This window comes from Odoribacter laneus YIT 12061 (assembly GCF_000243215.1).
GTDB classification, from domain to species: Bacteria; Bacteroidota; Bacteroidia; order Bacteroidales; family Marinifilaceae; genus Culturomica; species Culturomica lanea.
On record NZ_JH594596.1, the window covers coordinates 2,835,434 to 2,893,104 of the forward strand.

Sequence of the window (57,671 nt, forward strand, 5' to 3'; positions counted from 1 at the left end):
TGTAAAAGGCAGGATATAAACCGGCGAAAATACCTAAAAATACAGACAGTATGCCTATTCCCCCTATTATATCCCAATGATTAGCCGGAGCCAACGACATAGAAAACAAATTTGCAAACCCGGAAAGAGCAAAGAGCTGTAACAACACAATAGACACTAAAAAGGCGATTACGGTATAAGTAACCGCTTCTCCGACCAATTTCAGCCGTAAAACAAAAGCAGTAGCTCCTAAAACCTTTTGTGTATTTATACTTTTCATCCGGGTAGGAGCTAACGACATTGAAAAGTTTACAAAATTGATACCCGCAATTAAGATGATGAGTAGTCCAATAGCCACCATTACCGCAACATTCCGGCGATCTCCTTTATCGGCAGTATCATAAATTACGGTATTATCATAAAATATACCGGTCAATGGAGAGATACGCAGATAAGATTTTCCTTCTTTCTCTACCTGTTCTTTTTTGTGTAAATATTCAAAAATCTGGTCCAAAGGATCAATTTTTAAAGCATTTACCTGCTGTTGTAATATATTTCGATCGGAAGTAGTCGTCTTTACATAAATTTGCACGTCCCAGGCTCCCCAGTTTTCCTGTTCCACAAAACGAGTATAACAACTGTTATTAAAAACGGAATTTTCCGGCATGTCTTTATATACAGCAGCGATGGTCAAATCCCTCCCTTCGCCACTACAAAATATTTGTTTTCCTATCGCCGGTTGTTTCCCGAACCATTTACGGGCTACACTTTCCGGAATCATCAACATATTGGGTTCTGTCAGAGCCTGCTTGGCATCTCCTTCCAAAACGTCAACTCCCACGGTCTCAATAAATGCTGCTGTCGTATTTGCAAATAATTCTTTGAATTTATCCGACGAACCATCCGTTTTTTTCTTGAAAAATACTTCTTTACGGTCATTTGTCATGATAAAATAATTTTCGACCAAAGGGATTTGATCTTTTAAAATAGCCCCTATCGGAGTAGGTCCAGAAGCACAGTACTGCAAAGACATCGGGAAAAGCAATTCTACTCGAAAAATTTTATCTGCATCAGGACGAAAACGATCATATCCATTTTGAAATACCAACTGTATAGCAATCACAGCAAATGCTGTAAAGGCAACCGATAAGCCGATTACATTCAATACTCCCGCCATTTTAAAACGGCTGAAATTGACCAAAAACTCTCTGACGATTTTCATATCCTCTGTTCTTTGTTTTACAAAATTACTTATACGTGCAAATGTTAAAAATCATCTCCTACTCACTCTTTAAAGAATTTACCGGATTCTCCATCGCCGCTTTCAAACTCCGCCATAAAAGAGTAAGCAAAGCGACAGCAACAGTCAGGGCACCTGCTAATATAAAAATCCACCAACTTATTTCTATTCGTCGCAAATAGGATTCCAACCAACGACTCATAAAATAATAAGCCAATGGACAAGCGATTATAAATCCGATTAATATAGGTTTCAAAAAATTAATGTTCAACAACCAGACAATTTCTGATATCTTCGCTCCATTTACCCGCCGGATCCCTATTTCTTTCCTTTTCTGTTCCATCATAAAAGTAGCGAGTCCGAATAAACCTAAACAAGAAATGAGAATAGCCAGCACAGAAAAGAAAGATACCATACGAGAAGTCTGCTTTTCTGATGTTAGCCAATATTCCACATCTTCATTCAAAAAACGTACGACAGGTTGTTCTCCGAAAATTTCTTCCGCCCGTTTTTTTATTCGGTCATAAGCTTCTCCTAATTTTCCCCCGGTTACCCGTATATTTACAATATTCACCCAATCTCTTTCTTCCGGAACAATGGGAAAAATAACTAAAGGTTCTTCTACAGCTTTAAAATCATTAAAAAGGAATTGATCCACCACTCCCAAAATTTTAATTTTAGGTCCTTCGTTATCGTTCTGAAAATATTTTGCTAAAACGTCTTCTCCTATCAAATCCGCCAATTTCCGATTTACGATCACCCCATCCTGTGATTCCGTAAAAAATTGCCCCTCTTTTAACTGTATATTATATACTTCAAAAAAATTTTTATCTGCAAACAACATCGAAATCAAGGGATTTTCTGAGGGATCTTTTCCTTCCCAATTAAACCCGACTCCATTCCAATAAATAGCGGTGGGAAGAGAAGTCGAAACGCTGACAGAACGTACATCTGCATCCTTTAAAAGCTCGTCCCGTAAGACAAAAGCCTTTTGAACCTGTGACTGATTCCGCAAAGACACATATAAAACTTCATCCCATTTATATCCCAGATCCATGGTCTGATACATCCGGATCTGACGGGAAATGATTAAAGTACATACAATTAAGGTAATAGACACGACAAATTGCAAAATGACCAGACTCTGACGCAAGCGTGCACTCCACAAACCGACAGCATTCCGGCCTTTTAACACTTTTACCGGCTGAAAAGAAGACAAATAAAACGAGGGATACAATCCAGCCAATAATGTCGTGACAATCAACATAATTCCTCCAATCCAGAACACTTCCGGACGGATTAAATCGGAAACACTAAAACTACTACCGATAATCGTTCCAAAAATGGGTACAATCGCATAAGCCAGCAAAAACGCCAGAAAATACGAAATCAACACCAATATAAACGCATTGGAAAGATAGGCGAATACCAAACTTTTCCGGGAAGCCCCAACGACCTTCCGTATTCCTGTCTGTACCGCATTCTGAGAAAAAGCTGCCGTGGAAAGATTTACAAAATTAATACAGGCAATTAATAAAATAACCAAAGCAATCAAACCCATCAAACGAACCTCCCGAATATGCCCATAAGCATATAAATAACGATCCTTTAATTTTTCAGTTTTAATATATAATTTACTTTCCGGCTGTGCTTTTAGGGCACGGTCCTTTACTTCTGCTGCAAATTTTTCGTAATCCGTCCCATTTTTTAACAGAACATAACTTTCAAAACTATTGTTGTACCAAGCATCCAATCCTTCCTGTCTGCGTTCTATAGGTAAAAAGATAATTTCTTCTCTCCCTTGCCGGGCCACTGTCCGTTGCTTGGGCAAATTTTCAATAACTCCACACACGGTAAAAGTACCGAACTCGAATTCCAAAGGCTGATTTAGAGGCGATTTATTTCCAAAAATTATTTGTGCAGCTTGACGGGTAAGTACACAACGATCTCTCTCCCCTTCGACAAAAGGCCGTCCTTCTACGACTTGTAAATGAAACAAATCGAACAAATCATAATCCGCATCATAAGCGGAAATGCCGAAACTTTCAGTTTCATATTTTACGGTACGGGCCGCACTACACAAACGTACCGCTTTCTCCACCTCCGGCCGTTCCATCTTCAGCGTAGGAGCTACTGCCGGCGAAACACCCCAAAAAGGACTCCGCCCTTCATGATATCCCTGAAGGGTAGTAATCCGATCAATATCTTTAAACGATCGATCAACCTCCACCTGTCCCACAATCCACATCACAATCAATAAACAGCAAGCAAGTCCCGGGACCAAACTCAACATATCAATGATAGAAGACAATCGATTATGCCTAAAATGCCGGGAAAAATTTAAAAAAATATTCATACTTCTGAAATGTTACACAATAAAATAACAATACTCCGCTTTCTTCAAAAAATCTTCTCCCCTTCTTTTAAATCCGCAATCCCCCTTCTACATTTGCCAAACCTTCTTTTAAATAACCATCCATAATATTTACGATACGAGTCCCATACTTTGCATTCTGCTCCGAATGGGTTACCTGAATAATAGTCATTCCTTCCTCTTGATTCAGCTTTTTCAATAACTCCATAATTTGCCTTCCCTGTTCTGAATGTAAATTACCTGTCGGTTCATCTGCTAATAATAACTTCGGCCTAGCAACAATCGCACGGGCAATACCAACCAATTGCTGTTGCCCACCAGACAACTGTTCCGGGAATAAATCCTGTTTTGCCACAATATTAAAGCGATCCAGTATATCGGCCACAATGGCCTTCCTTTCCTTCCCTTTTACCCCTTTATAGACTAAAGGCATCTCTATATTCTCATATACATTCATGTCTTCCAACAGATGGTAAGCCTGGAATATAAAACCGATATAATTCCGATGACATAAATTCTTATCTTTTTCCGTCATCTTATGTACCGGATTTCCCATAAAATAGTATTCTCCCTCGGAAGGTTCATCCAACATACCAATAATATTTAATAAAGTAGATTTACCTGCTCCACTGGGTCCCATAATACTTACAAATTCCCCCTCCTTTACAGTAAAATTGACATTTTTCAATATAAAGGTACGCTGGAAACGAGATTTATAATACTTATCTACATTTTTTAGTTCAATCATAACTGTGGTATTTAATTTTTTCTAAAAATTTACAAAACCCATGCCATATCCAATAAATAATTCATTATCAATCCTCTAAAATTTATCATTCCTCAGAAAATGTCTAAAAATTAGACAATCTTGTCTAACTATTAGACAAACACCTGCAAATCGGTTCTCCTCTGTTTGTCTACCAAGAATAAAATAAATGTCAATATTCTTTACAATTTCCAAAACTTGTAATTTAAATTTTCAGTTTCCAATTTTTATTAGTTACTTTAGAATGCAGAAAAAAGAAAAATATATCCTAATTCTTTAAAGTGGATAAAAAATAATCATTTATAAACCTGTCAGAAATTCAAGTTTATCTTTTTGAAAGAAACTGAAGTTCTGCACTTTTAAAATTAATCCAATTATGGAAACACAGGCAGCCAGAGAACTAATCGACTTTATTAATGAAAGTCCCACTAATTTTCATGCTATTCTGAATCTCAAGAAACATCTTTTAGAAAACGGGTTCAAACAGTTGTTTTCCGGTGAAAGCTGGAATATAGAAAGAGGAGAAAAGTATTTTGTCACTAAAAATCATTCCTCACTTTTTGCTTTTATTCCCGGCAGCGGCGACATTGCCGAAAACGGATTTAAATTTATCTGTGCCCACAGTGACTCTCCCACCTTCCGGATCAAACCTCACGCAGAAATGCTCGTAGAAGGGAAATACCTCAAACTGAATACGGAAGTATACGGAGGACCTATTTTATACACCTGGTTCGACCGCCCTCTCTCTATGGCAGGCCGGGTGATGCTTAAAAGTGAGAATCCTTTAAAACCCATTACTCAATTTGTCAATTTCAAACGTCCTCTGCTGACAATCCCTCATCTGGCAATCCACTTTAACCGGGCTGTAAACGATCAAGGCAATCCGTTAAGTAAGCAAAAAGATATGTTGCCGGTATTGGGCATGGTAAACGAGCATTTTGAAAAAGACAATTATTTACTGAAGCTGATTGCTGCCGAAATGCAAATCCAACCGGAGGAAATCCTCGATTTCGACCTGACCCTTTACAATTTTGAAAAAGGTTGCCTGACAGGAGTAAATCAAGAATTTATTTCTTGCGGAAAACTGGATGATCTGGCAATGGTGCATGCCGGCATGAAAGCTCTGCTGGATTCTAAAGAATGCCGGAAAACAAAAGTATTGGCTATATTCGACAACGAAGAAGTCGGAAGCGGCACTAAACAAGGCGCCGGTTCTCCTGTATTGAGGACCATCATCGAACGTATTGTATTCAATCTGGGAGGAGGTCCGGAAGATTTATACCGGGCTATCCATAATTCTTTTATGATTTCCGCCGATATGGCTCATGCTTTACATCCAAATTATGCTGAAAAACACGATCCGACCAATCATCCGCTTATGAACGAAGGACCGGTAATCAAAATCAATGCAAATCAGAAATACGTCACAGACGGAGATTCTGCAGCTGTTTTCCAAACAATCTGTCGCCTGGCAGGTGTACCTTATCAAACATTCGTCAACCAATCGGATATGGCAGGAGGTTCCACCCTCGGCAACATCTTACTCTCTCAAATGGAAATGCGGGGAGTAGATATCGGTAACCCGATGTGGGCTATGCATTCTGTACGGGAAACAGGAGGTACGCTGGATCATCATTATATCATCCAAGCCTTTACCACTTTCTATAATATCTGAGGTAAATAAAAAGGGTAAGTGAAACCAATTTAAAGGTTTAAGTGTTTAAGTGTTTAAATAAAAAAGCTTTTTATTGTACGAGAGTTTTTTGAAAGGAAGAGGAACAGAAAAATGTTCTTGATTCCTCTTTTAAACACTTGAACATTTAAACTTTCTTTTTCATCAAATTTGTCTATCGCCATGGCTCGAATAAAAACAGCTTTGTATTCTACTCTACCCGGCCAAAAGGTTCAAAACAGAATGGCTCCCCGTCCTAAAATTATAGAAGGTTTCGAAGGTATACATTCAGGGCCTCCGATTAAAAGCGCCGTTCTGATATTGATTATGCCGGATAATAACGAATTGGCTATTCCTTTTATCCAACGCACAAACCGGGGAAGATACCATGCCGGACAAATAGCCCTACCCGGCGGGAAAATGGAACTTTGCGATAAAGACGCGATAGAAACAGCATTACGGGAGTGCGAAGAAGAGATCGGAGTTTCCTCCAAAGAAATTTCAATTCTGGGAACTTTAAGCGAACTGTATATTCCCCTGAGTAATTACAATATTACTCCCATTGTAGGTACTGTACTTCAAAAACCGGCATTTACCCTCTCTCCAAACGAAGTAGAAAAAGTTATTTCTATCCCTTTGAGCGTATTGTTTAATCCGGATCACAAATCTACCTCCTCTTTTTCCCGGCACGATCATAAAATCATAGCTCCCGGATATCGGATAGGCGAATACTTCATCTGGGGAGCAACGGCTATGATCATCTATGAGATGGAGCAAATTATGAAAGATAATACCCGACATATCGAGATCACAAAAAACCAAAAAGAATTTTATCAGAATCCTCCTGCATTTCCCCAATAAGTAAATAGCTTTTTTCTAAAATATTTATTGCAGCTGCCGGATTCTTACGTCTATCGAAGGCTCATCTTTCAATTGTTGCTGTAGTTCACGAATAGGGGTTTCCCCATAATGGTAAGGATATAAAATCCGCGGTTTAATCCATTTTGCCGCTCTGACAGCCTGAGGAACGGTCATCGTATAAGGCTGATTAACAGGCAAAAAAGCAATATCAATATTTTTCAAATCCTGCATTTCCGGAATATCTTCCGTATCTCCTGCAATGTAAATGCGTGTTCCTCCCAAAGTGAGAATATATCCATTATCCCGTCCCCGAGGATGAAATTTATCCCGTCCCGGAGTCGTATTATAAGCCGGTACAGCTTCTAAAAACAGGTAAGGGGTCAATTGCTCCCGGTCTCCATTTTTCATCACCCTGCCTTTCTGTAATTGCTGATAAGAGGAAGGGTTACTGACCAATATCGTTCCTTCCTTTTCAGCAGCGGCAATAGCTTTCGGATCCAGATGATCGTAATGTTCATGCGTAATTAAAATAATATCCGCTTTCGGGAACTTCGTATAATCGGCATATGCTGAAATCGGATCTACCTGAATAACATGTCCGTCATATAAAAACATCAGACTCGCGTGCTTGATAAACGTTATTTCCAGTTTTTTCCCCTCTTTTGTAGTAAAAGTATCGGTCTCGAAGGAATTCGCCTTAGTGGTCATCGTACTTAGTAAACAACACATCATTATTATTCCATTTTTCATCGGTCATTTTTTTATTGTCTAAAGATACAAAAACGAAAGAATAACCGGATAACAAAAAACGAAATATTTTACGATCCATCTGGTGCAAAAGTTCTTTTACCGGCCCCATTCCTTTCCCAGAAAGTGTATGAACCAAACGAACGTTCTGAATTGATCCCTTCCACATTCAAGAGTTCGGAGGCCTGAACTCTTTTTGACCTATAAGCTTATGCAAAGACCTATCGAAAAGTAAAAGACAAAACGAAAAAATGCTGTTCTTACTTTTCAAACTTTTCCATTATCTTTACAAAAAGTTTAAGACTTAAAAATATGGAAACGCGTAAATTTAAAACAACAGCCAAATGTCAAGGCTGTGTGGCTAAAATCAAACCTTTTTTAAATCAAATTATTTCAGAAGATCAATGGGCTTTTGATCTTTCGGGAACAGATAAAATATTGACCGTACAAAGTGATTGTCCGGAGGAAAAAATTATTCAAGCCTTACAAAAAGCAGGATTTAAAGCTGAAATACTGAAATAAATAACCTAAAAGGAAGCTGTCGTTCACTTTTTTAACCCAAAGGCGAATGCTGCTATGCCGGAGGAGAGGGAATTATATTTTTAAAACATCTCTCCTTAAAATTAATTCTTCATTTTTGTATCCCTAACTTCAAAATAGATGAAAATTATTACTTATAATGTCAACGGGCTCAGAAGTGCTCTTTCCAAAGGTTTTACAGATTGGCTCACCAACGAACAACCGGATATTGTCTGTCTTCAGGAAACAAAAGCCCAGCCGGATCAGATTCCGACTTTGGAATTCGAAATGTTAGGATATCACTCTTATTTTTTCTCTGCCAAGAAAAAAGGCTATAGCGGAGTCGCCATCCTTACAAAAAATATTCCGGATCGGGTCATCAGCGGAATGGGAATGCCTCAATACGATGACGAAGGTCGCTTTTTAAGAGCAGATTACGGAGAACTGTCTGTCGTAAGTGTTTATCATCCTTCTGGAACTTCCGGAGAAGAAAGACAAGCTTTCAAAATGAAATGGCTGGAAGATTTTCAAAACTACGTACTGGAATTAATACAAACCCGGCCTCAATTAGTGCTTTGCGGAGATTATAATATCTGTCATCGTCCCATAGATATTCACGATCCGGTCCGTAATGCCCACAATAGCGGTTTCTTACCGGAAGAACGGGAATGGATGAGTCGCTTTCTGGAAAGCGGTTTTATCGATACTTTCCGCTACTTTCATCAAGAAGAACCTCATCATTACACCTGGTGGAGCTTTCGGGCAAATGCCCGGGCAAACAACAAAGGATGGCGTATCGATTATTGCATGGCAAGTCCGGCAGTACGCCCTTTGTTAAAAGATGCCTCTATTTTACCTCAGATCAAACATTCCGATCATTGTCCGGCCGTACTGGAATTAAATTGCTGAATGACATTTGAAAAGAGGTGTTTGATAAACCTTTTCTACAACGGTATTGTCAAATGTAGAGTACAAAACTATTATTTACAAACAAATCGTTATTTTTGCAGCAAAATAAATACGACATATTATGATAAAATCCATGACCGGTTTCGGAAAAATGACAATAGAAACCGGAAATAAAAAAATCGTCATCGAAGTCAAAAGTTTAAATTCCAAACAACTCGATATTAATCTCCGGATCCCCAATCTTTATAAAGAAAAAGAAATGGAAATCCGCAATCTTATTAAAAATTGGCTGGAAAGAGGTAAAATTGACGTCTGTATTTATTTTGACAATTCCGAAACGGAAAAAGCAGTGAGCATTAATTCGCTTGTCGTGGAACAATATTTCAAACAAATGCTGGAGGTTGCAAATACGTTAGGAGTTCAAATCAACAATAACGAACTGTTACAAACGATCATGCGTTTTCCGGATACACTCAAACAACCTTCAGAAGAATTAGATGAAGCAGAATGGCTGCAACTAAAAGCCGGGACGGAAAAAGCACTGGAAATGACAGATTTATTCCGCAAACGGGAAGGGGAAGTTTTAATAAAAGATATTTTACACCGCATTGATTTGATAAAGGCTTACGCAGCAGAAGTACCTCAATACGAAGGAAAACGTATCGAAGGAGTAAGACAGCGGTTGCAGGAGAAAATGAAAGAATGGCAGGAAATTCAGAATATCGACCAGAACCGGATGGAGCAAGAAATTATCTATTATTTGGAAAAGCTGGACATCACAGAAGAAAAAGTACGTTTAGCCAATCATTGCCAGTATTTCATAGAAACAGTAGAAAAAGAAGAAGCCCCAGGACGTAAATTGGGATTTATCGCTCAGGAAATCGGCAGGGAAATTAATACAATGGGATCGAAAGCCAACGATCACGATATCCAGAAACTGGTAGTACATATGAAAGACGAATTGGAAAAAATCAAAGAACAAAGTTTAAACATTTTATAATACAAACACCGGAATAGCAGGCCTAAAAATTTGACATATTTCAATAAACATCGAAATGACAGGAAAAGTAATCATTTTTTCAGCTCCGAGCGGAGCAGGTAAAAGTACAATTGTCAATTATCTTTTAAGTAAAAATTTAGGATTAGAATTTTCTATTTCGGCCACCTGCCGACCTCCCAGAGGAAAGGAACAACACGGAAAAGAGTATTATTTTTTTACCCAGGACGATTTCAAAAAAAAGATCGCAGCCCATGAATTTTTAGAATGGGAAGAGGTATACCCGGGCTGTTTTTACGGTACCTTACAAAAAGAAGTAGAACGAATCTGGGCAAAAGGACAGGCAGTTTTATTCGACGTAGATGTAAAGGGTGGAGTAAATATTAAAAAGAAATTCGGGGACCAAGCACTTTCTATATTTATACAAGCACCTTCTATCGATATACTGAAAAAACGACTTATCTCCCGAGCCACAGATAGTCCCGAAAAAATCGAGGAACGAATAGCCAAAGCGGAATATGAAATGTCCTTTGCCAGTCAATTCGACACGATTATTGTCAACGACAATTTAGAAACGGCACAAAAAGAGGCAGAACAAAAAGTCAAAGCGTTTTTAGCCCGGTAACCGTAATTTTTTCTATAATCCCTTTAAAACGGGTAAACTGATATGATATTTCACAGCCAACAGTCGGGCTAAAATTACCCCTATGGCGGAGATTAACTGTGTCAAAGCTGCCGGCAATCCCAGCCACATGCAAATGTAAAACACCAAACCTCCCCATACACAAGCTAAAGCATAGATCTCTTTCCGGAAAATCAAAGGAACCTCATTAATAAAGACATCCCGGATCACTCCTCCGGCAGCTCCGGTTGTCATTCCCATAATAATAGCCACCCAAAAAGCAAAACCACAAGTCAGACTTTTCTCTATTCCGACCACAGCAAATAACCCCAAGCCGATAGCGTCAAAAATAAAAAACGTATTATTCAAACGAATGACATATTTCCCAAAAACAATCACAAACACCAAAGCTAAACCCGTCACAATCATATAGGCAGGTTGAGTCATCCAAAAGGGAGTGACTCCTAATAAAATATCCCGGATCGTTCCTCCTCCGATTGCCGTAGCTAATCCCACCACATAAGCACCAAACCAATCAAATTGTTTCGCCGAAGCCAATCGGATACCGCTAATGGCAAAAGCAAAAGTTCCGATATAATCAATAATGGTAATAAAATCTATCATAGGTACTATTTTGAACTACAAATAAAAGATACTCGTTTAAACATTTTTCTCTCCTCCATTGCAGTACTTTCTTTCTCTTTTTATTTTTAGCGGACGCAAAAGTAATAATAAAATTATATATTTGAAATGCTATATAAAACCGGATTTTTACCGCTATTCATAGCTTTCGATTTTTTGCTTCTTTTCTTAAGGGAAAGAAGCAAAAGGAAAGAGAAAACTCAGTTTATTTTACAGACGACATATGACAGGACTTTTTTTCGGATCTTTTAATCCGATACATAACGGACATCTGAACATTGCGGAATATATTCTTCAACAGCAATATTGTGAAGAAATCTGGTTTATTATCAGTCCGCAAAATCCCTTTAAACAAGAAATTCACCTCCTGGAAGAGAATTTACGGCTAAAAATGGTGGAAGCCGCTTTAAATGCCCATCCTCAGCTAAAAGCCTGTAATATCGAATTCAACATGCCGAGACCCTCTTACACAATCGATACCCTTCAGAAACTTTCAAACCTCTATCCAGATAAAAAATTCGCCTTGATTATTGGTGAAGACAACTTAAAAAATTTTCATCTCTGGAGAGAGCACGAACGGATTGCCGCTACCTATCTTATATATGTTTATCCCCGGCCTTCTGTTCATACCACCAATATTTATTTCCCCAATTTAGTGAGGATAAAAGCTCCCTTATCCAAGATTTCCTCTACAGAAATCCGGCAAATGATCCGGGAAGGAAAAGATATCAGCGCTCTGGTCCCTTCTGCTGCACTGAAGTTGATTGAGACATACTATCTATAAAAATCCTGTAAAAAATAAGCAAAATGTTGTTCTCCACTTAAATAAAAATATACGATATCAATATTTTTAACAAATATCTTGTATCCGGACCCAGACAAATTACGTTATCTCTCCAAACTAACTCTTTCATCCTTATGACATACAAGATTGCTTTTTTTGACACTAAACCTTACGATAAAACATTTTTCGACAAGGCAAATGATGATTACGGATTTGATATCCGTTATTACAAAGGCCATCTCAATGAAAATAATGTCGTCCTTACCCAAGGAGCAGATGCAGTTTGTATTTTTGTCAATGATATAGCGAATGCAGCAATCATCAATACTTTGGTGGACAATGGAGTGAAGCTATTAGCCCTTCGCTCGGCAGGCTTTAACAATGTAGATTTAAAGGCTGCTGCAGGAAAACTACCGATAGTACGGGTACCTGCTTATTCCCCTTATGCCGTCGCAGAATATGCTTTAGCTCTTATGCTGTCTCTGAATCGGAAAATTCACCGGGCTTATTGGCGTACCCGTGACGGAAATTTTTCTTTACACGGCTTAATGGGATTCGACATGCATGGGAAAACAGTAGGTATTATCGGCACAGGGAAAATTGCCCGTATCCTTATTCAAATCCTTAAGAGTTTTGGAATGAACATATTAGCCTATGATATCTATCCGGATGCAAAAATTGTAGAGGAATTACAATTTACTTATACGTCTTTATCTGATCTTTACCACCATTCCGACATTATTTCTCTGCATTGCCCCCTGACAGATCAAACCCGGCATATGATCAACGAGGATTCCATCTCAGCCATGAAAGATAACGTTATGATCATCAACACCGGCCGTGGACAACTGATCCGTACAGAAGACTTGATAGAAGGTTTAAAAAACAAAAAAATAGGAGCAGCAGGCTTAGATGTATACGAAGAAGAAGGACCTTACTTTTATGAAGACAAATCGGACAAAATTATTGACGATGACACATTGGCCCGTCTGCTTTCCTTTAATAATGTAATCGTGACTTCCCATCAGGGGTTTTTTACAAAAGAAGCCCTGAAGAACATAGCAGAAACTACTCTAAAAAACATACAGGATTTCGCAGCAGGGAAACCACTGGAAAATGAAATTAAAAACGAATCAAACGAATAATAAGATTATCTCTAAAGTTTTTCCGGACAAATAAACAACTTTCAACACCTGTGAATTAATAACTTACATATCTTTGACAGACAAAAATGAATTCTGACAAATAGATATGCATCCAAGATTTTCGTCCTACCCATCTGTATAGCACTTCTTCCTTCGCCCAGGAACATTTTTCTTCCAAAAGTTAAAATCCTGACTTTTGGAAGAAGTTTTTACCCTTAGAAAGCTATTCTTTATCATAAATTTCTGTTTCTTCTTTCTGAAACATTTTCAATTCCTTTAAATTCTTTCGGATTTCCTGAATATTTCTTAAGTATATTCGATAATAAGACCAAAAATAAAAAACAGCTAAAATCAGAAATACAAGCACTGGAATCAGATAAAACCCTGAAGTACGTTGATTCTTCCAATAAAAAACGATTGAAAGAACAAAAATACCAACGATTCCTCCTACCAAAAACTCCATCCGAATCAATTTCTTATACAAGGTAATATTTTTTAAAGTTTGCAGTATATTAAAAGTGGTCGCTTCACAACGAAACAAGTACATTATTTTCAGAGCCTGCCATAAAAAACCTAAAATACAAATCCCCCCTAACATTTCCGCACAAGGAGCTCCGTGACAAAGGACATTCATCAAGTGGTGTTTCAAAATGACAATAAAAAATATTACTGTAATAATCACTAGAGATAAAACTTCATAACTGATCAATCTATTCCAGGCAGAATGAGTACGCTCAGTAAACAAAGTATAGAGTAAATGCTCGTTAATCTTTTCATTATTTTTTAAACAATCCTCTAGTATAATCCACCTATTTTTCAGTTCTTCCAGTTCCATAATAAAAAATTTTATTGATTCGACATTTTTTTGAGTTTCTCCTTTATGCGACAAAGTTTTGTAGCGACATTTGTCTGGGATAAGCCGGTGATAATTGCAATTTCGGCATATGATTTTTCTTCTAACCAAAGGAGAATAAGAGCCCTTTCGATATTTCCCAGGCAATGGATTAAAGCATAAAGTTCTTGAATTTGTGAAGAAAATACATTTTCTTCATAAGCGAAATCCCAAGATTCAGTAAGTCGTAGAGTTTGAGGATGCCGGGAAAAGCGACGAAAAAAAGTAATACAACTATTTAAAGCAATCCGGTAAATCCAAGTAGAAGGCTTACTTTCTTTTCGAAATTTCGGAAATCCCTTCCAAAGATTAATTATAGCTTCCTGATAGAGATCATTTAAATTCTCTCGGTCCTTAGCATAAATATAACAAACTTTCCATATTACATTGCGATACTGCTGTATCAAAGCTGTAAACTCTTTTTCGATACTATGTTTATCCATGTTTCTGATTTTACTCCCTTAGACGTAAAAAACATGAAAAAATCACAATCTCTTTCCTATTTTTTAAAAATAAAATTCCCCCTCATTATTTAGTTTTACAAACCAAATAATCAGGATAATAACGAACATCATTTTATTTCTCCAAGGTTTCCTGTCCGAAAAGATAATATTTTCTATAACGACCTTAATTCTCCTCTATCAAAGGTTTAAAACCATGTCCTAAAATTTCCTTAGAATCAATGACATTGATAAAAGCATTCGGATCGATTTCCTGAATACGATGACGAAGGATCATCATTTCACGGCGAGTAAGCACGGTATATACGACATTCCGGCTTTCTCCCTGATACATACCTATAGCCGGGAGTAAAGTTGCTCCCCGGTTTATATCCTGCAAAATAACTTTTTTTACAGCTTCTACATTATTGGTGACGATCATCAGAGTTTTGTATACGGAACCGCCTTCCAGCACCACATCAATAACCTTCCCTTCTATAAAGACGACAATCCAGGAATACATCGGAAGCGTCCATTCCCCAAATGCTAGTACAGTCGTCAGCGTAATGGTACAATCCACTAAGATAACCAATTGTCCCAAGGAGATATGAGTGTATTTATTTAAGATCATAGCTATAATATCCGACCCCCCGGAAGTCGCCCGCGATTTAAAAATCATTCCGATCCCGATCCCATAAACAATTCCTCCAAAAATAGCAGATAAAAGCTGTTGATTTTCCCCTAAAAGCGCTTCATAACCATAAGTTGCATGTATCAAACCCATAAATAAAGGAATGGCAAAAGTACATATCACCGTTTTGATACCGAACTTAGGACCTAAAAAATAAATCCCGATCAAAAGAAGAGGCACATCCATACACAAAGCAGTCAATTCCGTGCGCCACCCTAATAAATGATGCAAAACAATAGCCAATCCGTATGTTCCACCCGGAGCAAAACGATTAGGCTCTGCAAAAAGAACAGCTCCTAAGGCAAAAACAAAACAACCGCCCAATAACCAACTATACGTGATAAAAAAATCTTTTGAAAACAATTTTTCTTTCGTTACAAAGCTCATAGAATATTTTATTTTTAAGTTTTATTTTATATTTTTTGCACCCGTATTCCGAACATTTTCGATTTACCATCAACGCGGACAAATTTATAAATTGTTTTTGGCATTAATTTGCTGTTTTATGCTGTACCAACACCTACAAAAAGCTGAATTACAATTGTTTATTTTTATCGAAAATGCATAATAATACAACCCATAGCATATTTATACAAAAACTTTTAAACAAACGAAAACGATTGAGAAAGACTGATTTCTCCTCCCCGATACCCTCGGGAAAGAAAAACTTTTTTACTTTCTCTATTCGTCAGGAAGAAAAATTTACTTTGTTTTTTTATAAATTCCTACAGTAGTTTTTCGGAAGCTACTTACAATCGCCGAGACAATAGCAATACCAGCCCCAAACAATAAGGACATTTTCATGCTATTCCCCGGAAAGAAGGCAAACATTAAGGCGGCAATAGCAGCTCCGATAGTTTGTCCCAGCAAACGGGCCATTCCCAACATTCCGCTGGCACCTCCGCTTCGGTTGGAAGGAGCAGAAGCAATAATAGTACTGTTATTCGGCGTAAGGAAAGTTCCAAAGCCGATACCTCCAACAACCATTCGCCAAATGATATCAAAATGAGTAGGATGAGCGGGTAAAAGTGCCAATAAGCAAAGAGCCAAACCAAATATTGCCAAACCAATGCCTCCAAGTAATCCCCCGTTTATGCGACTCATCAATCGTCCGGCTAAAGGAGCTGAAATCATAGTGGCTAAAGGCCAGGGTGTCAATAAAAGTCCGGTAGCCACTTCACTCAAATGCAATACCCGCTGGAAAAAGAAAGGAATAGAAACCAAAGCCAACATCTGTGCAATAAAAGCAACGACAGAGGTAACAACAGACAAAGAAAAGATACGGTTATGCATCAAATCGATAGGTAAGAGAGGAAAGGGATGATGTAATTGACGCCGTATAAAAAAATAACCAATAGTAAGCATAACAAAGATTCCCGGTATTAAAATATACCAGTGGATATCGTGAGCAAATCCATCGATAACAGAAATAAGAAGTCCGAATGTTAAGGCATTGAGAATAGCACTTGTAACATCAAAACGTTGTCCTTCCACTTTAACTGGATTAGCCGGAAGGAATTTTGCACTTAACCCAAAAGCAATCAATCCAATAGGTACATTTATAGCAAACAACCAAGGCCAATTCGCAACGGAAAGGATTCCGGCAGCTACTGTCGGACCGGCAGCAGCAGCCACCGCTATTATCAGCGCATTCGTTCCCATACCTCTGGGCAATAAACGAGTTGGATAGATAATACGTAACAAGGCCGTATTTACACTGGTAATCGCCGCGGCTCCGAAACCTTGCAATCCCCGGGCAATAACCAATGTCCAAAAAGAATCAGAAAGTGCACAAATCAAAGAAGTAGTGCTAAACAATAACAAACCGCCTACATAAACTTTTTTATATCCCCACAAATCTCCTAAAGAAGAAAATGCCAATAAAGAAATGGTGACCGCCAACTGAAAAGCATTGACCACCCAAATAGAACTGGCTGGATTTACGTGTAAATCTCCTGCAATCGTAGGCAAAGCCACATTGGCAATAGCCCCGTCGAGTACAGCAACAGAAATACCGACAGAAATAGCTGCCATTGCCCAATTCCGCTGAGGTTTCGGGATACCATCTTGCACAAAATCCTTCGTCATATATTCTAAAAATCAGAAAAATTCATTTGTAAAAACTTATCTTCTATTCCGGAACCGGAATGGTTTTTATCATTGTGGTCGTGTAATAGACGCTACAACTGGTTTGCTGTAACTGAGGATAAATATGCTCCAACAAATATTTATAATGAGGCAATTGCTGAAGAGCTTTATTTTTTTGCTGCGCAGTGCGGTCACTGTTCAAAATAGAAAGAACGGCTTTTTTATCAGGAATATCCGATTTCTCTACCAGTTTTAAAAAACCTTGCCAATCCTGAGGTTCTGTCCTTACTTCAATCCGTATGTTAAACGGCCCGGAAGTATTTTCCAGATATTGTAAAAAATTATTCGCTCTTTTCATCGACAACCTTTCATTATAGGCAAGAGAACCGTCGGGAGAAGACATTCCGGTGATTACAATCCGGTCCAAAGTCTGGGAAGGAGAATGTTTAATCTGAAGCAAAAGGTCACCCAGCTTATTCAATTGTTCCAGATTATCAGACAGGTCCGGATAAAGAAAAGAAACATTCACCGGATAGCGGAAATAAAAAATCATTTCCTGAGATACCGGAATTTCTTTTTCAACATATTTTACCCGCACCGGACCGGGCCCCAAAGGGATATACACAATTCCATTCGCTACAGTTTGGGTAAAAGTCTTAACAGTATGCCGGGTCTCTACTATTGCAGTACCCAATAATTTCGCCTGCGTCATCCAAAGTTGAAAGGGGACCACTTCATCGATTTCAATTTGCATATTTCTCTCAATCCATTGAAATTTACGGCCTTCTGATATATTAACAGAAGGCAAACTGTTTTCCCCTAATTTCCGATGCTTCTTGCGGAATTTACTTCCACTCACTACGAGTGGTTTCAAGGCATATTCATGCCCCGGAGCTATCATCCGGGGGACGTATACCAACCGATCCTTAGCAGAAAGAAAACCTGCCGGAATATTTAAAGTATATTTCACCCGTATCGTATAAGGATCTGTCTTTTGATTGACAAATAATTCCGGATGAACAGGAGAAATAGTCAAAGGAGATTTCCCACTTTTTTCCTTTATACTTCCACAAGCAAACAAAGAAAAAGTAAAAATCAAAAAAAGATAATATATCGTTTTCATCACTCTTGTTTTTGGTTTAAACGAAGAGAAGAAAAGAAAGTTAGAAAAGAAGAAAATGAATCTCTTTTTTCAGTTTTCTTTTTTCTTCTTTGATTTCTCATACTTTTTTATTTCTTTTGCTCTCTCAAAACAAAAGAGAAAAATGAAGCAAATATTAACTATATGGTGGTGGCGTCATTCATTTGTCAAAACAAGTGGAGAGGCGTAGCTATTCTATATGACAAGATAGTTAAAACCGCAGGTAATCCACCTGCGGTTTTTTTTATAATAAACACTAAAATTTGAGATGATGAACACAAAGACAAAAAGATTTATTTTACCGGAAAGTGAAATTCCAAAAGCATGGTATAATATCGTAGCGGACATGAAAAATAAACCGATGCCTATATTGCATCCGGCCACCAAACAACCGCTGAAAGCAGAAGATCTATATCCTATTTTTTCTGAAGAAGTTTCCCGCCAAGAAATGAATCAGACGGATACATGGATTGAAATTCCGAAGGCCGTCCGGGAAGAGTATAAAAAATACAGGTGTACCCCTTTGGTACGGGCTTACGGTCTGGAAAAAGCATTGGATACTCCGGCTCATATCTATTTTAAGAATGAAAGTGTAAGTCCGGTAGGTTCCCACAAACTAAATTCAGCTTTGGCACAAGCTTATTATTGTAAACAGCAGGGAATTACGAATATTACAACAGAAACCGGAGCAGGGCAATGGGGAGCAGCTCTTTCTTATGCCGCTAAAGCGTTCGGATTGGAACTAGCCGTATATATGGTAAAAATCAGCTATGAACAAAAACCTTACCGGCGCTCTATCATGCAAACATTCGGCGCCCAAGTTATAGCCTCTCCGAGTATGTCGACAAAGGCCGGACGTCAAATCCTGACAGAGCATCCTTATCACCAGGGAAGCTTAGGAACAGCTATTTCCGAAGCCATTGAATTGGCCCTGCAAACTCCGAATTGCAAATACACTTTAGGAAGCGTTTTGAACCATGTTTCACTTCATCAGACGGTAATCGGGCTGGAAGCCGAAAAGCAAATGGAAATGACAGGAGAATACCCGGATATTATTATCGGCTGCTTCGGAGGTGGATCCAATTTTTCTGGTATTTCTTTTCCTTTTCTGCGTCATACTTTACTGGAAGGCAGAAAAACACGTTTTATCGCTGCAGAACCTTCTTCCTGTCCGAAATTAACCCGGGGCATTTTCCAATACGATTTTGGAGATGAAGCTGGCTATACTCCCTTATTACCGATGTTTACGCTTGGACATGATTTCGCCCCTGCAAATATACACGCCGGAGGATTGCGTTATCATGGAGCAGGTACTATCGTAAGTCAGTTAAAAAAGGACGGATATATGGAAGCAGTAGATATCCCTCAATTGGAATCTTTTAAAGCTGGTACTCTATTTGCACAATCAGAAGGCATTATTCCGGCACCGGAATCCTGTCATGCTATAGCTTCTGCCATACGGGAAGCCATACAGGCAAAAAAAGAAGGGATACAAAAAACGATCTTATTCAATCTATCCGGACACGGCCTGATCGATATGACCGCCTACGATCAATACAACGCAGGCAATCTAATCAATTACGAGCTGCCCGATACGACGATTCGCGAAAGTATAGATAAACTGGAAAAACTGGTCTAAAACGAGATATGTATATTTAAAATCATTGAAAGAAGTACTAAAAAATAAATATATCTTTCTCGTCACCCGTTATTCCTAACGGGTGTACCAACATACAAGAAAGGTTATTTCAAAATTAAAAAACAGAAATACCCTTTCCTGTTATTTTTCCGATAGAATGCTTTAGATTTTCTTTCCTATATAGAATACATAACCATAAAATTCTTTATATCTATCGTATAGCCGAACTTCAAAGCGTTGGTTTTCTATAAACTCTTCGGCCGTTTTACAACCGGCATACTTTTTCAGAAAATTCCTTTGCACTTCTATTTGGGGAAGATAGAAATGTTCCGTCCAACAATTTTCCGGTAAGATAAAACTGGCGACAGGAATATATCCGGCTTCTTGCATTTGCCTTATTTTATTCGGAATAGTATCTATTTCAGGATAAGCATTTGTCCAGAAATCGTAAATTTCAACAGGGCGCTTATCGGTGAACCATGAAATTTCCGAAACAGCAATATATCCACCCGGTTTAATATATTCCCGCCATTCTTTCAACCCACGTTGAAAACCGATATTGTAAATAGCTCCTTCCGACCAAATCAAGTCGAACTCCTCTTTTCTAAACGGAAGATGCTCCATGGATCCGACAATTCCTTTTACCCGGTCTTGAAAATTGAATCGCTTTGCATTATAGTTGAAAATACGGATGAAATCCGGGAACAAATCCAAACCAGTAATCTGACCCGGAATATGGTCAGCTAATATCATCGTTTGGCCACCGGTACCGCAACCAATATCTGCAATCCGAGATTGCGCATTCAGATGTTCAATAAAACCAAGAGCCTTAACTGTTATTTCCGGACTACCGGGTCCCTGTCGTTCTACATTTGCATAATATTCGCAAATTAAAGGATAGTCGAATTCTTGAATTGATTTATTTTCGTTACTCATGAAATTTAAATTTTCATATGATAGTTAAGGAGTAGAGCTTACCTGATTCATCACGAAACATTGACATACAACAGGAAATACCCCGACAGAAATAGGCCCGAGTCAAAATTGGAAATAACCTTAGCAAAATACCTGAAGGTTATTTATTCTACGGAATTCTTCTTGAATTTAAACATTCAACCATTTTCCTTGGCTATCCTCCTGCACTCGAAACTTTTTTGAAATAAGAAAGCGTGCGATTTCTTACACCGCTTCTCTAACAGCATTGGAATCCTTAGAGTATTTTCCCCCTATTTTTATTTAAAGAGGTGTACTTCCTATCCCGGAACTTCCTTTCGATAGGAGCAGGCCACCCGCTATTACCGATAAACAGCTTTATAAAAGCTTTAATCTAATTTTAAAACTGCCAGAAAAGCTTTTTGGGGAACCTCTACATTTCCGATTTGTTTCATCCGCTTTTTCCCTTTTTTCTGTTTTTCAAGTAATTTTCTTTTCCGGGAAATATCTCCACCATAGCATTTGGCCGTTACATCTTTACGAACGGCTTTTATGGTCTCACGGGCAATTACTTTTGCGCCGATAGCGGCCTGCACAGCAATATCAAATTGCTGACGGGGAATAAGCTCTTTCAATTTTTCGCATATACGCCGGCCAAAAGCATAAGCATTGTCGAAATGAATCAGAGCAGACAAAGCATCTACAGACTCCCCGTTCAACAAAATATCCAGTTTAACCAGATTCGCCTTTCTGTATCCGATTTGGTAATAATCAAAAGAAGCATACCCTTTGGTGATACTCTTTAATTTATCGTAAAAATCAAATACGATTTCGCCCAAAGGCATTTCGTATGTAATTTCAATCCGCCCCCCAGTATGATACTGTTGATTGATCAGAATTCCCCTTTTTCCTAAACACAAAGTCATAATCGGTCCGATATAATCAGCCGGGGTGATAATCTGTGCCCGTATAAAAGGTTCCTCAATAAAATCAAGTGCATTGGCAGAAGGCATATCAGACGGATTATGCATTTCATACACTTCTCCCTTGGTAGTATGAGCGATATACATAACGTTCGGCACTGTCGTAATGACGTTCATATCAAATTCCCGGTCCAAACGTTCTTGTATAATCTCCATGTGTAGCATCCCCAGGAATCCGCAACGGAAACCAAAACCCAAAGCCGCAGAAGACTCCGGTTCAAATGTCAGGGAAGCATCGTTCAACTGCAATTTTTCGATAGAAGCTCTCAAATCTTCGTAATCTTCAGCATCAATAGGATAAATACCAGCAAATACCATCGGTTTTACCTCCTCAAATCCATCTATAGCGACATCACAAGGATTCTCGACATGAGTAATCGTATCTCCTACCTTTACTTCCGAAGAAGTTTTTATCCCGGAAATAATATAACCGACATCCCCCGTTTCCAACTCATTACGGGGCTCAGGTCTCAACCGAAGCACTCCAATTTCATCCGCTACGTATTCTTTGCCCGTATTGACGAATTTCACCAAATCCCCTGTCTTCAGCCGCCCATTTATGATCCGGCAATATGTAATAATTCCCCGGAAAGAATTGAACTCTGAATCAAAGATAAGGGCTTGTAACGGCTGGGTAGGAGATCCTTCGGGATGAGGAATACGGGTAATAATTGCCTGTAAAATTTCGGCGACCCCCAAACCAGTCTTTCCGCTGGCTTCTATGATTTCTTCTCTTTTACATCCAATGAGTTCCACAATCTGATCTTTCACCTCCTCGGGCATAGCATTCGGCATGTCCATTTTATTCAAGACCGGAATAATTTCCAAGTTATTCTCGAGGGCCAAATAGAGATTGGAAATCGTTTGGGCTTGAATGCCTTGAGTTGCATCTACGATAAGCAAAGCACCTTCACAAGCTGCTATCGAACGGGAAACTTCGTAAGAAAAATCCACATGCCCCGGCGTATCAATCAGATTTAAGGTATATTTTTGTCCTTCATAAGTATAGTCCATCTGAATCGCATGGCTTTTTATCGTAATCCCACGTTCCCGCTCCAGATCCATATCATCCAGAACCTGCGCCTGCAAATCCTTACCTGTCACCGTCCCGGTATATTCCAACAAACGATCGGCAAGCGTACTCTTTCCATGATCAATATGTGCTATAATACAGAAATTCCGGATCTTCTCCATATATTCAATTTTAGGCTGAAACTTAATACTTCTTTGTCATCTGAACTCTCAAAAGCCCAAACAAAAAATCAGGCCGTAAAGATAGTGATTTTTTATTTTACCGAAAGAGGTCCTTCTTTTGCTCATTTACGAAATTTTCTCTTTTACTGTTTTTACGATAGAACCACTTATCAAAAACAAACTCCGGACAAAAGAGAAACACCCAGTAATTTTAAAAAATCGGAGGAAGCAAAGCTTGTCGAAAGCTCTGTTTCCTCCGGACGACTATTCAAATTTTATTATTTCTTTTCTGCAAAATATTTATAAAACAGAGGAATAGTCGTAATCCCATTGAAAAATTGTTCTAAAGGAAAATTCTCGTTCGGGGAATGAATCGCATCGGATTCCAGTCCGAATCCCATCAAAATGGATTTTATCCCTAAAATTTCTTCAAAAGCAGCAATAATGGGAATACTTCCTCCTGAACGGAAAGGCACGGGATTTTTTCCATATACGTCGGCATAAGCTTTTTCAGCCGCTTTATAAGCCGGTAAATCAATGGGACATACATAAGCCGGTCCGCCATGTAAAGGAGTAACTTCCACTTTAACATAGCCAGGAGCAATGGATTCAAAATACTGTTTAAATAAAGTCGCAATTTTCTTATGGTCCTGATTAGGCACTAAACGGCAGCTGATCTTAGCGAACGCTTTTGAAGGCAATACGGTTTTTGAACCTTCTCCGGTATACCCCCCCCAAATACCGCATACATCAAAAGTCGGGCGGATACCGGTTCTTTCATTGGTAGTATATCCTTCTTCTCCAAACAACTCTTTTACGCAGATCGCTTTCTTATAAGCTTCTAAATCAAAAGGAGCTTCGGCCATTTTAGCCCGTTCAGCAGCACTTACTTCCAAAACATCATCGTAAAATCCGGGAATAGTAATATGCCCCTTATCGTCCACCATAGCAGCAATCATCTTTGCCAAAACATTAATGGGATTTGCTACTGCACCTCCAAAAAGTCCGGAATGCAGATCCCGGCAAGGTCCGGTTACTTCTACCTGCCAATAAGCCAATCCTCTTAATCCTGAAGTGATGGAAGGAACATCCGGAGCAATCATACCCGTATCCGATACCAAAATGATATCCGCTTTCAACAAATCTTTGTGCTCCTGACAGAATTTCGGCAAACTGGAAGAACCAATCTCTTCCTCTCCCTCAATCATAAACTTCACATTACAAGGCAAATTACCGGTTTGTACCATATATTCGAATGCCTTAGCATGCATAAAACATTGGCCCTTATCATCATCAGCACCTCTGGCCCATATTTTTCCATCCTTGATTACCGGCTCAAAAGGTTTTGTATTCCATAGTTCTACCGGGTCTACCGGCATAACATCCATATGGCCATAAACCAATACAGTGGGTAAAGCCGGATCAATTATTTTCTCTCCGTAAGTAACAGGATTCCCCTCTGTTTCAAAAACCTCTGCCTTATCTGCCCCAGCGTTCAGCAAAATCGTTTTCCATTTTTCTGCGCACTTATACATATCCGGCTTATGTTCTACTTCCGAAGATATGGAAGGGATACGGATCAATTCAAATAATTCTTCTATAAAACGTTCTTTATTCTTTTCGATGTATTCTTTTATTTTTTTCATATTTTATAATTTTTAATGATTGCGGTAAAGATAAAAAAGCTTTCCCATAAAACATAAAAGACGAATAAGAAATGTCTAAGGAATATCTTTCCTTTCACGTAGCCTTTAAGCCCTATCCTGGTCTCAATGCGCCCATCCTATACCAGAATATTATTATATTTTACTGATCGTCAATTTTTTATAGATTCATTCTTTTTTCTTTCCGGAATCGTCCATCATAAATCTCCAATCTTTTTCCGTTTTCCGATTTATTATATACTTTTGCGAAGGTGTAATTAAAGAATCAAATAATCTTATGTCAGATCTTTCCGAAGTCAAGATTTTTACCGGAGAAAACAGCAAATATATTGCTGAAAATATTGCTAAATCGCTTGGTTTAGAATTGGGTAAAAAAACTTTTTTGAATTTCAGTGACGGAGAATTTGCTACTGCTTATGATGAAACAGTAAGAGGGGATCATGTATTTATCGTACAGTCGACATTTCCGCCCAGTGATAATCTCATGGAATTGCTCATGATGATCGATGCGGCCAAACGGGCTTCTGCCTACAAAGTAGTAGCAGTTATTCCTTATTTCGGTTTTGCTCGTCAGGACCGCAAAGACAGGCCCCGTGTTGCCATAGGAGCAAAATTAGTCGCTAATATGTTGCATGCTGCAGGGGTGGACCGAATCATGACGATGGATTTGCACGCCGACCAGATTCAAGGCTTTTTCGACATTCCTGTCGATCATTTATACGGGTCTTCCGTACTGGCTCCTTATATCCGTTCATTGAATTTAGATAATTTGGCTATTGCTTCTCCGGATATCGGCGGATCTAAAAGGGCAAATTCTTGGGCTAAATTTTTTAATTCCGACTTAGTGATTTGTCATAAAACCCGGGAAAGACCGAATGAAGTAGCGGAAATGAAAGCAATCGGAAATGTAAAAAATAAAAATGTCGTCATTGTCGACGATATGATTGACACAGCCGGAACCATTTGTAAAGCTGCGGATATGCTAAAAAATATGGGAGCTAAAACCGTCCGTGCTGTAGCTACCCACGCTGTGCTTTCCGGACAAGCTTACCAGAGAATTGAAGAATCAGCTTTGGAAGAAGTTATTTTTACCGATTCTATTCCGCTGAAACAACAAACCCACAAAATTAAAACGATATCGGTTGCTGATATGTTTGCGGAGACCATTCGCAATGTGTACGAACATAAATCAATCAGTGATCATTTTATACTATAATTTCTCCATATTTTGAAAGGGACTATCTAAAATTATCTGAAATTACGATATCAAAAGGACGATTTTATGTTGATTTTTATTAAATGAAAACGTATCCGTTTGATACAAAGCAAGAAAAGATCATTTTTTAGATAATCCCTTCTTTATATTTCGTACCTTTGCAGGAAAATGAGAGAAGAAGAACTTTTAACTTAAAGTTGATATATGAGTGAAGAGGAGATCCGGCAACTTACAGATTTTCAAATAAACGAAATTACAGAACATCGCATTTATTCCCGCTTGGCTGCTTTACAGAAAAATAGCCATAACCGTCAGGTGCTTTCGGAACTTGCTAAAGAGGAACTTACTCATTTCTATACCTTAAAGAAATACACCGGAAAAACACCTGCTCCCCAGTTATGGAAAGTAAACCGCTATGTTTGGATAGCCCGCTTATTTGGCCTCACTTTTGGCATTAAGTTGATGGAAAAAGGGGAAGACATCGCCCAAAAAGTATACCGGCAATGGAAAAACGAAGACATACAAAAAATGGCTACGGAAGAAGAAGTCCACGAAGCCAAACTGATCTCACTGATTGACGAAGAAGGACTGAATTATATGAGTTCCGTCGTTTTAGGACTCAATGATGCTTTGGTAGAATTCACCGGTGCTTTAGCCGGTTATACTTTTGCTCTGCAACACCCCCATTTGGTGGCCTTGACGGGAGGTATTACAGGTATTGCAGCAGCCTTATCCATGGCCGCTTCGGAATATTTATCTACCCGGGCAGAAAAAGAAAATAAAAATGCATTTAAAGCTTCTATCTATACCGGAATAGCCTATATCATTACAGTTATAGTACTCATTGCTCCTTTCGTGTTCATGAAAAACGTCTATTGGGCATTGGGGGTTTGTCTGACCGGAGCACTCGTTATCATTGCTGTTTTTAATTATTATTATTCTATTGTAAGAAGTGAAAGCTTTAAAAAACGTTTTGGAGAAATGGCCTTGATCAGCCTAGGAATTGCTGCCATCAGCTTCGGAATAGGATATGCCCTCCGCTTGTTTACCGGAATAGAATTGTAAAAACGCTATTATTTTCCCACTCATTTTAGACAGAGATGGCATACTTTTTGTTGAAAATAAAACTTATTTTAATATTAATAATAGAATTTTAAATATATAAGAGCTCGCAAGGGTTTAAAAAGTTAAGATCAAATTTAGTGAAATAAAAATACGAATATATGCGCAATTATTATATTTATCTTTTATTGGCCTGTCTGCTTTCTATCACCTCCTGTACAAAAGTAGACAATCTCAGTGATGAAGCTTCCATTGTTTCTTTCCAGATTACCAATATTTCTGAAGGAATAGAAATAGACGAAAACAATATCACTATTACAAAAGACAATAAAGGCAGTAATGTCTCTATTCCCCTTTTATTCGGACGAAAGAATTTTCCCTTAAAACTTTCGGCAGACATCCGCTTTTCCTCTACTACTGACGACATGATCAGCGTAGATGAAAATCCCTTGAATTTGAAAGAGTTTATATTCAATGATGTATATACTTTTCATACTTTTTATATGATTTCAGAAAGCGGACAACCGCATTTAGCGACCATCCGTATTATCGACAATCCAAATGCGGAAATCCTCTCTTTTGTACCCAATTTACCCAAAGACAGTTATTCCGTAACGATACGCGACAACAATATCTTAATTACGTTGAAGCAGACATTTTCCTGGCCTTTGGTCATCACTCCTACCATTACGAAAACGGCGACAGCCAGCTATATGAATTATAAAGAAGGAGATTCGTTTACCTTTCAGTCGCCTGCAGATAACGAAAAACAAATTACTTTATTAGCAGATAATAATGATACAAAAATCTGGAACATTAAAATTGTACCTTCTATTGAAAATTGTGATTTCGAACGTTGGATCAAAGAAGGAACTAAAAATGTAAATATCGATCCGACACCAGGAAAAGGTTTAGGATGGGCAACTGCTAACAATCAGTTTGTAGCCGGGACGACCCCCGTAGAACACAACGGAGGGAAAGCAGCCCAAATGACAACAGGCATACAGGAATTGAGTGGGATCGGAATTGGAGATTTGATTACTGCCGGAACTATTTTTACAGGTTATTTTCAAATGAACTTATCGGCTTTAAATGATCCGGCTAAAATGACCTATTTTGGTATACCGTTTATTACACGTCCGACTTCTGTTTCAGTAGAAGCGAAATATACTCCGGGAAGTAAATTTCAACAATCCGTAAAAGAAGGGGACAGTAAGTATAAACTAAAAGATATTTCGGGAATAGACGAAGGTCGGATATGGATAAAACTCCTTTATTGGAAGGGTGAAGGCGACTTGGAATATCATGATAAACCTGTAGACGGTTTGATCGAACTGGGTATGGGAGAATTGATTTTGACCGGAGATGCTTCCTACCGAAACTGGAATAAGTATACAATTCCCATTCAATACAATTCTACCTACAAATATCTGGAACCTACACATATTTCTATTGTTATGACATCCAGTCGTCAGGGAGATTATTTTATCGGTGCCAAAGGAAGTACATTAACGGTAGATAATGTTACCATAAATTATTAATCACAAGCACATCTATTATGAAAATTAAGGTATATCTTTCAGTTGCATTCTTATGTTGTACATTATTTGCTCTGGGCAATTCAAATAGGTCTGCCAAAGACACGGTAAATGTGGAAGAAGTGGAATACCGTTTTGCATTAGGAGTACAACTCGGCACAGACATTGGCGGGGCGATTCCTTTTCCGTTCAGCAATATTCCTCATCCTTTTAATCCCCGTCCTCAGTTATCCCCCTCCCTGGGAGTTAAGCTGACATTTCCACTGGTTCGCCATTGGACAATAGGAGCGGAACTGACCTATAAAAAGGTAGCCATAGACGCCGACGCCCGCATTAAAAATCAGCGTTTTAACGATGAGGACAGAGGTGTTGTAGCCCGCTTTACAGGATCTGCGGAAATGGGAATGGATTTTACGATGCTCGAAATTCCTCTATATGCTAAATATACCTTCCGGAATGAAAAAGACAGAATTCTTTTCGGAGGTTACTTTGCCTGGATGATTAATAGTAAATTCGATATTCAGGTAAATAAAGGCTATATGATGGATGATAATGGCGTTTATTCCGGTCCTATTGTCGACGAACCCTTAAAAATTAACTTCAATGATATTTTGGACAGCTGGGATGCCGGCTTGATCGTCGGTTATGAAAGAAGATTATTACCCCGTATGGAAATAGGACTACGGGTAAGCTGTGGATTAAAAGACATCTTTAAACGGGATAATCAGTATTTTGACTATAAAATGCTGCATATGCGGGGAACACTTGTATTGAGTTATAATTTATTCAATATTAAACCCTCCGGATTAAATCCTTTCAAGCACAAAATTAAAGATTTCAATTGATAGTGTGTAAAAATATCATCATTTTCAAGAGTTTGGTATATTTTTTGCAATAACTCATTTTTTGAAATATTATTTAAATCTTACAGGTTTAAATAAAGGGAAAACAACTTTTATAAAAATCTAATTTAATTAAAAACAACATGAAAAAAGGTTTAATTTATCTGTTATTGCTCGTTTTGGGCACAGCAACTTTCAGCAGTTGTGAGGATGACGACAACGATGGTTACAAAAGAATTTCGTCAGAATATAAAAATGCTACTTTAAAGCTGACATTTAATGGCAAAGAGTTAAACGACAAAACGGTCGAAATACAAGCTTTAAACGAAACGACAGCCAACCTGATCTTAAAAAGTTTAATCCCGGGTGAAAGTAATCTTTACCTGAATGCTCTCCTTGCCAATACCGGAGGGGATAACTATACCCTGGAAGCGAAAAGCGAAACGACAGATCGTACTGTCGTAGTAGAAGGTGGGGTTACTGAAGGCGTACTGACACTGAATTGTACTTTTAAAGTTACGTCTAAAGTAGTAGGCAACTGGAAGTTTATAGCACAACAAGAAACCAGTACAGACCCGGAACAACTTATCGGAAAAGGTCCTTTACATTTAAAAATTGTTACCGATATTGATTCCATAAAACTTCCGATCGTTTTACCGGACGGCTCAAACTGGTCCTTCGCTATCAAAGACAATATGGAAACGGAGGATGCAGGTTTCGTCAGCTTTGCGAAAGTGATGTTCAGTTTACTGGTTCCCAATCTTCTTTATAACATTGAATTACAAGAAGACGGCGATTTAACAGCCACTTATGCCGTTATGGACGAAACAATGAATCCAACAGATACCGTTACTTTACCGGAAGGCGTCGTCAGATATAATGTAAAAGACGGGGAAATATACATTGCCGTCGATATAAACGCTCTTTTACCCAGAAGCGATGCAGACCAGCCCAGTGTAGATGTCCTGAAAATGCTTGCAGAAGGCTTACCGCTTATTCTCAAATTAGATGGAGACAACAATATGACGGTTTATGTAGACAAGGACATGATGGTCCCATTCATGGGTATGGTGGATCTTGTAAAAGGATTAGTAAAAGATATGGAACCTATGGACGTTCTTATCGGTACTATAACAGCAGAATCTCTACAGAAGTTTTTGGATGATGTAGTCATTTTAGTAAACACCTCGGAAACCATCGAACTTGGATTAAATCTGGAAACAAACACCCATCCGGAAATGAAACCCCAGCCACAAGCTTTCAGCTGGGAAAAAGCCTTGCTTCCTTTTAGAAAATAATTGAATAACTCTTTTTATAAAAAGCCGTTCAAACAAATTTGAGCGGCTTTTTTAATTTCTCAAGAATATTCCTTATCTCTCAGAGAAGTTTTAAGCCTTTCCATTTCACCTTTTATTTTTCCTTTCTATCTTTGTCCTTCAAAACGAAATCATAAAAAACAATATATCATGGAATATAACTTCAAAGAAGTCGAAAAAAAATGGCAGAACTATTGGAAAGAACAAAAAACATATCAGGTAGAAATAGATCCTAACAAGCCTAAATACTATGTACTGGATATGTTTCCTTACCCTTCAGGAGCCGGATTGCATGTAGGCCACCCCTTAGGTTATATTGCTTCTGATATATATTCCCGCTATAAACGCTTAAAAGGATACAATGTTTTGCATCCTATGGGCTATGATGCCTATGGATTACCAGCAGAACAGTATGCGATACAAACAGGGCAACACCCTGCTATTACAACGGAAAAGAATATCAACCGTTATCGGGAACAATTAGATAAAATTGGTTTTTCTTTTGACTGGAACCGGGAAGTCCGGACCTGCGATCCCCACTATTACAAATGGACACAATGGGCATTTATTCAAATGTTTAACAGCTTTTATAATTACGATGCACAAAAGGCACAACCGATCTCGGAATTAATAAAAGCTTTTGAAACCTCGGGAACAGCTAATTTAAATGTAGCTTGCAGCGAACTCCTCCATTTTACAGCTACCGAGTGGAAGGCAAAAACAGAAAAAGAACAGCAGGAAATCCTGCTCAATTATCGGTTGGCTTATCTGGCCGAAACGATGGTCAACTGGTGTCCGCAACTGGGTACAGTATTAGCCAATGATGAAGTAAAAGAAGGACTCTCGGTACGGGGGGGGTATCCTGTCGTACAGAAAAAAATGCGGCAATGGTCGTTGCGTGTTTCCGCTTATGCACAACGCTTATTAGACGGCCTAGACGTTGTTGAATGGTCCGATTCGCTGAAAGATATCCAACGGAATTGGATCGGCCGTTCCCAAGGGGCAGACGTCATTTTTGAGGTAAAAGATTCGGAAGTAAAACTACAAATTTTTACGACCCGGCCCGATACGATTTTCGGGGTCAGTTTTATGGTGCTGGCTCCTGAAAGCGATTACGTACAACAACTGACCACAACAAGTCAGCAACAAGCCGTCGAAGAATATCTGAATTACGTAGCCAAAAGAACAGAAAGGGAACGCCAAAGCGAAGTCAAAAAAGTAACCGGCGTATTTTCCGGCTCTTATGCAATAAATCCTTTTACTTACGAAGCTATCCCCATCTGGATCAGTGAATACGTTTTAGCTGGATATGGAACCGGAGCCATAATGGCAGTACCTGCTCACGATAGCCGGGATTATGCCTTCGCCAAAAAATTCAATTTACCCATCGTACCCGTTATCGATAACGGACAGGGATGCGACCTTTCTGAAAATTCCTATGACGCCAAGGAAGGTAAAATGATCAACAGTGGTTTTATAAACGGACTGGACGTAAAAGAAGCTATCCAACACATTGCAGAAGAAGTAGAAAAAAGAGGGATCGGGAAAAGTAAAATCAACTACCGCCTGAGAGATGCTATTTTCAGCCGTCAAAGGTATTGGGGAGAACCTTTCCCGGTATATTATAAGGAAGATATGCCTTATATGCTGGATGAATCCAAATTACCTTTGGAATTACCGGAAATCGACAAATATCTCCCCACAGAAACCGGAGAACCTCCCTTAGGACGTGCTAAAAACTGGAAGACAACAGAAGGTTATCCTTTGGAATTGAATACAATGCCCGGATTCGCCGGTTCTTCCGCTTATTACCTCCGCTATATGGATCCCCATAACGACCAAGCACTGGTAAGTAAAGAGGCGAATGAATACTGGAGAAATGTAGACTTATATCTAGGAGGAGCAGAACATGCTACAGGCCACTTGATTTACTCTCGTTTCTGGAATCATTTTCTTTACGATCTGGGGTACGTATGCGAAGCAGAACCCTTTAAAAAATTGATCAATCAAGGGATGATACAAGGCCGTTCAAATTTTGTATACCGTATACAAGGAACAAATACTTTCGTATCTTATGGCCTGAAAGATCAATACGAAACAACAGAAATTCACGTAAATGTCAACATTGTCCACAACGACATCCTCGATCTGGAAGCATTTAAAAACTGGATGCCCGAATACAATCAGGCAGAATTCATTCTGGAAGACGGAAAATATGTTTGCGGATGGGCAGTAGAAAAAATGTCCAAATCCATGTACAATGTCGTCAATCCGGACGATATCATCGAAGAATTCGGAGCAGATACCTTACGGTTATACGAAATGTTTCTGGGCCCACTGGAAGCCCATAAGCCTTGGGATACACAAGGGATAGACGGCGTCTTCAAATTTCTGAAGAAATTCTGGAGACTCTATATCAGTGACGATAAATTAAATGTAACGGAAGAAGTTCCGACAAAAGAAGAATTAAAAATATTACACAAAACCTTGAAAAAGATCGAATCGGATATTGAAAACTTTTCCTTTAACACTTCTATACCGGCATTTATGATCTGTACCAACGAATTGACAGCCTTAAAATGCAACAAACGAGCTATACTGGAACCTCTCACCATTGCTATAGCTCCTTATGCTCCGCATATCGCAGAAGAATTATGGCATCAACTCGGAAATACAGGAAGTGTTACAGCAGCGGCCTTCCCCCAATGGGAAGAAAAATATCTGGTAGAAGATGCTTTTGAATACCCGATTTCTTTCAACGGGAAAGTACGGTTTAAATTAACAATTCCATTAACTATTTCTTCCGCAGAAATCGAAACAATCGTAAAAATGGCTCCTGAAACCGAAAAATATTTGGCCGGGAAAACCATAAAAAAGATAATAATTGTTCCTCAAAAAATAGTGAATATTGTCATTTAGGACTGAAAGATTTGGGAAATTACGAAAAAACGGGAAAAAAAATAATTTTTTAATACAAGCTTACCTCTCTGTTCGAATAAAGGTATTCACATGGTTTTTACTTTTATCCGGACAGAGGGATATAAATTTGTCGGAATATGCGGAAGATCCTTTACATTACTTTAGGCATTCTCTCTATAATTTTAGGGATTATCGGAATTTTTGTTCCGGGTTTACCGACAACACCTTTTCTTTTATTGAGTTCCTGGTTATTTTATAAAAGCTCTCAAAAATTACATGACCGGTTGCACCGTTCCCGATGGCTAGGCAAATATATCCGGCATTATGAATCCAAGCAAGGGGTAAGTATAACTTCCAAGGTAATCTCTATTCTTTGCATGTGGATCATGATCAATATTTCTGCGTTCTGTTTTCTTGAAACAGGAAATATCCGGATCGTCCTGTTTGTCTTAGGAGCCATAGGGACAGCCAGTATCTTATGGTTTGTACCCACGGCCACCTCCAAAACCTCCCCGCCACCGGGCAAGGAGCATCAATAACTAGGCCTTAAAAATCAGATTTACAAACTCCTGATAATCGGTTATTTTTTTTGCTTTCTGCAACTTTTTCTTCAGTCTCCGATCAGCATCCGGTAAAAAATAGTCCCAATAGGATTTCATTTTCTGTAACAAGACTCTTTCATCTTTCAAGTAATCCCGATATGCCAAAAAAAGTGCATCCATAAAATCTTTTTTCCGGGAAACGGAATCTGTTGCCTCAGAACAATGATATTTCACATTTTCTGCCAAAGCAGGATTGCTCAATAATCCCCGCCCTAACATAACGCCTTTCAATTCCGGAAACCGCTGTAAGATCATTTGTATTTGATGAACCGAATCTAAATCTCCGTTATAAAACAAAGGATGCCGGCATTCCCGATAAAAATATCCAAACATTTCCGGGTCCGTCTCTCCCTTATACTGCTGTTTTCCCGTCCGGGCATGAAGAGTGATGTGAGTGAGAGGACATTCGTTTAAAATAGGTAGTAAATTCAGACATTCCTGTTTATCCGACCATCCCAAACGCATCTTGACAGAAAAACGGATGTCTGGAAAGGTAGCCACCGATTCCATTATAGCACGTACTAAATCCGGATAAGGCAACATTCCAGCTCCCTTCTTTTGTCCGGCAATCAAAGGGAAAGGACAACCGAGATTAATATCCGCCCGGCTATATCCTTTTGCCCGAAGTAAAGCAGCTAATAAACCGAACTCTTCTGTAGAACCAGGTAATATCTGAGGGATCAGGCCTACCACCTCATTATTAGCCGGATCTATATCCCGCAAATCCCGGTTACGAAAAACATTCCCTTTTTCGACCCGGATAAAAGGTGTATAATAAGCGTCTATTCCCTTGAAAAACCGGGTAAAAATATTCCGGTAAATCCAGTCGGTATATCCCTGCAAGGGTGCAAAATGAATCTCATACTCTTTTTCCATAAGACAAATAAAACAAAAAACATCAGCAAAACCAAGTAGAAAGGTGAAATGTGAACTTTTAAAATTAATTCCTATTGCTTGTCGTCAAACAAATCTTAACTTCGCAACGAAAACAAATGATCAAAATACATCCGAATATGAAAAATTTATTGCTGTTAGTGACTTTTATATCCCTATGCACTGGATTAAAAGCTCAAAGTGATGACCGCGGCTATCTCGTAAAAACAGGAGATATGGCGCCGGATATCGAAATACGCTATACGGACGGGACGATAAAAAAATTATCCGATTTCCGCGGGAAAGTGGTTATGCTTCAGTTCACTGCCAGTTGGTGCGGGGTATGCCGTAAAGAAATGCCTTTTATCGAAAAAGACATATGGCAGAAACACAAAAATAATCCCCATTTCGCCCTTATCGGTATAGATCTGAAGGAAAACCGGGAAAAAACAATCAAATTTGCCCAAGATTTGAAAATAACGTATCCTCTCACTCTAGATCCCGAAGGAAAATCCTTTTATAGCTTTGCCGAAAAAAATGCAGGTGTAACCCGGAATATCATTATCGATAAAAACGGGAAAATCGTCTACTTAACCCGACTGTATGAACCCGAAGAATTTCAGCAAATGGTTCAAGTCATTGATCAGTTACTCAAATAAATAAATCTCTTATTCTAAAGGGAAAGACGAAAAAACCGGGGAATTAGAACCCTTTCGTTTCTTTAATTCCCCGGTTTCAATATATCTCTTTTTATTCCTGAAGAGCTTTTTGTAAAGTGGAATCTATTTTTCCAATGACAGGATACAAACCTTCATTATCCAATACATCCCGGGCGATATAGGCTTCCAAATTGACACGAATAATCTCATAAGAATCCCTGATACCTTTCCGATCTTTCTTTAAACCGTTCTTCTCAGCATAATCCGCCATTTCTTCCACTAAATCGAATCTTTTCAAATAAGCTAATATTTCCTTGTAGTTGTTTAACTTTTTCATCTCCTCCCTATGCTTATCCATAAAATCAAAAGTATAGTCATACAGCAACATTGTACGGCGTAAATCGACTAAATATTTCGAAAAGCCACTTGTATCTGCCGGTACGAATACATCCGGCATAATCCCACCACCGCCGTATACCACCCGTCCTCCTACAGTATGATATTTCAGATTGGGATCAAAATGAATACTGTCTTTCACTTCCAACTCTCCATGTAGGATACGGTTGTAAAAGTCGTCATAATATTCTTTTTTCCCTTTATCATAAGGCCGCTGAATGGAACGCCCCGAAGGAATATAATAACGGGCTACAGTAAGGCGTAAAGCAGAACCGTCAGGCAACATACGCTGTTCTTGTACCAAGCCTTTTCCAAAAGAACGGCGTCCAACAATTTTTCCCCTATCATTATCCTGAATAGCTCCGGCAAAAATCTCACTTGCTGAAGCGCTGTTCTCATCTATCAGAATGATCAGGGGTAAATTTTTATACTTGCCTTTTCCGTTGGAGTAATAATCAGAACGAGGAGAAGCCTTTCCCTGAGTATATAATATCAACTTCTGACTATCCAGAAATTCATTGACCATTTTTAAAGCAATAGGCAATATACCCCCTACATTTCCGCGCAAATCCACAATTAATTTTTTCATCCCTTCTGTTTCCAATTGCTGGAGAGCCGTCATAAATTCATCATAGGTATTCATGCCAAAGGTATTCACTTTTATATACCCGGTCGTGTCGTTCGCCATATAAGCAACATCTACGCTTTTTACCGGAATACTTCCCCGGGTAATTTTTTTCGTAAAAGGAGTTTTCTCCCCTCTTCTTACAAGGGTAACTTCTACATCCGTTCCAATCTGTCCCCGCATCATTCCCATAATTTTCTGATCGTTCATTTTTACCCCCGCCACAAGCGTATCGTTCACCTTTATGATACGGTCTCCGTCCTGTAAACCAGCGTCCTGAGAAGGTCCTCCCGGCACCACTTTTATTATCGTAACCGTATCCCGGTATTTGTAAAACTGAACTCCTATACCTCCGAAATTACCGATCATATCTTCATTCACTTTTTCCATTTCCTTTGCAGGAATATAAACCGTATGGGGATCCAAATCTTTTATAACCTCATTAATTGCATTTTCTTCTATTTTTTGAATATCCACTGTATCCACATAAGAATGTTCCACCATATTCAATACCATATCCAATTTACTCCCTTGTACCGGCAAAAAAAGTTCCTGTCTTTCCCGCAAATCCTTCCTTACAAAAAGCGAATTGACAAACATTCCCAACACAATCGCCAATGCTAAAATCAAAGGCATTAAAATCACTTTCCAATTATTCTTATACATCTTTGTCTTATTTACATTACAACTTATTTATTCGATTTCTATCAAATCAACCACGATCCCAGCCTGCTGCAATAATTTAATACCATCGGCACAATGATAAAGTTCGGAATATACAACGCGACAGATTCCAGCTTGTATAATAAGTTTTGCACATTCTATACAAGGGGAAGCCGTTACATATAAGGTAGCACCTTCACTACTATTACTGGATTTGGCAACTTTTGTGATGGCATTCGCTTCGGCATGCAAAACATAAGGTTTTGTCCGGTTTGTTTCATCTTCACAAATATTTTCAAACCCCGATGGAGTTCCATTATAACCATCCGAAATAATAGACTTATCTTTTACAATCAGCGCTCCGACTTGCCTGCGTTTACAATAGGAATTTTCAGCCCATATCCTGGCCATTCTCAAATATCGTTTATCCAACAATCTCTGTTTGGTTTGCTCTTCCATAAGCCCCTATTATTTTTTCCGGTTTTCCAGAAAATCAATCATTTCATAGAATCCGCTTTTACGTTCTTCAGCAACCGCTATTTTTTGTAAGGCCTTCCGGCTTTTATCCAGATAATTTTCAATCGTCTTCAACGTGAGCTCGCCTATTCCCAAACGATCATAAATTCCCGTCACAGCTTTTATTTTTTCAACTACATCGAAATCTTTTTTATCTACCCAGGCTTGCAACTCAGCTTTCGTTTCCGGATCTGCTACTTCAAATGCCTTGATCAACAAATAAGTCTTTTTATTCTCCGTGATATCTCCCCCGATTTTCTTCCCGAACTCTGCCACATCCCCGTATACATCTAAATAATCGTCCTGCAATTGAAATGCCAAACCTAAATACCCTCCAAAATCATATAGAGCTTTATATTCATGTTCAGGAGCTCCTGCAATTAAAGCTCCATGCCGTAAACTACCAGCAATCAATACAGAAGTCTTTAAATAGATCATATGTATGTATTCCTCTTCCGTTACGTCATTACGGGTCTCAAATTCCATATCATACTGCTGCCCTTTACAAACATCCATGGCAACCTGGTTAAAGCCGTCAATCACCTGACGGAGATACTGATCTTCGCAACTCTCTATATACTTATAAGCTGTGATAGCCGCAGCATCTCCACTTAAAATAGCTACATTGCTATTCCACTTTTTATGGACAGTCTGACGCCCTCTCCGCAATTCCGCATCGTCCATAACGTCATCGTGCAGCAAAGTATAATTGTGAAATATCTCTATCCCGACAGCTGACCTTAAAGCGTTTTCTATATCATCCCGGTACAAATTATAAGCCATAAGCGTCAATACCGGCCTCAAGCGTTTTCCTCCATCTTCCAATATATACTGGATCGGTTCGAACAAAGAATAGGGTACTTCTACATATTCCTTTTTTTCAAACTCAGCTTTAATGATCTCCCTTAACTGCTCTATTGTATACATTATTTTTATTTTTAATAAAGTGCTAAATTATAAAAAGAAGCCGGAATATCAGCGAGAAGTCCCGTTTTTTTAATCTTATCCCCTAAATTCACAAAACCCATAAATTTGTCCTGTTTTTTACAAAACGGCCTGAGAATTCGCTTTCACCTATATCCACTAAAAACAACACTCCAAATGTCCGTTTTTCAGAAGGGAAAAACAGACATTTGGAGCATTCTCCCTTTATTAAAAAGTTTCCAGAATAAATTATTTACAATTTTCCAATATCTTCCGGGCAACCGTACCTGTCACATCCTGGTCTTCCCCGTAGGCAGCTTTTCTGGCATTAAAACGTTTTTCTATTTCTAAAATCGTATCCTCACCGATTTGAACTTCATTCAAACGCGTTGCCAAACCTAAACTCTTGAAAAAAGATTCTGTCTTTTCAATCGCTCTTTCCGCCCGTTCAACTTCAGATCCTTTATTTATACCCCAAATCCGTTCGCCATATTGAACCAATTTCGCCAGTTTCTTCTCCCGAAGTGTACGTAAAAGTCCCGGCAATACAATCGCCAAAGTAGCTCCATGCGTCAAACCGTGCAAAGCCGTCAATTCATGTCCAATCATGTGAGTTGCCCAATCCTGACGTACACCCAAAGCAATAAATCCATTCAATCCCATTGTTGCACAAAGCATAAATTCAGCCATTAATTCATAATTATCCTGTTTGCGGATAATATCGGGGGCAATTTCGATAAGAGTATGTAAAATTCCCTCCGCCCATCTGTCCATTAAACGGGATTGACCGGGAGTAGTCATATACTGCTCCATAACATGCACAAAAGTATCTGCAATACCACAAGCTACCTGATGTATAGGCAAAGTAAACGTAACAGTAGGATCTAAAATAGAAAAAACCGGATACTTCGAATAGAAGGGATATTTTTCAGCTGTTTCTTTTCTGGATATAACCGCACCACTATTCATTTCAGAACCCGTAGCCGGAAGGGTCAGAACTGTTCCCATCGGTACTGCTGAAGCAGACCGTCCCTGTAAAACCAACTCCCATGCATCCCCTTCATACAACAAACCTGCTGCAATCAATTTTGTCCCGTCTAAAACCGATCCGCCTCCGACCGCAAGCAAAAAATCCACCCCCTTCTCTTTCCCCAACTGAATTGCTTTCCGCAAAGTCTCCACTGTCGGATTTGCTTCTATTCCCCAAAATTCAATTACTTCAAATGACTCCAAAGCTTTTTTCACTTGTTCGTAAACACCGTTCTTCTTTACACTTCCTCCCCCGAAGGTCACCATCACCCGTTTTCCCTGCGGAATCTCTTTATTCAAATGAGAGATCATCCCTTTTCCGAAAATTAATTTTGTCGGATTTTGAAAAACAAAATTTTCCATAAAAATTGATTTTAATGTGTTTTATTATATTCGTTAAATTTCTCTTATCTTCGATTTTTCCCTTCTTTATCGGCCCCAATAAAATATTTTATCCACCAAAAGCTTCTGAACAAATATACGTAAATATTCTAAAACAGAAAATGCCTCTAAACCAGACCGCAAGCCGACGCCCCCCAACTGTCACCTCTCCCCCAATCTCTTAGAGATCAACTGACGCAAAAATTACACATTAGGGACGTGCCCTAATGTGTAAAACAATAAAAAATTTTGTTCGATCCGTTACGGAGACTTTCCTCCCGTTCCTGTGGATACTTATTTCAAATTTGAACTCCTCTTTAAAACAAGTTTTGTAACCTACTTTTTCCTCTATATTTATTATTGAAACAACTGTAAGATGGGATTAAATCAGAATTCTATTTTAAAAATTCACATTACACCCTATCAATACGGACATTTTCTGTTTTAGATAAATGATCTGAAACTTTTGATACTGATTCTCTGTATATATTTTTTACCGGTATTCGAGAAACTCGTCGGCTTATAGAGGATGGATTAAATTTTATTCCCTTTATCTACCTACAGAATAATTCATGGAAAAGGCCAACTTTTAGAGCGGATAGAAAAACAGTCGGCATAGCCCAGGATCGCCTGTTTATCCTTCTTAAAAAACAAAATAAACAATAAATATTTATACAGATTAATAGTTTATTTTCTATGCTGATAGCATAAACAACGCTTTTGGAAATGATTTGTAGCCGAGCCGGGAAATTAAACCGAATTATATATTTCTTATTCTCTGATAATTATGCCAATTTTTAAAGAATCGGGGGACGGATAAGGGACGGAAAATTTGTAGGCATCCCTATATTTTAAACAGTCTTTTAAGTCCGTATCCGAATTAATAACACCTTTCAACTAAATGTACTGGTATATCTTTCAAATTTTTACTAACCAATATTTCCTTAATTTTATCAATCAAATTTTCATTTCTTACATAAATACCTTTTAATGCCGCTTTAGGCAAAAACAATTCCTTATACCACTTATCATTATGTGGGTTCTGGTGAATGTCAGAAACATATTGCTCTATATCTTTACTGTTAACGTTTACCATTCTGTTACCTGAAAACTTTTTCAATCCCTCAATTATTTGTTCTTTACTTACACCTAATTCCTCAGATTTTTCGGTAAAAATATTACACCATTCTAAATCCGGTACACCTAAAATTAACCGGGTTTCATTTTCTTTCTTATAATTAGCTTGTTTTATCCGGGGACAAAAAAACAGCAATAACGCCAAAGCATGAAACAAACAAAAAAATTTCGGAACAGAATTACCTATATTTCCAGCATATACATAATAGCAATATTGGAAATTTATTAAATTCCAAATTTCAAGCTCCGGTAAATCATACAAGCAATTGTAAAGGCTTAAGAAAAACTGTTTATTATCAACAGTTGCAATGTTCATTAATTCGTCATTCAGATTTAACTCCAAAACCATTCCTACATCTTTACCTTTGGTATAACTTTGCCACATATATTCATCATCAGGACGAACAGTTAACGACACTACAAAAGGTTTAGGAAGACTGGGATTCGATAAAACAATTGAAGGTTCAAAAAAATCAGCTATTTGATCTTCCTTAGGACGTCCTAAGCTATTTTCATGGTCCAATAAAGTCGATTTAATCCACTCTAACCCATACTTAAATTCTTCCCCATCCTTAAAACAATCGTACCGCGAAGCCCAAAAACATATTTCTTTGTTTTTAACGGTATCATATTTCAGTATACTTTCCAGTATATCAAAGTTTGTATAGTGATATAAAATATTATCCATTTACTTTAAAATAGAAGGACAAAATACAAGTTCCTGTGTTCTATCTCTAATTACCTTTTTGAACAATTGCATTTTTAATGCTTTGAAGTTCTAATCTTAGTTCATCAATCTGTTTTTGATTAATGGAGTGTGGTTTATTAGAAATATTTAAAGTCACTACACTTGTGATTAGTGTCAATAATATTGCAATTAATGAAATATATAAGCTATTCCGAGAAATTTTTACAGTATTATAATTGAAAAAACAGGAAGATGCCATATTTTCAAAAATTTGAGTCTTTAATGCTATCTTACCATCTTCTGTAAGACGCATTAATAAATTATTCTTTTCTTTATCATTTTTGATTTCAATAAAATTCATTTTATACAGAAATAAATATACTTGGCCAAAATCCCAAGCAGTTGCATTGAAATAAAAATATTGAGGTATAAGACGAAAAATACTTTTTTCAACTTCATCATAAACATGGTATCTCCCGTCAAATAGTTCTTCTAATAATAAATAAGATATTACATTCCTATAATAAAAAGTTAGAGATACTTGTTTTGTAGTATTCTTATTTCCAATCTTAAATTTCTTTGTTTGTTTAGCCATTATATTTGAAATTGAAAAGTTTATCTCTTTAATTCTATTCCTAATTTTGTTGTCGAAACAATCTATCTTTGTAAATCTTACCAAGGTTTTCTAACTCTATTTTTATTTCTTTTTCAGTTGAATAATGATCAAAAAGGATTCCTTTTAACAGTATTTTTGAATAAGTATTTTTCTGAACTACTCCTTCAATTACGTATAACCCATTTATCACTTTAGATTTTCCATATTGGATATAATTAATTTCAAAACCAACAGGAAAACCAAAATCCCCGATGACAACCGTATTAGAATCATTGTATATATTTTCCTCTGCTATTTCTGCCAGCTTATATTTAAATACTGCCAAATACAACGTGAGAGCAGGATGCTCAATAATCCATTCATCGTCATCTTTGTTAAAAATATTTTTTGGAAAAAAAGCCCGTATTCTTTGAATACGAATATCCTCATTGATTGCAGAGATTCTAATTTGATCTAAGCTATCAATAACATGAAATTCTAAAATAGGATATTCTTTATTATTCTGCTGTTCCTGAGTTATTTTTAATAATTTCTTTGAAATAATTGTATTTTCCCAAGTAAAAAAAACTACTACTATAGCAGTAATAATTCCTATAGTTTGAATCAAATCTTTATACCTCTTACACCAGTAGTTTAATCTTTCTATAATATGAATTTTCCTCATTAATGATAGTTTTACATTAACAAAAAAGCGGCTTTTAACCGCTTTAACTTAAAACATTAAGGGCTTACTTTTTATCCCTAAACGCTTCCTGCAATAAGCTAACTTTTTCCTGCTCGGCTTTCAGCATACGCTCATAAAGTTCAACAACTTTATCTATTGGGTTGAAAATAGGATAATAGCTTATAGAAGTGGAAGTATCATGACTGTTAAAAGTATTCGCAACAATATTTACCGCTGCTTCATCAGTCATATTTTTAAGTGCTTCTACCGGAATTTGTAAAACTGCCGCAACTTTATTCAGCGTTTTTTCATCAATTTGCTCTTTTTGCTCCAAGTCGGAAAATGCTTGTTGTGTCATATTCAATTCAGCAGCAAGTGCTTCTTGCTTGACTCCAAGAATATCCCTGAAACGTTTAATATTCCTTCCCTGATGTACTCTCAGCATAATTACTGTATCAGCATTCATATATTAAGTTTTTAAAAGTTGACAAATTAAAATGTCTGTAAAGATACACATTTGTTGTTATTTACAACCACGCCGGTTGTGTTTTACAACCTCCCGTTGTAAAATACCTCCTCCAATCTTCCCTACTTTGCTGAAAAATCACACTTATGTAAAGTAATAAAAAAAGAAGAAGAAATCAAAACGGAACCCCATCATGAGCATTTACACCGACAAAATAGCCCGCTTGGTATGGCTGATTGAGCAGCTTAAACGCTATTCCTTCGACGACCTGCTCGATTTGCTTGAAGTGGCGCATGTGGAATACATTCTGGATATACCGGAAATCGCCGACCGCAACTGGGAGAAGGATCATTCCCTGTATCAGAAAACCTTCCTTCGCTTCCTCAATATCTGCATTTCCACTTATGAAAAAGCACTGAAACAACTGAAAGAAAAACAAGCTCACTAAACTGAAAATCATGGCAACAAAAGAAGAAATCTACAACATCCGTGTTGGCAGGCATTCCCTGCAACAAGTTTCTCTCGGGCAACTGAAAATGATTCAAAATCTGATTCACGATTTCTTTACAAAAGAAGACTGGATTCCGCTTGCCGCCGCTGCAACAAATCCGAACCTCCTTTCTCCCAATATGATTTTCATTGCAAAAGATACCTGTTTCGACAGTCGCACCCGTGATTTTCAAACGGAGTATAGCGTCCATATCGGTAAAGATGCTCTTACCAATATTTCAGCCAAAGACCTAATAAACCTCTATTTTACCCTTCGTTCTTTCCTGTTCCGTTCAGAGGAACTCCCGACAGAATCCACTGAAGACATTCAAAATCAGTTGATTAAAGACGAAAGAAAACTTTTAATTGAAATTACGGATAAAGCCTTTGACGATTACCTCATACAAGCATACAAGTTACCGATGCAAGTTGCTTTTCAACTTGTGATAATCGTTTTTCTAAATTGGAAAAGCCCATTTGTAAATAATTTTAGATTTGACAAATGGGCATGCGCAAGCCCTTGTTTTTGTTATAACAAGGGCGAAAATAAAGGAAGTGAAACAGTAGGTTAATATAGAGATATTAAGGTCTTAATCGGTTTTCAATGTTTTTCAGATGTTTGATATATTTATTGATGGTTTCCGATCCTTTAGGGAAAATTTCGTTAGCCTGAGCATTGGCAGATGATAAGTTCGCCTATGTCAGTATTTTTCCTTTGGGAGATAAGAATAACTTATTTGCACCGCAAACCGCTTGCTAGTTCGGAGTAATTAAATTCCGGTAATTAAGCATAGAAAAGAAATATGCTAACAACTTATTATTATTGGTTTGTAAAGGGGTATTTAATTCACAGGCAAATAATTTTTTCAGTAATTCAGGTATAACAGATATATTAAACAGCCGGACTTCATTTATACCTTCTGCTAAAATTTCCAAATCTTCCTCATCTAAAAGACTTTCAAACGTCTTTTTAATGATAGATTTCGGTTGTTTTCCTTCTTCAGATTCGTTAATAACCGAAATAATGGTTGTATTAAATTCCTCATGCAACTTTTTAAAATCTTCCAAAGCAAAACGGTCTTGAAAGGGGGGACGGATAAGAGAGGGAAATTAAAAAATAAGAGAAAATAAAGCAAAAACACCTTTTTGAAATTTCAGCTAATTTACTATTTTTTCAGATGTTTATTTGTTTTCTCTTATTATCAGTGATTTGTAGCCGAGCCGGGAATCGAACCCGAATTTAAAGTTTAGGAAACTTCCGTTCTATCCATTGAACTACTCAGCCAAAAAGCAGGGACAAAAATAAAGTAAAATATTTTCAGTTCCAAATATCGTCCTTTAAAGATTCATTTGCTGATTTCGCTTCTTTCCATCGTTTTTCTCAACAATATAAACTCCTTTTCTTTTAAGATAATCCAAAATTCCGTTCCTTCCTCTCTTTTGGCTTTTTCATTTTTTACACTTTTGTAGAATAAAATAAACAATTTAACCTTTTTGGCATATTTTTTGTAAATGAATTACTCATTGTTCAGAGCTATATTTAAGAGAGTTTAATGAATGTGAATTACTTAAAAACTTACGGATCATTTTGACAAGTTTACTTTACTATTTTAAAAATTCGCATTTCACCTTTCTAACTGGCTTTATGGACATTTTTATTTTAAATTACATTATTTATATTTTTTGAATTTAATAAACATTAATTCCAAAATGACTATGAAAAAAAATTTATTATTATTGTTAATGGTGATTTTTACCATAAATTTTACTTCTTGTAAAGATGATGATGATTACACACCACTCATTCCGCCCAGCGATATTAATGTAACTTATGGTTCGGACAACAACAACAAACTAAACTTAAGTTATAGTGACGTTACTCTTAGCGGAAAACAGGTAAAATTTGCAACAACTGACGGAAGGACGGCTTCTTTAACCTTAATGGATATTCTTCCGGGAAAAGCAGAAGCTACTGTGGAAAATATCGCATTGACAGAAGGAGAAGGAGAATATATTTTCAGCGGAACGTCTCCTGTTTCCCGTGCGGCTGAATATAGCGTGGCTTATTCCGGTTCGGTAAAAAAAGGAGAAATGACCTTAAAATTGAACGTATCGGTACCGGATCCTAAGGGGTGGGTTAAAACGTATTCTTTAGGGGCTTATACAACCGGAGAATTTACAGTAGGAGACAAAAAGTATTCAAGCTGGGTTTTAACAAGTCCTTTGTATGCTGCATGTGCATTCGAAGATCTCGAATTGAGTGCCTCGTATTCCATGCTATTTAAAGGTTTAGGAGGACTTCTTTTACCTCAGGTATTAAAAACTGTTACCTTAGAAGCCGATGGAAATATCCGTGCTCAATATTATTCAGGAGCTATCCAAATCGACCAGAATTTGATATTTCCTATGCTTATGGGCCAGGGACCTAGTGAAGAGGTAGTCAACGCGCTGATCCCGACCAGTGGAGAACTCAATTCACCGAAAAACTTAGCTTATTGGTTTGAAAAAGATGGTAAATTATATGTAAAATTGAATATAACAGCCATTATTGCACAGGCAATGAGCGATAGTGAAACTACCGGTGGAGATGAAACTTTAGCAACAATTATTGCTACTGTACTGAATGGAAATGCCAGTACAATCAAACAATTATTGTCGCAGTTTACCGGTTTGGATTTTAGTGAAATCAGCGATGCTTCCTTTGAAATGTTATTGGATTGGATTAAAAACGGAATTCCTTTAAATGTAACGAAAGCGGAAGGCGGACACACTTATATGTATCTGGACAGAACGGCTTTCGATCCTATTTTCAAAGATACAGAAACACCGGCAGACGATCCCAGCAATATAGGATCAAAGTCTGATTTAATGAAGCTATGGATGTTACTTTCAGAAGCTGAAATCATCCCGGAAGATGCTCAATTAGCAATACTCCTATTTGCAGGCATACTCCAAGAATGGCCTACAAACACAGCTTTTAATGTAGGATTAGATCTGAAATAATATTTATTTAAAAAAGAGATAAACCACCCGAAAAGTTAAAAAATTTTTCGGGTGGTTTTTTATTGAAATTCATTTCCGAGTTTTAAAACTTTCCCTATAAACGCTAGGAAAGTCGGATAAAAAGATAAAAAACAAACCTATCGTACTGCTTCTTATTAACGAAAAAGATATCTTTGTTCTTCTAAAAGAAGTCTTATGAAAGTAGTTATCCAACGTGTATCAGAAGCCAGCGTCACCCTAGAAGGAAAATTATACTCATCTATTGGAAAAGGAATGTTGTTACTTATTGGCATACAGACAGACGACACAGAAGAAGATATAGAGTGGTTGACCAGTAAAATTTGCAACCTCCGGATTTTTAATGACGAAAAGGGAATCATGAATTGTTCCATAAAAGAAAAAGACGGCGATATTTTAGCGGTCAGTCAGTTTACATTAATGGCCAGAGTAAAAAAAGGGAATCGTCCCTCCTATATCGATGCTGCACGTCCGGAGACAGCCATTCCTCTGTATGAAAAATTTATACAGGCCTTATCGTTAGAAATACAAAAAGAAATAAAAACCGGCGTATTTGGAGCAGATATGAAGGTACATTTATTAAATGACGGTCCTGTTACCATTCTCATAGACTCTAAAAACAGAATATAAAGTACCCCACTTCCGCTGGAATATTTATAAAACTTTCAAATTAAAAATTGTAATCAATGGAACTCAAAGAACTTCAAACCAGAGTAGACAGCTGGATTAAAGAATACGGGGTAAGATACTTCAACGAACTGACTAATATGGCCATCTTAACGGAAGAGGTAGGAGAATTAGCCCGTGTAATGGCCAGAAAATACGGAGAACAATCTTTTAAAGCAGGAGAAAAGGAAAATCTGGCCGATGAAATGGCAGATGTTCTTTGGGTGCTTACTTGTTTGGCCAATCAAACCGGAGTAGATTTAACCGAAGCCATGGAAAGCAATTTTGCAAAAAAAACAAACAGAGACAGAAAAAGACATAAAAACAATCCTAAAATACAAGAGCATTAATATATTTCTTACTAAATTTGTTCATTCAAATAATAAAATTTATTTTTCAATCATCAAATTCTCCAAATATTACTAAATGTGGACTAAAATAGCAGGAATTATTCTGCGGAACCGGATTGCGTTTATCGTTGCTGTTCTATTGGGAACGCTTTTTATGGGATTTCAAATGAGAAACATTCAAATGTCCTATGAAAACGCAGATTTACTTCCAAAGACCGATAATGCTTATCTTGACTATTCCCGATTTAGGGAAACATTCGGGCAAGAAGGCAATGTAATGGTCTTTGCTATTCAGGATTCCAACTTTTATGAGTTAACTAAAATCAACGATTGGATACAAATGGGCGACAACATAAAAGCCCTCAAAGGGGTTAATGCACTCATGTCCATTACCCATACGTTCAACCTCCACAAAAATACAGATAAAAAAAAATTCGAAGTACTTCCGATTTTCCCCAAACAGATTCACACGAAGCAAGAGCTGGACAGTTTAGCATTTATTGCTGAAAATTTACCTTTTTACAACGGTTTGCTGATCAATCCGGAACAACATACCTACAATATGCTGATTACGGTTTCTGCGGAAGTAATGAATTCTCCGGCACGAGTAAAATTGGTAAAAGAGGTTTTGGAAATCACCGACCGATTTACGGAAAAATACAATTTAAAAATGCATTATTCCGGTATGCCTTATATCCGGGTAGTCAATGCAGAAAATATCAAAGGAGAAATGTATATGTTTATTGCCTTATCTTTACTGATAACGGCAATTATTCTCTATTTGTTTTTCCAATCTTTCCGTATTGTTGGCTTTTGTGTAGGTATTATTGGGATTAACGTTATTTGGGCCATTGGCTTTATGGCGATGTTAGGCATAAAAATTACGCTGCTCACAGCCATGTTACCTCCCTTATTGATCGTTATCGGGATTCCGAACTGTGTATACATGGTCAACAAGTATCATGCAGAATATGTCCGGCACCAGAATAAAATCAAAGCTTTACAACGCATGATACAAAAAGTAGGAAATGCGTCTCTATTATCCAATCTCACCACAGCTGCCGGTTTCGCGACTTTTATCATTACTTCCAGTCAAATATTGGTAGATTTCGGCCTAATCGCCTTTATCAGTATAACCACTGTATTCCTGATTTGCCTGATCCTCATTCCCACCGTTTTCAGCTATCTCCCCGTACCCGATGAAAAGCAGACCAAACATCTCTATAATCCGTTTATCAACAATATTATCGACAAACTGATTTTTTTAGTAATCAACAGACGTCATACGATTTATTATATTGCCGGCATATTAGTTATTGCTGGAATTTATGGAATTACCCGAATGAAGACAACGGGGTATATGGTAGACGACCTAAAAGAAACAGATCCGATTCGTCAGGATTTAGTATTTTTCGAATCAAATTTCGGAGGCCTTATGCCTTTGGAAGTCACCATAGATTTTAAAAAACCTAATCAGGTATTTAAGCTTTCGAACCTGGAGAAATTAGACCGATTGAATACGGAACTTTCTGCAGATCCGGATTTATCCCGTTCGATTTCGGTAGTAGAAGCTGCAAAGTTTGCCAATCAAGCCTATTATAACGGCAAAGCTTCTTATTACAAGCTTCCCAATAATATGACAAAGAATTTTATCATGAAATATGTGATGGAGTCGACAGGGGGGATTGACGCGATGTCGAAATCTTTTGTTGATTCAAATATGCAAAAGGTAAGACTTAGTTTCCGCGTCAAGGACATAGGCACCCAGAAAATGGAAGCCAAAGAAGACTCCTTATACCACAAAATTGAAAAAATATTTCCGGCAGACAAACATCAGGTAACAGTAACAGGCTCCAGTGTTATTTTCTTTAAAGGGAATCAGTATCTGATTTCCAATTTGTTTTCGTCTTTAGCCCTGGCGATTATCCTTATCGCTGGCTTTATGGCCTGGATGTTCAAGAGTAAACGAATGGTGCTTATCGCATTAGTTCCCAACGTAATCCCCCAAATCATCACGGCTGCCATTATGGGATATGTAGGCATACCTATTAAAGCTTCCACCATACTCGTCTTCAGCGTTGCTTTTGGAATTTCTGTCGACAATACCATTCATTATCTCGCGAAATACAGACAAGAGCTCCAAGCGACCAACTGGAGTATTCGTTCCTCAGTGGTATTGGCTCTGAAAGAAACAGGACAAAGTATGATCTATACTTCTATTATTCTGTTCTTCGGATTCGGCATATTTTGTCTCTCCAGCTTCGGTGGGACATTTGCATTGGGATTATTGACCTCCATCACTTTATTTGCAGCAATGTTAGCAAATCTAATCCTGCTTCCTTCTCTTTTGTTGACCATGGAACATAGCATTACGAACAAAACGTTCAGAGAGCCGCTCTTACAGATTTACGATGAAGAAGAGGATATAGATTCCGATAAACTGGAAATAGAAAATGAAACGGACAAATCCGACGCACGAAAAAACAAACCTAAAAATTCTTTCTGACACAAGGATCTCGTCTCTTTGGTAAAGGAAACAGGATTTTATCCTCCCTCCCAACAAAGATTCATGGATCAGCGCCCTGAAAAACGGAACAAAGACAGCCACAAATTATACCCTTGAAAAGGGCCTTTCGGACGCCTTTATTAATTGTTTTCCAAAGCTTTGATCTCTTTCGTAAGATCATCCATCAACTGAGAAGCTCCAATACGGAAGTAGTGAGGAGAAAGCCACTCTTTACCCAATATATGATTGACAATCGTCAAATAACGAACAGCATTCTGAGCTTTGGAAACGCCTCCGGCAACTTTCAATCCCACCCGTCTTCCGGAAGTAGCATAATATTGTTTAATGGCTTCACACATGATATAGACAGACTCAGGAGTCGCATTGACAGGCACTTTACCTGTCGAAGTCTTTATAAAATCTGCCCCGGCATAAGCTGCAATCAGAGAAGCATTGAAAATACTTTCGACATCCTTTAATTCTCCGGTTTCCAAAATCACTTTCAACCGGACTTCACGGCAGACTTCACGAATAAGTTTCAGTTCCTGATAAACTTTTTCATAATTCTTTTCCAATATATCTCCAACAGTCACTACCACATCCACTTCCTGAGCTCCGGCTGCTATAGCCATTTTACACTCATCCAATTTAATTTCAGTAAACGTCTGAGAAAACGGAAAACTTCCTGCCACAACAGCCGTCTGTATATTACTTCCCTTTAAGCCCTCCCGTACAATAGAAGCAAAATTGGGGAATACACATACAGCAGCAACTTCTTTTAAACTATTTTTTTTCAATTTTTTCAATAAGTCGGCAACAAAATTCTGGACAGACTTGTCTGTATCTGTGACTTTTAGCGTAGTATAATCCATACATGACATACATAATTCCAAATTTTCCACATTGTACGCCTGTTTTATTTCTTTTTCAACAACCCCATCCAGTTCAAATTGCATACGATCTTCCAGATTCGTCCAACTATGAGTTGCTAATTCTTCCCCTATATATTCCATTACTAAAATGTTTATAATTGATTATTGCAAAGGCCTAAAGGCCCCACTGCATTTTTTCCCTTTTTGTCAAACCAGCTATAACCAGCTTATATGATTTCCGGATCCACACTTTTAACATACTGTCACTGATAGACCCGTCTATTAATACGGTATTCCAATAGTTTTTGTTCATATGAAATCCCGGGCTTACTGCAGGAAACATTTCCCGCATTTCCACGATTTCATCCGAAGCGCATTTGATATTGATCCTTAAATTTCCCTTCAAAAATACTAAACAAAACCATTTCTTACATACCTTGAACACCAATATTTCCTCCTCAAATGGCATTGTCTCTTCCACATGCTCCAATGACAAACAAAATTCCCGTAATTCCTCAATGTTCATAAGGGCAAAATTACACAATGTTTGTGAGCTTTTAAACTTTTCTCCGACAAAATATTTATATTTGCCTTAATAATCATGCGTGATAAACAATTGTAACAATAAATTATTTAAACAAAATATATGCCAATTAAAGAAAGCGAAGATACGCCCTTAATGAAACAGTATTTTTCGATGAAAGCAAAATACCCCGATGCTATCATGCTGTATCGAATGGGAGATTTTTATGAAACTTTTGGAGAAGATGCTGCCATTACTGCAAAAATTTTAGGAATCACTTTAACGAAGCGTTCACACGGTTCTCCGGGAGATGTTGCTCTTGCCGGTTTCCCCCACCACGCCTTAGACGTCTATTTACCCAAACTGGTCAGAGCGGGTCAACGGGTTGCTATTTGTGAACAATTGGAAGACCCGAAATTAACGAAAAAACTCGTTAAAAGGGGAGTGATTGAACTAGTAACCCCCGGCGTATCCTATAGTGAATATTCTACCGATACGAAAAGCAATATATTCCTGGCCGCTGTTTATTTCAACAAAATTGAAGCCGGATTAACACTATTAGATCTTTCTACCGGAGAATTTCTGACAACCGAAGGCCCCCATGCAACGATAGATAAATTATTAAATAGTTTTCAGCCGAAAGAAGTGGTCTATCCCAAAGGCCAAGAAGCCCAATTCCAGGAATGGTTCGGGAATAAATTCTATATTTATCCGATTGAAGAATGGTTCTTTGATCGGGAAGCCGCTCAGGATAAGCTCAAAAAACATTTTCACGTCAATTCTCTGAAAGGATTTGGAATTGAAAACATGAATTGCGGCATTTGTGCAGCAGGAGGAGCTCTGAATTACCTGGAGATCACAAAACACGATATGATTTCTCATATCACATCTATTTCCCGTATTGACGAATCGAATTATGTTCTTTTAGACAAATTTACCCTTCGCAACCTGGAACTTTTGTCCTCTCCCTATGAAGAAGGGAAATCCCTGGCAGATATCATCGATTATACAACAACTCCTATGGGAAGCCGAACTCTCAGGCGCTGGATATGTATGCCCTTGAAAACTCCGGAAAAAATCAAAGAAAGGCTCGATATCGTTGAAACTTTTACGCAACATGAACCGGAACGGCTTGAAGTCGAACTTTTATTGAAAAGCATAGGCGATTTGGAACGACTGGCATCAAAAATTGCAGTAGGCCGTATTACGCCGAGGGAAATGATTCAATTAAAAGTAGCCCTTTCCTGTATTTCTCCCCTCAAAGAGCAGTGTAAAAAAACAAATTCGGACGTATTGCAAAGGCAAACAGAAAAACTGGATGCCTGTCAGGATCTGTTTGACAAAATAGACAAGCAAATCAATCCCAATGCTCCGAATCAGCTAAACAAAGGAAAAGTCATTGCCGCTGGAGTAAATGCAGAACTCGACGAACTCCGGGAACTTTCGGAAAACAGTAAAGAATCCCTGCTTCGGATGCAGCAAAGAGAAAGTGAAATAACCGGTATACCTTCCCTAAAAATCGGATTTAACAATGTCTTTGGCTATTACATCGAAGTCACAAAGACCCATAAAGACAAAGCTCCGGAAACCTGGATCCGTAAACAAACTTTAGTTAATGCAGAACGCTATATCACACCAGAATTAAAAGAATACGAAGACAAAATACTAGGAGCGGAAGACAAAATTCTCGCGATAGAAACAGAACTCTACAATCAATTGGTGGCAGAAGCCGCCTCCTACATTAAAACGATACAAAATAATGCCAGAATTATAGCTTCAATTGATACTTTAATTTCTTTTGCAGAAGTATCTCTGATTAACCATTATAATCGTCCAGAAGTAAACGATTCTGATTGCATTGACATCCGGGCTGGCCGACATCCAGTCATCGAAAAACAACTTCCTCCCGGAGAAGAATATATCGCTAACGACGTCTATCTGGACAATAGCAAACAACAGATTATAATCATTACCGGACCGAACATGGCCGGTAAATCAGCCTTACTTCGACAAACGGCTTTAATTACTATATTGGCACAAGCAGGATGTTTTGTTCCGGCAGAATCAGCTAAAATCGGATATGTAGATAAAATATTCACCCGTGTAGGAGCTTCTGACAATATTTCCCAAGGAGAATCGACATTTATGGTCGAAATGAACGAAGCGGCGAATATTTTAAATAATATTTCCGACAGAAGTCTGGTACTCTTTGATGAACTGGGAAGAGGAACTTCTACTTACGATGGTATCTCTATTGCCTGGGCAATTGTGGAATTTTTACACGAGAACCCTAAATATCGGGCTAAGACCCTGTTTGCGACCCATTATCACGAATTGAATGAAATGGAACGTACTTTCAAAAAAATAAAGAATTACAACGTATCTGTGAAAGAAATAGACAATAAGGTCGTTTTTCTCCGTAAATTAGTGAAGGGAGGTTCCAATCATTCTTTCGGTATACAAGTAGGAAGAATGGCAGGTCTGCCTCAATCTGTAATAAAAAGAGCTTCTGAAATTTTAAAACAATTGGAAAATGACAGGGACAAAGACAACCAAATTCAAAAACATGTAGAAACAATCGCTTCGGAACGGGAAGGGATGCAACTGAGTTTTTTCCAACTGGAAGATCCGATTCTGATGCAAATACGGGACGAAATTGCAGGTCTGGACATCAATAGCCTCACGCCTTTAGAAGCCCTCAACAAATTGAATGAAATCAAAAAAATTACCGGAATATAGAAGCTTTATCAAAAAAGATCGGCTTTTAATAAGCCGATCTTTTATTTCATTTTTAATATCACTACGTCTTTCAAAGGCCGGTCCCGTTCGTCCCTTTTCAATGCAGCAATCCGGTCTACAATATCTTGGCCTTCGATAACTTCTCCAAAGACCGTATAATCTCCGTCTAAATGGGGAACCCCTCCAACGGTTGTATATGCTTCTTTTTGAGCTTCCGTCAGTGTCAGTTTGCCTTTTTCAAACAACTGTTTCAACTGATCATTTATTTCCTGCTCAATCAAATTTAAATTTTCCTGATCTTTCATCAATTCATATGCCCGGAGTTCCACTTCTTTTTCTTTTTTCAAACGGTTCAAAATAGTTTGTCGCCTACGGTCATTGATTTTTACTACTAACGAATCCAGTTCCGACGGCCGGAACACCTTTCCCTGAACAATGTAAAAATGAGAACCACTGGATTTTTTCAGAGGATTTACCTCATCCCCTTCCCTGGCGGCTGCAAGCGCTCCTTTCTTATGAAAAAACTCAGGACGGATCTCAGCATCTATCATGTAATTGATACTATTTCCTCCCAAAACCTCTCCTGCTTGAGCATGCTTTGAATCCGGATCTCCTGCCTGTATCATAAAATGAGGAATAACCCTGTGAAATAAAATTCCCTCGTAATACCCTTCCTTTGTCAATTTCAAAAAATTATCCCGATGTCCAGGGGTCTGTTCATACAACCGGACTTTAATGTCCCCAAAATTCGTTTGTATAATCACTACATTCGGATCTTTTTTTTCACAGCTCCAAAACAAAAGGACGAAAAAGCTTAGTAAAACACACTTCATTATTTTCAAATTTATTTATAAAACCTCTACAAAGTTATAAGGACAGTCGGGAAAACTGTCTCTCCCTAAGAAATAGCCCTAAAGTCAATTTATTCCCAAATGAATAAGCGTACAATAAAATCCGAAGATGTCTGTCCCGGATGGCTATTTATGCAAAAATAATAGTTCTAACCTAAATAGGAATCATTTTTTTACTAAATTTGTAACGTACTGTAACTTATTTATAATAAAATCAGTTAAATTCAAGAATACTTAAATCCAACAAACATGAAAACAATAGTCCTCTTTTTCCTTTTATCGCTATGTTGTTTTTTAAACAGTTGTAAAGAAAAAAAACAGGCAGAACCTACCCTAGAAAAACCTGCTCTGGTAAATGACAGTATAGAGCCAGCCCCTATAACCGAAATTGAAAAACCGGTCAGAAATGAAGTACAGCACTATTTTTTAATTGCAGGCTGTTTTGAATACAAAGAATTAGCTGACAAGCTATGTGAAAAGCTTCAAAAAGAAGGATTCGATTCCAAAATAATTCCTTACTATGAAAATTTATATTTGGTAAGTTATACAGGTTATGCTACTTCAAAAGAAGCCCAGGAGGCATTGAATACTTTAAAACACGAAAGTGGAAAAGAAAACACCTGGATTTATCACGCCAAGAACTGAGAAATATTCTAAAAAGAAAGCTGAGAGCCTCCTTTCGTTCTGTAATTAATTCAAAATGTATAAAATAATATTTTTATTTGGAATTTGTGGTTGTATATTGTCAAGCTGTAATCGTCAAAAACTGGCCCCTCAGTATTTGACAAACATTACAGTCATCCGGGATTTAAATAAGCCGAAAGTCATTTTGTCAAAAGATACCCTATTGAATACTCCCTCCTTTCCAAAAGATTCTACCCTCTTACCAGCTGTTCCTGCAGAGAAAAAACCATACTATATTATTGTAGGCAGTTATTCCTATACGGAACGAAACCAAGCAGAAAAATTTACAGAAAAATTAAAAACAGAAGGTTATCCAGCTTGTCTTTTAGAAACAAATAACCGTCTTCGTATCAGCATCGATAATTTTGCCACAGAACAAGAAGCTATTCGTCAGCGGAAAAAATATTCGGATCTTATCAAACGGGAAGATATTTGGATTTATAAAATGCCAAATTAATAAAGAATAGCTACAACAAAACTCAGACCGAAAAGAAAACCGGCATAGATTTGAGCGGGATTATGTTTTTTTAAATACAACCGGCAAGTAGCTAAAATACCCGATAAAATCAAAATAACCATCAGACTTTCCCGGACTTCTCCCCAATATCGAAATCCGATAATCGTAATAAAGCCACATACAGCTCCTGCAGCGGTCATGTGCATACTCATTTTCCAACGAAGTGTAATAATCGAAAAGCCGGATAAAACAATAATCAATACTAAATACAATTGCTGTACAATATTAGTATAAGGCAATTTTCCAATCAGATAAAAACCGGCAAATGCAGAAAAAATAGCGACCAAGGCCGGATAAACCCGTTCCTGTTTTACCGATAAATCATAACTACTGATAAAACCCATTTTCTTAAATACAATCATTCCTAATAACGGCATTAACAACATCGCTACAAAGGTA

General features: G+C 37.9%; 53 protein-coding genes and 1 tRNA gene (2 of these 54 running past the window's edge). 26 read left to right on the top strand and 28 right to left on the bottom strand.

The features are described from left to right. The 3 genes from HMPREF9449_RS11735 to HMPREF9449_RS11745 form a co-directional block, all read right to left on the bottom strand. A protein-coding gene (locus HMPREF9449_RS11735; RefSeq protein WP_009137481.1) for an ABC transporter permease crosses the window boundary here: on the bottom strand, window positions 1–1,201 show its 5' portion. The gene continues 1,166 nt to the left of window position 1, outside the view; only the first 1,201 of its 2,367 coding nucleotides appear in the window; its start codon is at window positions 1,199–1,201; the stop codon falls past the left edge of the window. A gap of 58 nt (window positions 1,202–1,259) precedes the next feature. Further along, a complete protein-coding gene (locus HMPREF9449_RS11740; RefSeq protein WP_009137482.1) occupies window positions 1,260–3,575 on the bottom strand; it encodes an ABC transporter permease in 2,316 nt (771 codons plus the stop codon). A gap of 67 nt (window positions 3,576–3,642) precedes the next feature. Next, on the bottom strand, window positions 3,643–4,341 hold the full coding sequence (locus tag HMPREF9449_RS11745; protein ID WP_009137483.1) for an ABC transporter ATP-binding protein: 699 nt from the start codon (window positions 4,339–4,341) through the stop codon (window positions 3,643–3,645). A 394-nt stretch (window positions 4,342–4,735) separates the two neighbouring features. Here HMPREF9449_RS11745 and HMPREF9449_RS11750 point away from each other — a divergent pair, with 394 nt between their 5' ends. Together HMPREF9449_RS11750 and HMPREF9449_RS11755 are read left to right on the top strand one after the other, a co-directional pair. Next, complete coding sequence (locus HMPREF9449_RS11750; protein ID WP_009137484.1) at window positions 4,736–6,034, top strand: M18 family aminopeptidase; 1,299 nt, start codon at window positions 4,736–4,738, stop codon at window positions 6,032–6,034. Between the two features lie 180 nt (window positions 6,035–6,214). Then, window positions 6,215–6,892 (top strand): NUDIX hydrolase, encoded by a 678-nt coding sequence (locus HMPREF9449_RS11755; RefSeq protein ID WP_009137485.1) that lies wholly within the window; start codon window positions 6,215–6,217, stop codon window positions 6,890–6,892. A 24-nt stretch (window positions 6,893–6,916) separates the two neighbouring features. Here HMPREF9449_RS11755 and HMPREF9449_RS11760 read toward each other — a convergent pair whose 3' ends face one another. Then, on the bottom strand, window positions 6,917–7,642 hold the full coding sequence (locus tag HMPREF9449_RS11760; protein ID WP_009137486.1) for an MBL fold metallo-hydrolase: 726 nt from the start codon (window positions 7,640–7,642) through the stop codon (window positions 6,917–6,919). A gap of 309 nt (window positions 7,643–7,951) precedes the next feature. Here HMPREF9449_RS11760 and HMPREF9449_RS11770 point away from each other — a divergent pair, with 309 nt between their 5' ends. The 4 genes from HMPREF9449_RS11770 (at window position 7,952) to gmk (ending at window position 10,689) form a co-directional block, all read left to right on the top strand. Continuing rightward, window positions 7,952–8,161 carry a heavy-metal-associated domain-containing protein gene (locus HMPREF9449_RS11770; RefSeq protein ID WP_009137488.1) on the top strand — a complete coding sequence of 70 codons (210 nt, stop codon included), beginning with the start codon at window positions 7,952–7,954 and terminating at the stop codon, window positions 8,159–8,161. A 138-nt stretch (window positions 8,162–8,299) separates the two neighbouring features. After that, a complete protein-coding gene (locus tag HMPREF9449_RS11775) occupies window positions 8,300–9,067 on the top strand; it encodes an exodeoxyribonuclease III (protein WP_009137489.1) in 768 nt (255 codons plus the stop codon). Between the two features lie 121 nt (window positions 9,068–9,188). Then, window positions 9,189–10,067, top strand: a complete 879-nt coding sequence (locus HMPREF9449_RS11780; protein WP_009137490.1) for a YicC/YloC family endoribonuclease — start codon at window positions 9,189–9,191, stop codon at window positions 10,065–10,067. A gap of 55 nt (window positions 10,068–10,122) precedes the next feature. After that, entirely contained in the window at window positions 10,123–10,689 is a 567-nt protein-coding gene (gene gmk, locus HMPREF9449_RS11785) for a guanylate kinase (RefSeq protein ID WP_009137491.1), read from the top strand. A 12-nt stretch (window positions 10,690–10,701) separates the two neighbouring features. On the opposite strand, the gene HMPREF9449_RS11790 is transcribed toward gmk, so the two are convergent. Further along, entirely contained in the window at window positions 10,702–11,310 is a 609-nt protein-coding gene (locus HMPREF9449_RS11790; RefSeq protein WP_009137492.1) for a trimeric intracellular cation channel family protein, read from the bottom strand. Between the two features lie 241 nt (window positions 11,311–11,551). On the opposite strand from HMPREF9449_RS11790, the gene nadD reads away from it, so the two are divergent. Both nadD and HMPREF9449_RS11800 read left to right on the top strand, forming a co-directional pair. Continuing rightward, complete coding sequence (gene nadD, locus HMPREF9449_RS11795) at window positions 11,552–12,112, top strand: nicotinate (nicotinamide) nucleotide adenylyltransferase (protein WP_009137493.1); 561 nt, start codon at window positions 11,552–11,554, stop codon at window positions 12,110–12,112. A 134-nt stretch (window positions 12,113–12,246) separates the two neighbouring features. Next, window positions 12,247–13,257: a 2-hydroxyacid dehydrogenase gene (locus tag HMPREF9449_RS11800; protein ID WP_009137494.1), complete on the top strand. Its 1,011-nt coding sequence runs from the start codon at window positions 12,247–12,249 to the stop codon at window positions 13,255–13,257. A 223-nt stretch (window positions 13,258–13,480) separates the two neighbouring features. On the opposite strand, the gene HMPREF9449_RS11805 is transcribed toward HMPREF9449_RS11800, so the two are convergent. The 5 genes from HMPREF9449_RS11805 to HMPREF9449_RS11830 form a co-directional block, all read right to left on the bottom strand. Beyond that, the gene (locus HMPREF9449_RS11805; protein WP_009137495.1) at window positions 13,481–14,092 is read right to left on the bottom strand and encodes a hypothetical protein; all 612 of its coding nucleotides are present in this window, start codon (window positions 14,090–14,092) and stop codon (window positions 13,481–13,483) included. A gap of 11 nt (window positions 14,093–14,103) precedes the next feature. Beyond that, on the bottom strand, window positions 14,104–14,592 hold the full coding sequence (locus tag HMPREF9449_RS11810) for an RNA polymerase sigma factor (RefSeq protein ID WP_009137496.1): 489 nt from the start codon (window positions 14,590–14,592) through the stop codon (window positions 14,104–14,106). A gap of 184 nt (window positions 14,593–14,776) precedes the next feature. After that, the gene (locus tag HMPREF9449_RS11815) at window positions 14,777–15,667 is read right to left on the bottom strand and encodes a YitT family protein (RefSeq protein WP_009137497.1); all 891 of its coding nucleotides are present in this window, start codon (window positions 15,665–15,667) and stop codon (window positions 14,777–14,779) included. A gap of 315 nt (window positions 15,668–15,982) precedes the next feature. Next, window positions 15,983–17,368, bottom strand: a complete 1,386-nt coding sequence (locus tag HMPREF9449_RS11825; protein WP_009137498.1) for an MFS transporter — start codon at window positions 17,366–17,368, stop codon at window positions 15,983–15,985. Window positions 17,369–17,411: 43 nt separating this feature from the next. Continuing rightward, window positions 17,412–18,491 (bottom strand): OmpA family protein, encoded by a 1,080-nt coding sequence (locus HMPREF9449_RS11830; protein WP_009137499.1) that lies wholly within the window; start codon window positions 18,489–18,491, stop codon window positions 17,412–17,414. A 289-nt stretch (window positions 18,492–18,780) separates the two neighbouring features. Here HMPREF9449_RS11830 and HMPREF9449_RS11835 point away from each other — a divergent pair, with 289 nt between their 5' ends. After that, the gene (locus HMPREF9449_RS11835; RefSeq protein WP_009137500.1) at window positions 18,781–20,148 is read left to right on the top strand and encodes a TrpB-like pyridoxal phosphate-dependent enzyme; all 1,368 of its coding nucleotides are present in this window, start codon (window positions 18,781–18,783) and stop codon (window positions 20,146–20,148) included. 162 nt (window positions 20,149–20,310) lie between these two features. Here the strand turns inward: HMPREF9449_RS11835 and HMPREF9449_RS11840 are convergent, their stop codons facing one another. From HMPREF9449_RS11840 to HMPREF9449_RS11855, 3 genes are all read right to left on the bottom strand, one after another. After that, a complete protein-coding gene (locus tag HMPREF9449_RS11840) occupies window positions 20,311–21,084 on the bottom strand; it encodes a class I SAM-dependent methyltransferase (protein ID WP_009137501.1) in 774 nt (257 codons plus the stop codon). 386 nt (window positions 21,085–21,470) lie between these two features. Continuing rightward, a complete protein-coding gene (lepA, locus tag HMPREF9449_RS11845; protein WP_009137502.1) occupies window positions 21,471–23,258 on the bottom strand; it encodes a translation elongation factor 4 in 1,788 nt (595 codons plus the stop codon). A gap of 278 nt (window positions 23,259–23,536) precedes the next feature. Further along, on the bottom strand, window positions 23,537–24,904 hold the full coding sequence (locus HMPREF9449_RS11855) for a dipeptidase (protein ID WP_009137503.1): 1,368 nt from the start codon (window positions 24,902–24,904) through the stop codon (window positions 23,537–23,539). 295 nt (window positions 24,905–25,199) lie between these two features. On the opposite strand from HMPREF9449_RS11855, the gene HMPREF9449_RS11860 reads away from it, so the two are divergent. The 7 genes from HMPREF9449_RS11860 to HMPREF9449_RS11890 all read left to right on the top strand — a co-directional run bounded on the left by HMPREF9449_RS11860 (window position 25,200) and on the right by HMPREF9449_RS11890 (window position 34,354). Next, a complete protein-coding gene (locus tag HMPREF9449_RS11860) occupies window positions 25,200–26,138 on the top strand; it encodes a ribose-phosphate pyrophosphokinase (RefSeq protein WP_009137504.1) in 939 nt (312 codons plus the stop codon). A 204-nt stretch (window positions 26,139–26,342) separates the two neighbouring features. Next, the gene (locus HMPREF9449_RS11865; RefSeq protein ID WP_009137505.1) at window positions 26,343–27,203 is read left to right on the top strand and encodes a VIT1/CCC1 transporter family protein; all 861 of its coding nucleotides are present in this window, start codon (window positions 26,343–26,345) and stop codon (window positions 27,201–27,203) included. Between the two features lie 158 nt (window positions 27,204–27,361). Next, window positions 27,362–28,741, top strand: coding sequence for a PCMD domain-containing protein (locus HMPREF9449_RS11870; RefSeq protein ID WP_009137506.1), 1,380 nt, complete (start codon window positions 27,362–27,364; stop codon window positions 28,739–28,741). Window positions 28,742–28,758: 17 nt separating this feature from the next. Next, on the top strand, window positions 28,759–29,583 hold the full coding sequence (locus HMPREF9449_RS11875) for an outer membrane beta-barrel protein (protein WP_009137507.1): 825 nt from the start codon (window positions 28,759–28,761) through the stop codon (window positions 29,581–29,583). 140 nt (window positions 29,584–29,723) lie between these two features. Continuing rightward, a complete protein-coding gene (locus tag HMPREF9449_RS15950; protein WP_009137508.1) occupies window positions 29,724–30,878 on the top strand; it encodes a DUF4925 domain-containing protein in 1,155 nt (384 codons plus the stop codon). Window positions 30,879–31,046: 168 nt separating this feature from the next. After that, window positions 31,047–33,815 carry a leucine--tRNA ligase gene (leuS, locus tag HMPREF9449_RS11885; RefSeq protein WP_009137509.1) on the top strand — a complete coding sequence of 923 codons (2,769 nt, stop codon included), beginning with the start codon at window positions 31,047–31,049 and terminating at the stop codon, window positions 33,813–33,815. Between the two features lie 137 nt (window positions 33,816–33,952). Next, window positions 33,953–34,354 carry a YbaN family protein gene (locus tag HMPREF9449_RS11890; protein WP_009137510.1) on the top strand — a complete coding sequence of 134 codons (402 nt, stop codon included), beginning with the start codon at window positions 33,953–33,955 and terminating at the stop codon, window positions 34,352–34,354. Here the strand turns inward: HMPREF9449_RS11890 and HMPREF9449_RS11895 are convergent, their stop codons facing one another. Then, the gene (locus HMPREF9449_RS11895) at window positions 34,355–35,293 is read right to left on the bottom strand and encodes a tRNA-dihydrouridine synthase family protein (RefSeq protein ID WP_009137511.1); all 939 of its coding nucleotides are present in this window, start codon (window positions 35,291–35,293) and stop codon (window positions 34,355–34,357) included. A gap of 137 nt (window positions 35,294–35,430) precedes the next feature. Here HMPREF9449_RS11895 and HMPREF9449_RS11900 point away from each other — a divergent pair, with 137 nt between their 5' ends. Then, the gene (locus tag HMPREF9449_RS11900; RefSeq protein ID WP_040611862.1) at window positions 35,431–35,949 is read left to right on the top strand and encodes a TlpA family protein disulfide reductase; all 519 of its coding nucleotides are present in this window, start codon (window positions 35,431–35,433) and stop codon (window positions 35,947–35,949) included. A gap of 91 nt (window positions 35,950–36,040) precedes the next feature. Here the strand turns inward: HMPREF9449_RS11900 and HMPREF9449_RS11905 are convergent, their stop codons facing one another. The 8 genes from HMPREF9449_RS11905 to HMPREF9449_RS11940 all read right to left on the bottom strand — a co-directional run bounded on the left by HMPREF9449_RS11905 (window position 36,041) and on the right by HMPREF9449_RS11940 (window position 44,054). After that, complete coding sequence (locus tag HMPREF9449_RS11905; RefSeq protein ID WP_009137513.1) at window positions 36,041–37,636, bottom strand: S41 family peptidase; 1,596 nt, start codon at window positions 37,634–37,636, stop codon at window positions 36,041–36,043. A gap of 27 nt (window positions 37,637–37,663) precedes the next feature. Continuing rightward, window positions 37,664–38,092 (bottom strand): dCMP deaminase family protein, encoded by a 429-nt coding sequence (locus tag HMPREF9449_RS11910; protein ID WP_009137514.1) that lies wholly within the window; start codon window positions 38,090–38,092, stop codon window positions 37,664–37,666. Between the two features lie 9 nt (window positions 38,093–38,101). Then, on the bottom strand, window positions 38,102–39,076 hold the full coding sequence (locus tag HMPREF9449_RS11915) for a polyprenyl synthetase family protein (protein WP_009137515.1): 975 nt from the start codon (window positions 39,074–39,076) through the stop codon (window positions 38,102–38,104). Window positions 39,077–39,322: 246 nt separating this feature from the next. Continuing rightward, complete coding sequence (locus HMPREF9449_RS11920; protein ID WP_009137517.1) at window positions 39,323–40,465, bottom strand: iron-containing alcohol dehydrogenase; 1,143 nt, start codon at window positions 40,463–40,465, stop codon at window positions 39,323–39,325. Window positions 40,466–41,363: 898 nt separating this feature from the next. Beyond that, window positions 41,364–42,308 carry a hypothetical protein gene (locus tag HMPREF9449_RS11925; protein WP_009137518.1) on the bottom strand — a complete coding sequence of 315 codons (945 nt, stop codon included), beginning with the start codon at window positions 42,306–42,308 and terminating at the stop codon, window positions 41,364–41,366. Between the two features lie 46 nt (window positions 42,309–42,354). Continuing rightward, on the bottom strand, window positions 42,355–42,903 hold the full coding sequence (locus HMPREF9449_RS11930) for a hypothetical protein (protein WP_009137519.1): 549 nt from the start codon (window positions 42,901–42,903) through the stop codon (window positions 42,355–42,357). Window positions 42,904–42,943: 40 nt separating this feature from the next. Beyond that, window positions 42,944–43,588: a hypothetical protein gene (locus tag HMPREF9449_RS11935; protein WP_009137520.1), complete on the bottom strand. Its 645-nt coding sequence runs from the start codon at window positions 43,586–43,588 to the stop codon at window positions 42,944–42,946. A 64-nt stretch (window positions 43,589–43,652) separates the two neighbouring features. Next, window positions 43,653–44,054 carry a helix-turn-helix domain-containing protein gene (locus HMPREF9449_RS11940; RefSeq protein WP_009137521.1) on the bottom strand — a complete coding sequence of 134 codons (402 nt, stop codon included), beginning with the start codon at window positions 44,052–44,054 and terminating at the stop codon, window positions 43,653–43,655. A 193-nt stretch (window positions 44,055–44,247) separates the two neighbouring features. Here HMPREF9449_RS11940 and HMPREF9449_RS11945 point away from each other — a divergent pair, with 193 nt between their 5' ends. Together HMPREF9449_RS11945 and HMPREF9449_RS11950 are read left to right on the top strand one after the other, a co-directional pair. Further along, on the top strand, window positions 44,248–44,502 hold the full coding sequence (locus HMPREF9449_RS11945; RefSeq protein ID WP_009137522.1) for a hypothetical protein: 255 nt from the start codon (window positions 44,248–44,250) through the stop codon (window positions 44,500–44,502). Window positions 44,503–44,512: 10 nt separating this feature from the next. Continuing rightward, the gene (locus tag HMPREF9449_RS11950) at window positions 44,513–45,115 is read left to right on the top strand and encodes a hypothetical protein (protein WP_009137523.1); all 603 of its coding nucleotides are present in this window, start codon (window positions 44,513–44,515) and stop codon (window positions 45,113–45,115) included. 184 nt (window positions 45,116–45,299) lie between these two features. Here the strand turns inward: HMPREF9449_RS11950 and HMPREF9449_RS15955 are convergent, their stop codons facing one another. After that, window positions 45,300–45,611 (bottom strand): hypothetical protein, encoded by a 312-nt coding sequence (locus HMPREF9449_RS15955; protein ID WP_147640071.1) that lies wholly within the window; start codon window positions 45,609–45,611, stop codon window positions 45,300–45,302. Window positions 45,612–45,756: 145 nt separating this feature from the next. After that, window positions 45,757–45,828: transfer RNA gene (locus HMPREF9449_RS11960), tRNA-Arg, on the bottom strand. Between the two features lie 431 nt (window positions 45,829–46,259). Between HMPREF9449_RS11960 and HMPREF9449_RS11965 the strand changes: the two genes are divergently transcribed. The 4 genes from HMPREF9449_RS11965 (at window position 46,260) to HMPREF9449_RS11980 (ending at window position 51,086) form a co-directional block, all read left to right on the top strand. Then, on the top strand, window positions 46,260–47,546 hold the full coding sequence (locus tag HMPREF9449_RS11965; protein WP_040611415.1) for a DUF4925 domain-containing protein: 1,287 nt from the start codon (window positions 46,260–46,262) through the stop codon (window positions 47,544–47,546). A 195-nt stretch (window positions 47,547–47,741) separates the two neighbouring features. After that, window positions 47,742–48,194, top strand: a complete 453-nt coding sequence (gene dtd / locus HMPREF9449_RS11970) for a D-aminoacyl-tRNA deacylase (protein WP_009137525.1) — start codon at window positions 47,742–47,744, stop codon at window positions 48,192–48,194. Between the two features lie 56 nt (window positions 48,195–48,250). Beyond that, window positions 48,251–48,580, top strand: coding sequence for a nucleotide pyrophosphohydrolase (locus HMPREF9449_RS11975; RefSeq protein WP_009137526.1), 330 nt, complete (start codon window positions 48,251–48,253; stop codon window positions 48,578–48,580). Between the two features lie 76 nt (window positions 48,581–48,656). After that, window positions 48,657–51,086, top strand: coding sequence for an efflux RND transporter permease subunit (locus HMPREF9449_RS11980; protein ID WP_009137527.1), 2,430 nt, complete (start codon window positions 48,657–48,659; stop codon window positions 51,084–51,086). A 140-nt stretch (window positions 51,087–51,226) separates the two neighbouring features. Here HMPREF9449_RS11980 and deoC read toward each other — a convergent pair whose 3' ends face one another. Then, complete coding sequence (deoC, locus tag HMPREF9449_RS11985) at window positions 51,227–52,099, bottom strand: deoxyribose-phosphate aldolase (protein ID WP_009137528.1); 873 nt, start codon at window positions 52,097–52,099, stop codon at window positions 51,227–51,229. A gap of 34 nt (window positions 52,100–52,133) precedes the next feature. Then, window positions 52,134–52,484 (bottom strand): MmcQ/YjbR family DNA-binding protein, encoded by a 351-nt coding sequence (locus HMPREF9449_RS11990; protein ID WP_040611417.1) that lies wholly within the window; start codon window positions 52,482–52,484, stop codon window positions 52,134–52,136. A 120-nt stretch (window positions 52,485–52,604) separates the two neighbouring features. Here HMPREF9449_RS11990 and mutS point away from each other — a divergent pair, with 120 nt between their 5' ends. Next, window positions 52,605–55,220 (top strand): DNA mismatch repair protein MutS, encoded by a 2,616-nt coding sequence (gene mutS / locus HMPREF9449_RS11995; protein ID WP_009137530.1) that lies wholly within the window; start codon window positions 52,605–52,607, stop codon window positions 55,218–55,220. A gap of 41 nt (window positions 55,221–55,261) precedes the next feature. Here mutS and HMPREF9449_RS12000 read toward each other — a convergent pair whose 3' ends face one another. After that, window positions 55,262–56,053, bottom strand: a complete 792-nt coding sequence (locus HMPREF9449_RS12000; RefSeq protein WP_009137531.1) for a peptidylprolyl isomerase — start codon at window positions 56,051–56,053, stop codon at window positions 55,262–55,264. A gap of 267 nt (window positions 56,054–56,320) precedes the next feature. On the opposite strand from HMPREF9449_RS12000, the gene HMPREF9449_RS12005 reads away from it, so the two are divergent. Together HMPREF9449_RS12005 and HMPREF9449_RS12010 are read left to right on the top strand one after the other, a co-directional pair. Further along, window positions 56,321–56,716: an SPOR domain-containing protein gene (locus HMPREF9449_RS12005; protein ID WP_009137532.1), complete on the top strand. Its 396-nt coding sequence runs from the start codon at window positions 56,321–56,323 to the stop codon at window positions 56,714–56,716. 55 nt (window positions 56,717–56,771) lie between these two features. Beyond that, complete coding sequence (locus HMPREF9449_RS12010) at window positions 56,772–57,212, top strand: SPOR domain-containing protein (protein ID WP_009137533.1); 441 nt, start codon at window positions 56,772–56,774, stop codon at window positions 57,210–57,212. On the opposite strand, the gene HMPREF9449_RS12015 is transcribed toward HMPREF9449_RS12010, so the two are convergent. After that, window positions 57,209–57,671, bottom strand: partial view of a hypothetical protein gene (locus tag HMPREF9449_RS12015; protein WP_009137534.1) — the 3' portion only. The gene runs 137 nt beyond the window's last position; only the last 463 of its 600 coding nucleotides appear in the window; its start codon lies beyond the right edge, outside the window; the stop codon is at window positions 57,209–57,211. The genes HMPREF9449_RS12010 and HMPREF9449_RS12015 overlap by 4 nt on opposite strands.

Bases quoted from the DNA above. Each gene is read 5' to 3' on its own strand.
- HMPREF9449_RS11975 (WP_009137526.1), top strand. From the start codon at position 48,251: ATGGAACTCAAAGAACTTCAAACCAGAGTAGACAGCTGGATTAAAGAA.
- nadD (WP_009137493.1), top strand. From the start codon at position 11,552: ATGACAGGACTTTTTTTCGGATCTTTTAATCCGATACATAACGGACAT.
- HMPREF9449_RS11810 (WP_009137496.1), bottom strand. From the start codon at position 14,592: ATGGATAAACATAGTATCGAAAAAGAGTTTACAGCTTTGATACAGCAG.
- dtd (WP_009137525.1), top strand. From the start codon at position 47,742: ATGAAAGTAGTTATCCAACGTGTATCAGAAGCCAGCGTCACCCTAGAA.
- HMPREF9449_RS11930 (WP_009137519.1), bottom strand. From the start codon at position 42,903: ATGGCTAAACAAACAAAGAAATTTAAGATTGGAAATAAGAATACTACA.
- HMPREF9449_RS11775 (WP_009137489.1), top strand. From the start codon at position 8,300: ATGAAAATTATTACTTATAATGTCAACGGGCTCAGAAGTGCTCTTTCC.
- leuS (WP_009137509.1), top strand. From the start codon at position 31,047: ATGGAATATAACTTCAAAGAAGTCGAAAAAAAATGGCAGAACTATTGG.
- HMPREF9449_RS11770 (WP_009137488.1), top strand. From the start codon at position 7,952: ATGGAAACGCGTAAATTTAAAACAACAGCCAAATGTCAAGGCTGTGTG.
- HMPREF9449_RS11965 (WP_040611415.1), top strand. From the start codon at position 46,260: ATGAAAAAAAATTTATTATTATTGTTAATGGTGATTTTTACCATAAAT.
- HMPREF9449_RS11925 (WP_009137518.1), bottom strand. From the start codon at position 42,308: ATGGATAATATTTTATATCACTATACAAACTTTGATATACTGGAAAGT.
- HMPREF9449_RS11790 (WP_009137492.1), bottom strand. From the start codon at position 11,310: ATGATAGATTTTATTACCATTATTGATTATATCGGAACTTTTGCTTTT.
- HMPREF9449_RS12000 (WP_009137531.1), bottom strand. From the start codon at position 56,053: ATGAAGTGTGTTTTACTAAGCTTTTTCGTCCTTTTGTTTTGGAGCTGT.
- HMPREF9449_RS15950 (WP_009137508.1), top strand. From the start codon at position 29,724: ATGAAAAAAGGTTTAATTTATCTGTTATTGCTCGTTTTGGGCACAGCA.
- gmk (WP_009137491.1), top strand. From the start codon at position 10,123: ATGACAGGAAAAGTAATCATTTTTTCAGCTCCGAGCGGAGCAGGTAAA.
- HMPREF9449_RS11895 (WP_009137511.1), bottom strand. From the start codon at position 35,293: ATGGAAAAAGAGTATGAGATTCATTTTGCACCCTTGCAGGGATATACC.
- HMPREF9449_RS11870 (WP_009137506.1), top strand. From the start codon at position 27,362: ATGCGCAATTATTATATTTATCTTTTATTGGCCTGTCTGCTTTCTATC.
- HMPREF9449_RS11940 (WP_009137521.1), bottom strand. From the start codon at position 44,054: ATGAATGCTGATACAGTAATTATGCTGAGAGTACATCAGGGAAGGAAT.
- HMPREF9449_RS11855 (WP_009137503.1), bottom strand. From the start codon at position 24,904: ATGAAAAAAATAAAAGAATACATCGAAAAGAATAAAGAACGTTTTATA.
- HMPREF9449_RS11900 (WP_040611862.1), top strand. From the start codon at position 35,431: ATGAAAAATTTATTGCTGTTAGTGACTTTTATATCCCTATGCACTGGA.
- deoC (WP_009137528.1), bottom strand. From the start codon at position 52,099: ATGGAATATATAGGGGAAGAATTAGCAACTCATAGTTGGACGAATCTG.
- HMPREF9449_RS11830 (WP_009137499.1), bottom strand. From the start codon at position 18,491: ATGAAAACGATATATTATCTTTTTTTGATTTTTACTTTTTCTTTGTTT.
- HMPREF9449_RS11990 (WP_040611417.1), bottom strand. From the start codon at position 52,484: ATGAACATTGAGGAATTACGGGAATTTTGTTTGTCATTGGAGCATGTG.
- HMPREF9449_RS11860 (WP_009137504.1), top strand. From the start codon at position 25,200: ATGTCAGATCTTTCCGAAGTCAAGATTTTTACCGGAGAAAACAGCAAA.
- HMPREF9449_RS11910 (WP_009137514.1), bottom strand. From the start codon at position 38,092: ATGGAAGAGCAAACCAAACAGAGATTGTTGGATAAACGATATTTGAGA.
- HMPREF9449_RS11835 (WP_009137500.1), top strand. From the start codon at position 18,781: ATGAACACAAAGACAAAAAGATTTATTTTACCGGAAAGTGAAATTCCA.
- HMPREF9449_RS11760 (WP_009137486.1), bottom strand. From the start codon at position 7,642: ATGAAAAATGGAATAATAATGATGTGTTGTTTACTAAGTACGATGACC.
- HMPREF9449_RS11740 (WP_009137482.1), bottom strand. From the start codon at position 3,575: ATGAATATTTTTTTAAATTTTTCCCGGCATTTTAGGCATAATCGATTG.
- HMPREF9449_RS11875 (WP_009137507.1), top strand. From the start codon at position 28,759: ATGAAAATTAAGGTATATCTTTCAGTTGCATTCTTATGTTGTACATTA.
- HMPREF9449_RS11750 (WP_009137484.1), top strand. From the start codon at position 4,736: ATGGAAACACAGGCAGCCAGAGAACTAATCGACTTTATTAATGAAAGT.
- HMPREF9449_RS12010 (WP_009137533.1), top strand. From the start codon at position 56,772: ATGTATAAAATAATATTTTTATTTGGAATTTGTGGTTGTATATTGTCA.
- HMPREF9449_RS11755 (WP_009137485.1), top strand. From the start codon at position 6,215: ATGGCTCGAATAAAAACAGCTTTGTATTCTACTCTACCCGGCCAAAAG.
- HMPREF9449_RS11780 (WP_009137490.1), top strand. From the start codon at position 9,189: ATGATAAAATCCATGACCGGTTTCGGAAAAATGACAATAGAAACCGGA.
- HMPREF9449_RS11805 (WP_009137495.1), bottom strand. From the start codon at position 14,092: ATGGAACTGGAAGAACTGAAAAATAGGTGGATTATACTAGAGGATTGT.
- lepA (WP_009137502.1), bottom strand. From the start codon at position 23,258: ATGGAGAAGATCCGGAATTTCTGTATTATAGCACATATTGATCATGGA.
- HMPREF9449_RS11915 (WP_009137515.1), bottom strand. From the start codon at position 39,076: ATGTATACAATAGAGCAGTTAAGGGAGATCATTAAAGCTGAGTTTGAA.
- HMPREF9449_RS11745 (WP_009137483.1), bottom strand. From the start codon at position 4,341: ATGATTGAACTAAAAAATGTAGATAAGTATTATAAATCTCGTTTCCAG.
- HMPREF9449_RS11905 (WP_009137513.1), bottom strand. From the start codon at position 37,636: ATGTATAAGAATAATTGGAAAGTGATTTTAATGCCTTTGATTTTAGCA.
- HMPREF9449_RS11815 (WP_009137497.1), bottom strand. From the start codon at position 15,667: ATGAGCTTTGTAACGAAAGAAAAATTGTTTTCAAAAGATTTTTTTATC.
- mutS (WP_009137530.1), top strand. From the start codon at position 52,605: ATGCCAATTAAAGAAAGCGAAGATACGCCCTTAATGAAACAGTATTTT.
- HMPREF9449_RS11800 (WP_009137494.1), top strand. From the start codon at position 12,247: ATGACATACAAGATTGCTTTTTTTGACACTAAACCTTACGATAAAACA.
- HMPREF9449_RS11840 (WP_009137501.1), bottom strand. From the start codon at position 21,084: ATGAGTAACGAAAATAAATCAATTCAAGAATTCGACTATCCTTTAATT.
- HMPREF9449_RS11920 (WP_009137517.1), bottom strand. From the start codon at position 40,465: ATGGAAAATTTTGTTTTTCAAAATCCGACAAAATTAATTTTCGGAAAA.
- HMPREF9449_RS11935 (WP_009137520.1), bottom strand. From the start codon at position 43,588: ATGAGGAAAATTCATATTATAGAAAGATTAAACTACTGGTGTAAGAGG.
- HMPREF9449_RS11945 (WP_009137522.1), top strand. From the start codon at position 44,248: ATGAGCATTTACACCGACAAAATAGCCCGCTTGGTATGGCTGATTGAG.
- HMPREF9449_RS11950 (WP_009137523.1), top strand. From the start codon at position 44,513: ATGGCAACAAAAGAAGAAATCTACAACATCCGTGTTGGCAGGCATTCC.
- HMPREF9449_RS11980 (WP_009137527.1), top strand. From the start codon at position 48,657: ATGTGGACTAAAATAGCAGGAATTATTCTGCGGAACCGGATTGCGTTT.
- HMPREF9449_RS11825 (WP_009137498.1), bottom strand. From the start codon at position 17,368: ATGACGAAGGATTTTGTGCAAGATGGTATCCCGAAACCTCAGCGGAAT.
- HMPREF9449_RS11890 (WP_009137510.1), top strand. From the start codon at position 33,953: ATGCGGAAGATCCTTTACATTACTTTAGGCATTCTCTCTATAATTTTA.
- HMPREF9449_RS11865 (WP_009137505.1), top strand. From the start codon at position 26,343: ATGAGTGAAGAGGAGATCCGGCAACTTACAGATTTTCAAATAAACGAA.
- HMPREF9449_RS12005 (WP_009137532.1), top strand. From the start codon at position 56,321: ATGAAAACAATAGTCCTCTTTTTCCTTTTATCGCTATGTTGTTTTTTA.